The 57,671-nt window shown below is 36.8% G+C and carries 40 protein-coding genes (1 of these 40 running past the window's edge); 14 read left to right on the forward strand and 26 right to left on the reverse strand.

Features of this window, described 5'->3' with window-relative positions; genetic code table 11:
* Positions 1 to 125 precede the first annotated feature (125 nt).
* Positions 126 to 1,019: an SMP-30/gluconolactonase/LRE family protein gene (locus DRF65_RS25170; protein ID WP_115973464.1), complete on the reverse strand. Its 894-nt coding sequence runs from the start codon at positions 1,017 to 1,019 to the stop codon at positions 126 to 128.
* Positions 1,020 to 1,277: 258 nt separating this feature from the next.
* Between DRF65_RS25170 and ccoG the strand changes: the two genes are divergently transcribed.
* Positions 1,278 to 2,720, forward strand: coding sequence for a cytochrome c oxidase accessory protein CcoG (gene ccoG / locus DRF65_RS25175; protein ID WP_115973465.1), 1,443 nt, complete (start codon positions 1,278 to 1,280; stop codon positions 2,718 to 2,720).
* A gap of 94 nt (positions 2,721 to 2,814) precedes the next feature.
* On the opposite strand, the gene DRF65_RS25180 is transcribed toward ccoG, so the two are convergent.
* On the reverse strand, positions 2,815 to 3,693 hold the full coding sequence (locus tag DRF65_RS25180) for an AraC family transcriptional regulator (protein WP_115973466.1): 879 nt from the start codon (positions 3,691 to 3,693) through the stop codon (positions 2,815 to 2,817).
* Positions 3,694 to 3,811: 118 nt separating this feature from the next.
* On the reverse strand, positions 3,812 to 6,484 hold the full coding sequence (locus tag DRF65_RS25185) for a zinc-dependent metalloprotease (protein ID WP_115973467.1): 2,673 nt from the start codon (positions 6,482 to 6,484) through the stop codon (positions 3,812 to 3,814).
* A 180-nt stretch (positions 6,485 to 6,664) separates the two neighbouring features.
* Between DRF65_RS25185 and DRF65_RS25190 the strand changes: the two genes are divergently transcribed.
* On the forward strand, positions 6,665 to 7,009 hold the full coding sequence (locus tag DRF65_RS25190; protein WP_115973468.1) for a MerR family transcriptional regulator: 345 nt from the start codon (positions 6,665 to 6,667) through the stop codon (positions 7,007 to 7,009).
* A gap of 164 nt (positions 7,010 to 7,173) precedes the next feature.
* On the forward strand, positions 7,174 to 8,457 hold the full coding sequence (locus tag DRF65_RS25195; RefSeq protein ID WP_115973469.1) for a helix-hairpin-helix domain-containing protein: 1,284 nt from the start codon (positions 7,174 to 7,176) through the stop codon (positions 8,455 to 8,457).
* 87 nt (positions 8,458 to 8,544) lie between these two features.
* On the opposite strand, the gene DRF65_RS25200 is transcribed toward DRF65_RS25195, so the two are convergent.
* The 6 genes from DRF65_RS25200 to DRF65_RS25225 form a co-directional block, all read right to left on the reverse strand.
* Positions 8,545 to 9,768 carry a YncE family protein gene (locus DRF65_RS25200; protein ID WP_123947433.1) on the reverse strand — a complete coding sequence of 408 codons (1,224 nt, stop codon included), beginning with the start codon at positions 9,766 to 9,768 and terminating at the stop codon, positions 8,545 to 8,547.
* A gap of 279 nt (positions 9,769 to 10,047) precedes the next feature.
* The gene (gene rluF, locus DRF65_RS25205) at positions 10,048 to 10,770 is read right to left on the reverse strand and encodes a 23S rRNA pseudouridine(2604) synthase RluF (protein ID WP_115973471.1); all 723 of its coding nucleotides are present in this window, start codon (positions 10,768 to 10,770) and stop codon (positions 10,048 to 10,050) included.
* Positions 10,771 to 10,798: 28 nt separating this feature from the next.
* Positions 10,799 to 11,497 carry a tRNA pseudouridine(55) synthase TruB gene (gene truB / locus DRF65_RS25210; protein ID WP_115973472.1) on the reverse strand — a complete coding sequence of 233 codons (699 nt, stop codon included), beginning with the start codon at positions 11,495 to 11,497 and terminating at the stop codon, positions 10,799 to 10,801.
* Positions 11,498 to 11,518: 21 nt separating this feature from the next.
* Positions 11,519 to 12,337 (reverse strand): undecaprenyl-diphosphate phosphatase, encoded by an 819-nt coding sequence (locus DRF65_RS25215; RefSeq protein ID WP_115973473.1) that lies wholly within the window; start codon positions 12,335 to 12,337, stop codon positions 11,519 to 11,521.
* 95 nt (positions 12,338 to 12,432) lie between these two features.
* Complete coding sequence (locus DRF65_RS25220) at positions 12,433 to 12,729, reverse strand: DUF3098 domain-containing protein (protein ID WP_115973474.1); 297 nt, start codon at positions 12,727 to 12,729, stop codon at positions 12,433 to 12,435.
* Between the two features lie 2 nt (positions 12,730 to 12,731).
* Positions 12,732 to 13,631 carry a cell division protein FtsX gene (locus tag DRF65_RS25225; RefSeq protein ID WP_115973475.1) on the reverse strand — a complete coding sequence of 300 codons (900 nt, stop codon included), beginning with the start codon at positions 13,629 to 13,631 and terminating at the stop codon, positions 12,732 to 12,734.
* A 91-nt stretch (positions 13,632 to 13,722) separates the two neighbouring features.
* On the opposite strand from DRF65_RS25225, the gene rsmA reads away from it, so the two are divergent.
* Positions 13,723 to 14,493: a 16S rRNA (adenine(1518)-N(6)/adenine(1519)-N(6))-dimethyltransferase RsmA gene (gene rsmA, locus DRF65_RS25230; protein WP_115973476.1), complete on the forward strand. Its 771-nt coding sequence runs from the start codon at positions 13,723 to 13,725 to the stop codon at positions 14,491 to 14,493.
* Positions 14,494 to 14,581: 88 nt separating this feature from the next.
* Here the strand turns inward: rsmA and DRF65_RS25235 are convergent, their stop codons facing one another.
* The 8 genes from DRF65_RS25235 to DRF65_RS25270 all read right to left on the reverse strand — a co-directional run bounded on the left by DRF65_RS25235 (position 14,582) and on the right by DRF65_RS25270 (position 27,361).
* The gene (locus DRF65_RS25235; protein ID WP_317126218.1) at positions 14,582 to 16,861 is read right to left on the reverse strand and encodes a choice-of-anchor L domain-containing protein; all 2,280 of its coding nucleotides are present in this window, start codon (positions 16,859 to 16,861) and stop codon (positions 14,582 to 14,584) included.
* A gap of 343 nt (positions 16,862 to 17,204) precedes the next feature.
* Entirely contained in the window at positions 17,205 to 20,789 is a 3,585-nt protein-coding gene (locus DRF65_RS25240) for a choice-of-anchor L domain-containing protein (protein ID WP_115973478.1), read from the reverse strand.
* A gap of 170 nt (positions 20,790 to 20,959) precedes the next feature.
* Complete coding sequence (locus DRF65_RS25245) at positions 20,960 to 23,326, reverse strand: choice-of-anchor L domain-containing protein (RefSeq protein WP_115973479.1); 2,367 nt, start codon at positions 23,324 to 23,326, stop codon at positions 20,960 to 20,962.
* Positions 23,327 to 23,525: 199 nt separating this feature from the next.
* Entirely contained in the window at positions 23,526 to 24,080 is a 555-nt protein-coding gene (locus DRF65_RS25250) for a DUF1003 domain-containing protein (RefSeq protein WP_115973480.1), read from the reverse strand.
* A 10-nt stretch (positions 24,081 to 24,090) separates the two neighbouring features.
* On the reverse strand, positions 24,091 to 24,861 hold the full coding sequence (locus DRF65_RS25255; RefSeq protein WP_394337828.1) for a TIGR02757 family protein: 771 nt from the start codon (positions 24,859 to 24,861) through the stop codon (positions 24,091 to 24,093).
* Between the two features lie 6 nt (positions 24,862 to 24,867).
* A complete protein-coding gene (locus DRF65_RS25260) occupies positions 24,868 to 25,782 on the reverse strand; it encodes a ribonuclease Z (RefSeq protein WP_115973481.1) in 915 nt (304 codons plus the stop codon).
* A 134-nt stretch (positions 25,783 to 25,916) separates the two neighbouring features.
* The gene (gene rdgB, locus DRF65_RS25265) at positions 25,917 to 26,501 is read right to left on the reverse strand and encodes an RdgB/HAM1 family non-canonical purine NTP pyrophosphatase (protein WP_394337829.1); all 585 of its coding nucleotides are present in this window, start codon (positions 26,499 to 26,501) and stop codon (positions 25,917 to 25,919) included.
* Between the two features lie 29 nt (positions 26,502 to 26,530).
* The gene (locus DRF65_RS25270) at positions 26,531 to 27,361 is read right to left on the reverse strand and encodes a CPBP family intramembrane glutamic endopeptidase (protein WP_115973482.1); all 831 of its coding nucleotides are present in this window, start codon (positions 27,359 to 27,361) and stop codon (positions 26,531 to 26,533) included.
* A 93-nt stretch (positions 27,362 to 27,454) separates the two neighbouring features.
* Between DRF65_RS25270 and DRF65_RS25275 the strand changes: the two genes are divergently transcribed.
* From DRF65_RS25275 to DRF65_RS25290, 4 genes are all read left to right on the forward strand, one after another.
* Positions 27,455 to 28,174: a hypothetical protein gene (locus tag DRF65_RS25275; protein WP_115973483.1), complete on the forward strand. Its 720-nt coding sequence runs from the start codon at positions 27,455 to 27,457 to the stop codon at positions 28,172 to 28,174.
* Between the two features lies 1 nt (position 28,175).
* The gene (locus tag DRF65_RS25280) at positions 28,176 to 28,886 is read left to right on the forward strand and encodes a hypothetical protein (protein ID WP_115973484.1); all 711 of its coding nucleotides are present in this window, start codon (positions 28,176 to 28,178) and stop codon (positions 28,884 to 28,886) included.
* Positions 28,887 to 29,125: 239 nt separating this feature from the next.
* Positions 29,126 to 30,721 carry a peptide chain release factor 3 gene (locus tag DRF65_RS25285; RefSeq protein WP_115973485.1) on the forward strand — a complete coding sequence of 532 codons (1,596 nt, stop codon included), beginning with the start codon at positions 29,126 to 29,128 and terminating at the stop codon, positions 30,719 to 30,721.
* Positions 30,722 to 31,021: 300 nt separating this feature from the next.
* Positions 31,022 to 31,969, forward strand: coding sequence for a DUF4349 domain-containing protein (locus tag DRF65_RS25290; RefSeq protein WP_115973486.1), 948 nt, complete (start codon positions 31,022 to 31,024; stop codon positions 31,967 to 31,969).
* Between the two features lie 186 nt (positions 31,970 to 32,155).
* Here DRF65_RS25290 and DRF65_RS25295 read toward each other — a convergent pair whose 3' ends face one another.
* From DRF65_RS25295 to DRF65_RS25305, 3 genes are all read right to left on the reverse strand, one after another.
* Entirely contained in the window at positions 32,156 to 33,100 is a 945-nt protein-coding gene (locus tag DRF65_RS25295; RefSeq protein WP_123947434.1) for a hypothetical protein, read from the reverse strand.
* 214 nt (positions 33,101 to 33,314) lie between these two features.
* On the reverse strand, positions 33,315 to 33,680 hold the full coding sequence (locus DRF65_RS25300; protein ID WP_047485689.1) for a hypothetical protein: 366 nt from the start codon (positions 33,678 to 33,680) through the stop codon (positions 33,315 to 33,317).
* 24 nt (positions 33,681 to 33,704) lie between these two features.
* Positions 33,705 to 34,844, reverse strand: coding sequence for an acyl-CoA dehydrogenase (locus DRF65_RS25305; RefSeq protein WP_115973488.1), 1,140 nt, complete (start codon positions 34,842 to 34,844; stop codon positions 33,705 to 33,707).
* A 190-nt stretch (positions 34,845 to 35,034) separates the two neighbouring features.
* On the opposite strand from DRF65_RS25305, the gene DRF65_RS25310 reads away from it, so the two are divergent.
* The 3 genes from DRF65_RS25310 to DRF65_RS25320 all read left to right on the forward strand — a co-directional run bounded on the left by DRF65_RS25310 (position 35,035) and on the right by DRF65_RS25320 (position 38,329).
* Positions 35,035 to 35,610: a Crp/Fnr family transcriptional regulator gene (locus DRF65_RS25310; protein ID WP_228438947.1), complete on the forward strand. Its 576-nt coding sequence runs from the start codon at positions 35,035 to 35,037 to the stop codon at positions 35,608 to 35,610.
* A gap of 79 nt (positions 35,611 to 35,689) precedes the next feature.
* Complete coding sequence (locus tag DRF65_RS25315; RefSeq protein WP_115973490.1) at positions 35,690 to 36,361, forward strand: hypothetical protein; 672 nt, start codon at positions 35,690 to 35,692, stop codon at positions 36,359 to 36,361.
* A gap of 189 nt (positions 36,362 to 36,550) precedes the next feature.
* Positions 36,551 to 38,329: an AMP-dependent synthetase/ligase gene (locus DRF65_RS25320; RefSeq protein WP_115973491.1), complete on the forward strand. Its 1,779-nt coding sequence runs from the start codon at positions 36,551 to 36,553 to the stop codon at positions 38,327 to 38,329.
* A 362-nt stretch (positions 38,330 to 38,691) separates the two neighbouring features.
* Here the strand turns inward: DRF65_RS25320 and DRF65_RS25325 are convergent, their stop codons facing one another.
* Both DRF65_RS25325 and DRF65_RS25330 read right to left on the reverse strand, forming a co-directional pair.
* On the reverse strand, positions 38,692 to 39,468 hold the full coding sequence (locus DRF65_RS25325; protein ID WP_115973492.1) for a zinc ribbon domain-containing protein: 777 nt from the start codon (positions 39,466 to 39,468) through the stop codon (positions 38,692 to 38,694).
* A 2-nt stretch (positions 39,469 to 39,470) separates the two neighbouring features.
* Positions 39,471 to 40,568 carry a Nif3-like dinuclear metal center hexameric protein gene (locus DRF65_RS25330; protein WP_115973493.1) on the reverse strand — a complete coding sequence of 366 codons (1,098 nt, stop codon included), beginning with the start codon at positions 40,566 to 40,568 and terminating at the stop codon, positions 39,471 to 39,473.
* A 61-nt stretch (positions 40,569 to 40,629) separates the two neighbouring features.
* On the opposite strand from DRF65_RS25330, the gene DRF65_RS25335 reads away from it, so the two are divergent.
* Positions 40,630 to 41,457 (forward strand): ion transporter, encoded by an 828-nt coding sequence (locus DRF65_RS25335; RefSeq protein ID WP_115973494.1) that lies wholly within the window; start codon positions 40,630 to 40,632, stop codon positions 41,455 to 41,457.
* A 44-nt stretch (positions 41,458 to 41,501) separates the two neighbouring features.
* Positions 41,502 to 41,660 carry a hypothetical protein gene (locus tag DRF65_RS28675; RefSeq protein WP_165852313.1) on the forward strand — a complete coding sequence of 53 codons (159 nt, stop codon included), beginning with the start codon at positions 41,502 to 41,504 and terminating at the stop codon, positions 41,658 to 41,660.
* A gap of 119 nt (positions 41,661 to 41,779) precedes the next feature.
* Here the strand turns inward: DRF65_RS28675 and DRF65_RS25340 are convergent, their stop codons facing one another.
* The 4 genes from DRF65_RS25340 to dnaE form a co-directional block, all read right to left on the reverse strand.
* Complete coding sequence (locus tag DRF65_RS25340) at positions 41,780 to 44,578, reverse strand: T9SS type A sorting domain-containing protein (protein ID WP_115973495.1); 2,799 nt, start codon at positions 44,576 to 44,578, stop codon at positions 41,780 to 41,782.
* Positions 44,579 to 44,806: 228 nt separating this feature from the next.
* Positions 44,807 to 47,200, reverse strand: a complete 2,394-nt coding sequence (locus DRF65_RS25345; protein WP_115973496.1) for a T9SS type A sorting domain-containing protein — start codon at positions 47,198 to 47,200, stop codon at positions 44,807 to 44,809.
* Between the two features lie 126 nt (positions 47,201 to 47,326).
* On the reverse strand, positions 47,327 to 50,776 hold the full coding sequence (locus tag DRF65_RS25350) for a T9SS type A sorting domain-containing protein (protein ID WP_115973497.1): 3,450 nt from the start codon (positions 50,774 to 50,776) through the stop codon (positions 47,327 to 47,329).
* 323 nt (positions 50,777 to 51,099) lie between these two features.
* Complete coding sequence (gene dnaE / locus DRF65_RS25355; RefSeq protein WP_115973498.1) at positions 51,100 to 55,767, reverse strand: DNA polymerase III subunit alpha; 4,668 nt, start codon at positions 55,765 to 55,767, stop codon at positions 51,100 to 51,102.
* Between the two features lie 406 nt (positions 55,768 to 56,173).
* On the opposite strand from dnaE, the gene DRF65_RS25360 reads away from it, so the two are divergent.
* Positions 56,174 to 57,671 carry the 5' portion of a S8 family peptidase gene (locus DRF65_RS25360; protein WP_115973499.1) on the forward strand. 677 nt of this gene lie beyond the right edge of the window, so the window shows 1,498 of its 2,175 coding nt (coding positions 1-1,498); it begins with the start codon at positions 56,174 to 56,176; the stop codon falls past the right edge of the window.

Here is a 57,671-nt window from a genome sequence, read left to right on the forward strand (position 1 = left end):
TTGCAAACTGATCTATAGAATATTTGCTGTGGTAAAAAGAGAGGAACCTTTTGTAAATTTAACAAGATATAATTTGCATATGTCTTAGAATACACTAATAATATTTATGCGTTCGTGGCAAAATTTTATTTGATCCCCCTCACTCTCATCGGAAAAGTATACACCGATTTTGAAGCGGTAATGAATAAAATATCATTATTTTCTCCTCCGAATGTCACATTGGAAGTCCATTTTTCAGGAATCGAAATGTGATAAATTTTCTTTCCTTCACGGTTAAAAACATGTACTCCGTCTCCGGTTAAATAAAGGTTTCCGTGTTTGTCCAACGTCATTCCATCCGAACCCATTTCACAGAAAAGCTTTTTCTCTGATAACTTTCCTTCTCCCAGAATATCATACACATAGGTTTTTCCGGCATCAATGTCTGAAAGGTACAGTTTTCTTAGTTTTTCACTTCCTACAATTCCGTTGGGTTGTGTGAAAGTGTCTAATTTATTAATCTTTCCATTCTTATTTCTGTAATAAAGGCTTTTATTAGATAATTCCTGTTTGAAATCTATCCAGTAATCTCTTTCATATAAAGGGTCGGTAAAATACATTCCCCCAAAAACATCATTCCAAACATCATTAGGACCGTTTAATCTTTTCCCTTCAAAATCTTTAAACAGGACTTCTACTTTTTTATTTTTTGAGATCTTCCACATCTCTCCACTATCATCGGAACAGGTAATCAGGAAACCATCTTTATCAAAATGAGTTCCGTTTGCCCTTCCTGTTTTATCTAAAAATTCAATGATCTGATTACTTTTCCAGTCCCAGTAATAGATCTTATCATTAGGCTGATCGGTAAAATATACATTTCCTTCTTCATCGGTTGACGGGCCTTCTGTAAAGCTAAACTTATCAGAAACCATTTGTGGTTGTACACCTTCATAAAACATTTTACTACTATTTACTGATTGACAGTTTACTAATGCGAAAACCACACCAATCAAACCTATTTTACATATATTCTTCATACTTCATTTTTAGATATGCAATTTACGATATGCTTTATCGATTTCAAAAATATTTTCATCCTTTGATTTATGATTAACCAAAATATAAAATGTCCCAATTGTACTATTTTTGAAGTAGATCATATTAGTAGTTGAAGGATATAATCCAGAGCTTTGCAGTAGAGGAATCAATACCGTTTATCTATAGAGATTCAGCTTGGAAAACAGATATTGGTTCGGATGAAAAATATTACCAAAATACTTTTATAGCATACGATAATGAGCGCAGAGTCCAACAACATCAAATCCCTGGAAATTGAAAATGAAGATTTTAGAAATTCGGTAGGAACAATGGATGAGACCGGAAAAAGAAAATGGATCTTCCCCAGAAAGCCCAAAGGTAAATATACCAATTACAGGAACTATACCAGTTACGCTTTACTTGCCCTTTTCTTTGGATTGCCTTTTCTAAAGATTAATAACAATCCTTTCTTCCTATTTAATGTTATCGACGGGAAATTCTTTATTATTGGACAGCCGTTTTATCTTCAGGACTTTTTTATCCTTGCCCTTGGAGCTGTTACCTCTGTTATCTTTGTCATGCTGTTTACCGTAGTTTTTGGAAGAATATTCTGTGGCTGGCTATGTCCTCAAACTTTATTTATGGAAATGGTTTTCCGTAAAATAGAATACTGGATTGAAGGTGACCGAAACAAACAAATGAAGCTCGACAGACAGGAGTGGGATGCCGAAAAGATCAGAAAAAGAATTACGAAATGGTCTGTATTTATTTTGATTTCTATGGTCATCTCTACTTTTATGTTCATGTATATAGTAGGTTATGAACAGGTTTTTCAAATTATGATTGAAGGACCGGCAGAACATCCTTTAAAGTTTGTCACCATGATTTTTTTCACGATGACTTTCTACTTTGTTTTTGCATGGCTTCGTGAGCAGGTATGTACTCTGGTTTGTCCTTATGGAAGACTTCAGGGAGTTTTAATTGATAAGCAGACGATCAACGTATATTATGATTTTAAAAGAGGAGAAGGCCGTTCAAAGTGGAGAAATAATGAAGATAGAAAAGCGGCTGGTAAAGGAGATTGTATAGATTGTAATCAATGCGTTGTAGTCTGCCCTACGGGAATTGATATCAGACATGGACAACAATTGGAGTGCGTAAACTGCACAGCATGTATTGATGCCTGCGATGAAGTAATGGATAAAGTAGGCCTGCCAAAAGGATTAATCCGTTATGCCACTGAATCTGAAATTGAAAATCGTGAGAAATTCAAATTCACTTCGAGAATGAAGGCTACTACTGCCATTCTGGCTCTATTAGTCGGGTTCCTTGGCTTTTTAATGTATGACCGTGGATCTATGGAAGCTAAGTTCATTAAGCCAGCAGGCTCTACTTTCTTCATTAAAGACGGTAAAATCACCAATACTTTTATTTATACCCTTCTGAATAAATCGAATGAGAAAAAAACACTCACCATTAAAGTGATAGCCCCTGATAATGCTGAAATTACTTACTTCGGCCCTGAGAAAATTATTCTGAAAGGCGACCAGATCTTAAAAGGAAATATCAATATCTCTTTCCCTGAAGATAAAATCAAATTTTCCAAGCAGAATATGGTTATTGGTGTTTTTGACGAGAAAGGAGAATTGGTAGATTCGTTTGATACTACGTTTGAAGGACCATTTCAACTGGCGTTGTAATAGATTAGGAAAACAAGAGATTCAAATATTTGTGACAGACGTGATAAAAACTAATAACCAGCTTTTAAATATTGAACTTTGAATCTCAAACAAATCAGGCCTTATATTTCCTCATAAACTGAGTAGGGGTCATTCCGGAACTTTTCCGGAAGACTCTTACGAAGTAGGAATATTCTTCATACCCCAGTCTGAAAGCAATATCAACAAGGTTCTCATCAAGGTACATCAACATTCTTTTGGCCTCCAAAACTACCCGTTCGGTGATCACTTCTGTAGCTGTTTTCTGTACTACAGCCTGCACGGTTCTGTTCAGGTGCTTTGAAGAAATCCCTAATAACGATGCATAATAGGCAATTGATTTATGTTCCGTAAAATGTTGTTCAATAAGACTTTCAAAATCCTGATAATGCTTAAAATAAGAAAGCCCGGCAGAAGAAGTCAGTGTATCAAAATCCCTTGAAAATAACCGGGTGGAGTTGATAAAAATCTGAGACATTAATGAGAGAATAAGCCCATTTTTCATCAAACTGTCAGACTGATGCTCATTTCCCAATTCCTGAAATAACTGAATATTCTTCGCCAATTCTACTTCATCCAATTGCTGTTTTCTGGGAAATGATACGGATCCGAAAAAAGGAAAATTTCTCAGTTTTTGATTCACATAATGCATTTCATAAAATTCCTGAGAACAAAAGAAGATATAACCATCTATATCTGCTGACAGTTCCCAACTGTGAATCTGTCCTGGTGAGAGAAAAAACAGACTTCCTTCCGACACATCGTACCTTTGGAAATCAATCTCATGAATACCGGTTCCTTTGGTAAAAAGTACAGCAGCATAAAAATCATGCCTATGAGGCTTTTCTATGTGCTGATGTCCCACAACCAAATGGTTTTTCATGGTATTAAAATAAAAATCTGAAAGATTCTTACCCTGAAAAAGATCAATATGAAGAACGGAAATAGAATTCATCCTATAAAACGGATTAGTAAATGGATGATAAAAATACTATAAATAAAGCCAAGCTACAAATTCGATACAAAAAAAGGACCGGCTATTGCCGATCCTCCTTATAATATTTTATAAATAATTATTTTATAACCAGTTTACTGTTGTATACTCCTTTTGAAGAGCTGATGCTGATGACATATACTCCTTTCGGTACATTAACATTCAGTTCTTTGGTATTATTTCCTTCACTTTGATAAGCTGATGAATAGATCAGTCTTCCGCTTGAATCAAATAAAGTAACTTTCACCTCACCTCTTATATTCTGAGATTTAATAAAGAAATTACCATCACTCGGATTAGGGTATACTTTAATACTCTCTGCTAATGGAGAAGAGACTTCTCTGGTGGCAAGAGTCTGAGTTTCCCTTGTACATACTTCGAGTGACCATCCATTGATGGTTCCGGCATTACCTGCATTATTATCTGTTGCAAAAAGCTTCCATTCTCCTTGTGCCGAATGACCTTTAAATATACCCAGAGATTCATTTGATTTAGCACCTCCCTGAACTGGAGAAATACAGTTCACCGCTGCTCCGGAATCACTGAATGAAGCTGTAATTCCCGATTGCCCTGAGCACTGTCTGTTCCAGAAAAGAGCTGATGATCCTACCGGACTTTCAATACCAATAGCCAACTGGCTTACACTTGGATGAACAACAGTTGGAGTCACTTTTATTTTCGTAATAGTACCATTATTATTAACCATTAAAGGAATTGTTATTCTTGGTGCTGATATACCGCCGCCGCCAGGGCCGTCTGTAACCGCTACAGGTCCTCCACTGTATGTATAGGTATTACAGTTTTCACCAGTTACATTATAATCAATTACAAAACTAGGACTCACTGTATAATAAATATTATCAACCGCCTCAATCAGAATATAGGCATTGGCAGACTTAGAGCCGGATGGTATCACGATTTCTTCACTCCCGTCATTGGGAGTATTGGCCAAAATAACACTAAATGTCTTGCCACCGTCTGTAGATAGTTTAATATTTACATTAGCAGTATTTACCGGTGCAACATTTGTACCGGCAACATTCCAGGTAACATTTACAGATGCTCCTGAGCTTAATGACTGGCCAAAAACAGGTGCTGTTATCTGAAAAGGCCCTGACACAGCATCTACTGTTATTGTCATTGCATCTTTTGAGACTTGGGGCTGCAAAGGATTATTATTTCTTACGGTAGCTGCAAAATTAAGGTTTCTGGCTACACTTGATACACTTTCCCAACGGGTTGATAAAACACCTGCCAATACTTTATTAAAATCCGGAAAATATCTTACCAATGAGTTTACAGGAGCAAATGATCTGAAAGTAGGTCCTGTTGGTTTTGCAGGGTAAGCTGAAGAAATATCACCTGCACCAATCTGAGCTGCTGCAGCCTGATCAGTTTGTTCCCAAATATATGTATAAGAAGCATTGTTCGCATCGGTAGTAGATGCTTTTAAAACAAATGGTGTTGATTTAGGAATTGTATAATCCAGTCCGGCATTAATATTGGGAGCAGGATCTACAAAAGGAGTATTTGTACCACAAGTAAGGCTGTTTAATTTAGTTCTTATCTGGCTGATACTATTGGTATGATAGTAATCATTGGAATTAAACTGAACATCAGAAGCCGTAGTAATCCCGGTATATGCCATTATGGTACTTCCGCTTCCAGGTTCTACCTTTTGGTCTGCCTGCGAAGATCTATAGGTATAAGAATGTCCAGCTCCCAATTGATGCCCCATTTCATGAGCGACATAGTCTATATCAAATTTATCTCCTTCCGGAAAATTGTGAGCAGTCCACCCTGCTCCTTTTGAATTATTATTACAAATAACCCCTACTCCGGCAGATCCGTTACCTCCTTCTTTATCAATCAGATGTCCCATATCATAATCTGAAGCAGGAATTCTTGCTGAGATCTGTGCGTGGGCTTCATTAGGACCACCATTTGTATAAGGATCAGACGCTGGATCTAAGAAAATAACACTATCATTATTGGCAATCAGGTTAAAATGAAAAGAAAGATCCTTCTCAAAAACACTGTTAAGCCGGGTAAGGCTAGCATTCATAGCAGCCACAATTACAGCTTTTTTCTCAATATCAGTTGCTGTAGCAGGAGTTCCGGCAGCAGTTAAATGATACTGGGCATATTCTCCTGTACAGGATAATGCCAATCTGAAAATATTAAATCCTGCCGCTTTTTTATTTACAGCATTGTTTTTTTTTTCGGCTGCATTCTTTTCTACATCTTCTATTGTAGAGCATTCAAACGGATCTTTTTCCTGACCTCTTCTTGCATTGGAATCAAAAACAGCATAAACAGTTCTGTCTTCAGTATAGGGTTCTATAAATTCAGAAATTCCAGAGCGGGTGATCATTGAGGAAAATCCCACCGGAGACAAACTGAATCTTAAATATACGGAAGGGTCCTCCAATGCAGTTCCTACATACGATTTAATATCAGGATATTTTGCCTGCAATTCCGGAGCCATATTGGAATATTCCCAAACCTGGAATTTCTCCAATCCTCCTTTAGCCGTTGGAAGAGAGATAATTGTTCCTTTGGGGCTTGAAAAGCGCGCTGGTGTATTTTTAAGACTCTGTCTGAACTGGTCAGCATTGAGTGAATAAAGTCCTGCAAATTCGAGTTTTTCCTGTGATTTCTTAACTTTTTGATTCCTAATTTCGGTTCTTGTCCACTGAGAAAATCCAAAGAAAGGAATCATCAATGCAAAAATAAATAAATGTTGCTTCATATCATTATATTTTTTTGTGTTTCACTAAGTTATAAAAAAAACCATTCATTTTTTTATTTTTTTCACAACATCATGATATTTTATTCTGGTTAAAAAAAACGGGGTTATGACAGGACTTTTCAAGATATATTTGGATGAAACTTTAAAAAATTTTTATCTTTGAAGTTTAGGAGTTGTAAAATGAAAATAAATTTACCTGATAAACTGTATTATTCTATAGGAGAAGTTGCTAAAGCATTCGATGTAAATACTTCATTAATACGCTATTGGGAACAGGAATTCCCTATCATCAAACCTAAAAAGAATAAAAAAGGGAACCGTTACTTCACTCCTGAAGATATCAAGAACCTACAGATGATCTATCATTTGGTTAAAGAAAAAGGATACACACTTGATGGTGCACGAGTGGCTCTGACTACCAACAGTAAAATTTCAGAAACCATTACCATTATTGACCGTCTTGAATTTGTAAAAGCTGAACTTTTAAAACTGAAAGAATCGCTGGGTGAAAATGATTCTGAATAAGAGCTTTTCTGTTGCCGTTTTCTTCAAAATATCTCTTTAAATATTTCTACACCAAAGGATATAAACGTTTAATTTTAAATAAATTACAATTTTTTATATTCTAAAATCAACCATTTTAGTTCTGGCTATTGCAATGCATGGTTTTTATCAATATGTTTATACACATGATGAGAAAAAACTATTACCAAAAACTGGCTTTTATGGTCATTTTACTGACTATTTTATTAGCCTTCCAGAAATACACCAGCAAGGACAAGGACACTTTTCCTGAAGTAAAATTTATTGCCAATTCTTCTGTTTCAGCCAATCTATCTGATTTTGATCCTAATAGTCTGAATCAGGAACAATGGCAAAAACTCGGATTTTCTGAAAAACAGATCACAACGATTCTTAAATATAAAGATATTGTGGGCGGAACATTTACATCAAAGGAACAGCTGAAAAAATGCTATGCAATTTCCAACGAAAAATTTGAAGAATTAAAAAAGTTTATTCTCCTTCCTGAAACGGCTGAAAAAAATAATCCCAAAAAGTTTAGCAGTTTTGTAAAGAAGGAAGTCATTGTTAACGGGAAATTCAATCCTGATATTGTTTCTGCTCAGGACTGGATCAAAATGGGTTTCAGTGAAAGGCAGGCAGAAGCCATTATAAAGTATAAAAATTATCTGGGCGGAAGTTTCATCAGCAAAGAGAAATTCAGAGAATGTTTTATTATTTCCCCTGAAAATTACAGCAAACTGGAACCCTATTTACTATTACCTGTGAAAACTCCGGAAAGTTTTAAAGCTGTCGGTACTCGTTATCCGGAAAAGATAAAGGTGCAATATCATACTTTTGACCCTAACAGCCTGGATGTTAACGGATGGAAAAACCTTGGGTTTTCGGAAAAGCAGGCTCAGATTATCATCAATTATCGTGACAGAAACCTTCGGGGCAACTTTAAAAGTCCTGAAGATCTTCAAAAATGTTTTGTCATTTCTCCGGAAAAATTTCAGGAGATTAAACCTTTCATCAGGCTCAGTCCTGAGGCAATAAAGAAAGAAGAAATTAAGCAGGAAAAAACAGATTTTGCGAAAACAGACCTCAATACTATTACCTTCAGACAGCTTATTGAGTTTGGACTTGATGAAAAGAGCTCAGGTTCAATTATTGGCTTCAGAAAAAAGCTGAGAGGTTTTGTCAATAAACAGCAGATTTTAGATACTTATAATATTGATAAAGATTTAGTTCAAAAGTTAATCAATATTGCTCCGTTGGACATCTCCGGCGTTCCTAAATATACTTTAGCTGATGCCCCTGAAGAATGGCTGAAAGATCATCCTTATTTCAAATATTCTGCGGACAGGATCATCTTCTACCGGATTACCTATCCTGATGATAAGAAGATTTTAAAATTTTTGAAATTAAAACCAGAATATGAAGAAAGGATGAAATTATATTTAAAATAACAAAAATACCATACCGGTTAATGCAAAACTATCCAAAACAGATCTTCTATTTCGGATAGTTTCTAATCTGAAATATCAGTTTATACTTTAGTGATGCATATAATTACTCGGCCCATTGGTACCTTCAATGGATTCGGGCAGTATTCCATATTTGGAGCGTAAATTAACTGTACCCAAGGTTTTTCCAGTCTGAATTTCAATGACACTAATGGTGCCGGAATTTAAGTTTGGAATATCCAGCAGATTATTTTGTACGGCTACCACTTCTTTTCCTTTTTTGGTTTTAAAGAAAACCATATGATGCGCTCCTTTATCTGCAGTAAGGGTTTTTAAAAGTTTTAGTTGAGGAAGATTACTGATGTCAAAAACCAGAACTTTTCCGGGATCGGCAAAACTTACATACAGCCTGTTGTTATCATCAATATACATTTCGAGAGTCCAGCCTAAGCCTTGTGTACTTCCGTCAAATATTTTGGTAAAAGCATCATATTTCTTAGTTGCAGCGTTATATGGAGCAATCCAGATATCTCCTCCAAGCATGGTTGTAGCAAGAGCATATTGCGGAAATTGTCCACGAAGCAATAAAACCTCAACAGGGCTTGACAAATCAGTTGGTGAGTCTGCAACCTGATAGGTCTCTTTTAACTCATACGTTTTTAAATCTATCAAAGTACAGGTATTTCCAAAACCACTGGTAAGATCCGGATGAATAGTTGAAGTTACCATCATCAGCCCTTTTTCTTCATTAACAGAAATACCATGCGGGTACATAATAAATTTATTGGGATTGTCCTGAATTGGAGCTTTAATGGTTTTGATAAGCTGATTGTTATTAGCATTAAAAACACCTACACTTCCATCTTTCAGCCCTCCTGCTCCTCCCATAAAGGTCATAAAAAACCTTCCGTCATTGGTGAAAAATAAGTTTTCGCCTACCGTATTTTCGCCTGTGTCAATTGGGGTTGCACTCACTAATTTTGGTTGTCCGTTTTTATCTTTTTCAGTTTTCACCTGATAGAGATAGCTTCCTCCTAAAGCTGTTGTATATAATTTGTTTGCATTCTGGTTATAATAAAGATGGTGAGGCAGAACACCGGCACCTAATTCAAGTTTACTGCTGATATTTCCGAAATCGGGAGCTTCCGGATCCAGCTCTATGACCGCTATTCCATCAGATTGTCCTGTCAGACTTCTATAATCGATATAAAAAGCTGTATCATGGGGAAGTTCTGGGTTATGATTATCATTTTGACAATTAGAAAATGGAAGTAAAATGACAAGTAAAAAAACGGGATTAAATTTTAATTTCATGGTTTTCAGGTTTTTAGTATTTTCCATTATAAATATAATACAATTTGACTAAAAAACTAAAAATATTACACAAATATGTGAATATTTATAAAAAGTAATCCTTTTAAGATCTTTTAAACCAACTTTCTATACAGCAATGGGCATGATAATCCGTATAAAAATCTATGCAAAATAGGATAAAACAGATACTCTGCTTTACTTTTGGTTCAGAAAAACAAATAAAAAAGATGGCAAGAAGAAATTTTCTACCTGCCATCTTTTTTATTTTATACTATACTCTTAATCGATTGTTTTAGTTGAATCTGTTAAAAGAGAATTTAAATTGCTAAGCTCATCATCTGTTAAATCTCTCCATTTTCCTACGGGAAGATCAAGCTTGATATTCATGATGCGGATTCTTTTCAGCTTTTTTACATCATAGCCAAGGTATTCACACATTCTACGGATCTGCCTGTTGAGTCCCTGAGTAAGAATAATTCTGAAATTCATATCATCAATCTTTTCCACCTCACATTTCTTTGTGACTGTGTCCAAAATAGGAACTCCATTTCTCATTTTTTGAAGAAACGTTGGTGTTATCGGTTTATCTACCCGCACCAGATATTCTTTTTCGTGATTATTTCTCGCCCTTAGAATTTTATTTACGATGTCTCCATCACTGGTTAAGAGGATAAGTCCTTCACTGGGTTTATCAAGTCTTCCGATCGGAAAAATCCTTTTAGGATGGTTGATATACTCTATAATATTGTTCTGTTCGCGTTTTGTATCGGTAGTACATACGATTCCTACCGGTTTATTAAAAGCAATATAAACAGGCTTATCCTGTGGCTCTCTGATAGGCTTTCCGTCTACTTCCACCAGATCTTCATCAGAAACTTTGGTTCCCATTTCAGGTACTTTACCATTAATCTTTATTCTGCCTTCCTCCAGCAGCTTATCTGCTGCTCTTCTTGAACAGTATCCTACTTCTGATAAATATTTATTAATACGTGTCTTTTCCATTAGTCTCTACCGTAATTGGTATCATTTTTCATTCACCTTGAAATCTGAAATCATTGTTTAAAAACTGATCTGTAGCATCTTCAATTTTATAATCTCCGATTTTTGTTCTTCTCAATTGAGTAAGGTAAGCACCTACTCCTAATTCCTGCCCTATATCATGGGCCAAACTTCTTATATAAGTTCCTTTTGAACATCCAACTGTAAAGCTTATCAAAGGAAAATCTATTTTAATATCGTTGAGATAGTGAATCGTTGTCTTTCTGAATTTCATTTCCACTTCTTCTCCTGCTCTTGCCAGATTATAGGCTCTTTCCCCATCAATCTTTATGGCAGAGTATACAGGTGGTTTTTGTTCAATTTCTCCAACAAATTTTTCTAAAACCTCTTTCACCTGATCTTCTGTGATATGCGAAAAATCCTGATGAAGAATTTCCGGCTTTTCAGTATCATAGGATTCAGTTTGTACTCCTATTTTAATTTCTGTCCAGTATTCTTTAGGTGCATCCTGAATTTCAGGGATCTTCTTTGTGAATTTCCCGCAACATACGATCAGAAGCCCCGTAGCTCTTGGATCCAGAGTTCCTGCATGTCCGATTTTAAATTTTTTAGGAAGATCAAACTCCCTTTTAAGTTTATATTTCATTTTATTGACAGCCTGAAAGGAAGTCCAGTCCAAAGGTTTGTCTAATAAAAATATGTATCCTGATTTCAGTTCTTCCGCCGTCATGAATGGATATATGAATATTTTTTATTTAAAGAAATAAAAGTAGATTAATAAAGCAATTCCAACAAAAATACGGTACCATCCCCAAGGTTTGAAACCATATTTATTAAGCACCCCAATAAATGCTTTGATCGCAATTAATGCTACAATAAATGCCACCACATTTCCGATTACGAAGATCATGATGTGATCCTGTGACGCCATAATCATTTCATATCCTTTCTGTGGATTAGCAGTTTCTTTTCCCCAGGTCTTTACAAAAACCGAATATACAGTTACCGCCAGCATGGTAGGTACTGCAAGGAAAAAAGAGAATTCTGCCGCAGCTTTTCTGGTAAGCCCCTGTGCCATTCCTCCAATAATGGAAGCTGCACTACGGCTGGTTCCCGGCATCATCGCAAGACACTGCCAGAATCCTATGGTTATTGCTTTTTTTATCGTAATTCCTTTTTCATCATCAATGGTAGGGTTTTTAAACCATTGATCTGCAAACAGTAAAATAACCCCTCCTAATACCAATACTGAAGAAATTGCAATCTGATTTCCCAGAATAGCTTCAATTTTATCATCAAATAAATATCCCAGAACCAATGCAGGAACTACGGCAAAGGCCAGTTTAAAGTAAAACTGAATGTTATTCAGATCAAAAAACTTTTTCCAATAGGCTACTACAACTGATAGAATGGCTCCAAACTGAATGGATACCTGAAACATTTTCAAAAATTCATCATCAGGCATTCCCAATAAATTGGCTGTGAATCCCATATGTGCTGTAGATGAAATAGGAAGATATTCCGTAAGTCCTTCTACAATGGCAATAATAATTGCTTTAATTAAATCCATATTCTTTTACAAAAATTAAAAGATTAAGAGATTGAGAGATTTAAAGCAGGGCTCTAAATTTCTTAATCTCTTAATCTCTAAATATAAATTTCTATTTATTTCCTTTTTAAGATCGCGTAGACTTCTATTACAAAACCTATCACAACAAATAGCGGAGCGATTCTGATTCTTCTGATGGAGAAGATATCGTCATTCCATGAGTTAGGATCAAATTTACCGTCTACGGTATTAGCATCAGGTCCCATCATCAAAAGAAATCCTACCACAATAAAAGCTAACCCGATCAACATCCATTTAAAGTTCTGCTGTCCGAAATAGAAAGCATTTTCCTGTGGTACTTCCGCTTCACTTCCGAAGTCTGAAGCAGAAAGTTTATTTGTTTTTTTGCTCATTTTTAAGAGTAATATAAATCGTCAACGTTTGATTTTAAGAATCTCCATGTAGCAAAGATAGTACTTAAGACAGAAATAAAAATTCCTACTCCTAATACTAAAATTACTAACCAGACATACTGATTATTGTCCTGTACAAAAGCCGATCCGATCTGGCTTGTGAAATAATACCAAATACCACCTAAAGCAATAAGACCAATTAGAGAACCAATGGCCCCTAAAATAATCGCTTCAATGATAAAAGGTTTAAGGATAAATCTTCTTTTCGCTCCTACCAGCTGCATGGTTTTAATAATAAACCTCTTGGAGAAAATTTTCAGACGGATAGAGTTATTGATCAACACTACTGCCAATACTAAAAACAGCAACGAAAATCCAAAAATCCATTTTAAGATTCTGCTCAGGTTGTTGTAAACATCCACCATCAAAGTACTGTCGTTCTTCACATCAATGATACCCGGAACCGACTTGATCACCTTGATAGCTTCATCAATTTTCGCAGGATCTACATATTCAGGTTTTAAAGCAATTTCGATAGACGACGGGAAGATATTTTCTTCAAACAATGCGTCACTATCAATTCCCATACTCTTTTTGGCTTCTGTGGCAGCCATGCTTCTGGAAATATAGGTTGCTTTTTTTACAGGAGCTAACGTCTGTACCTTTTTAAAAGTTTCTTCCTCTAGTTTTGCAATTTTCACAGAGTCTTTAGCATCATAGTTTTCATCAAAGTAAGCATTCACTACCAACTGCTCTTTGATATAGTCAGAATACTTCTGGGCATTAATTAAAATAAGCCCCATTAATCCTAACAAAAATAACACTAAGGCAATACTTATCACTACTGTAATATTGCTGGACCGAAGCCTTTTCTTATTAAACTCATCTACAGATTTAGCCATTAATATTAAAATTTTTGGCTAAAATAGAAAAAATCTTCCGAAATTTGGGACGAAATAAAGAAAATCATTGTTAATAAAATCATAAAAAACTTTGAGTGTAAAAGCAAAAAAACATCTTGGGCAGCACTTTCTGACAGATGAAAATATCGCAAGAAAAATCGTAGAAGGTCTTAGTTTTGAGAACTATAATAATATTATGGAAGTAGGTCCCGGAATGGGAGTTCTTACCAAATATCTTCTTGAAAAGGAACAGAACATTTATCTTGCAGAGATCGACACAGAGTCCATCGAATACCTGAAAAACAACTATTCCAAAGTTACGGAAAATACTTTTGTAGGGGATTTCCTGAAACAGGACTTTAATTTTATCAAGGATGAGCAGATTGCTATTATCGGGAACTTTCCGTATAATATTTCATCGCAGATATTATTTAAGATCGTTGACCATTACGAAATGATTCCCGAAATGGTAGGAATGTTCCAGAAAGAAGTAGCTGAAAGAACTGCTGCGGTTCCAAGAACCAAAGATTATGGTATTCTTTCTGTTCTTATTCAGGCCTACTATGACGTATCCTATATGTTTACGGTTCATGAGAATGTCTTTAATCCGCCACCAAAGGTAAAATCCGGAGTAATCCGCCTTACCAGAAATCCTAAAGAAGGTCTGGCCGGTAATGAGGTTCTTTTTAAACAGATAGTAAAGACAGGCTTCAACCAGAGAAGAAAAAAACTTTCCAATGCATTGAAGTCATTGGTTATACCTGAAGCCTTGAAAGGTCATGAATTTTTAGATAAAAGAGCAGAGGAACTCAGCGTGTATGATTTCATCCACTTTGCGAATCTCTGGAAAGAAAACCAATAAGACATATAACAAAAAGTTCCTCATTAAGGAGCTTTTTTATGAAATTTATTTAAATAAAGCCTTTCTGACTGAAAGGCTTTACTCTTTATTATTCTCTGTTTTTTAGCATGATCCAGCCAGACCAGTTCATCTGGGTTTTGGATTTTGGATATTCATAGGTAAACTTATACCAGTAAGTCGCTGAAGGCAATCTCTTACCAGATACAGTACCGTCCCAGGTTGGAGTGTCTTTTGAGAATCTGAACATCTCCACTCCATACCGGTCATAGATAGAACCTGTGAAATTTTTAAACTGACCTAAAGCTTTCAGATCAAGTACATCATTAATTCCATCATTATTAGGAGTAATCATATTGTTGATCTGCAAAGTAAAGAAATCAAATGTTCCTATACAGTGCGTTCCTACTCTTCTCACCTGGATTGTATAATTGGTATTATCTAAAAGCCCTGTGAATATATTAGACTGCTGCCATGTAATTCCGTTATCAATAGAATATTCAATACTGCTTGGGGTATTATTCATCGGAGGGTTTTCTGCAGCAATCGTCAGAGTTTTTTTAGATGTTTGGTAATCTATTCCGATGACATAAGGGATTGCAGCTCCCATCACTTTGGCAGAAAAGGTCTTTTTACAGTATCCGTTATCAATTTCAACGGTATAAATCCCCCATTTTTCTACGTCTATTTTCTGTGTAGTAGCTCCTGTACTCCACTTGTATTTATACTTAGGTCCAGCTCCTGCATCAAGGGTAACACGGTCTCCGTCACACATTTCAACATCTGCTAACGGGCTTATGATTTCAGGAGTAACTTCAATTCTGATAGTTGCAGGGTTAAGAGACTTACACCCTTTTTCTCCTATTGCATACACTGTGAATACTGTACTCTGGTATAAAGTAACATCTTGCATATTGCCTGTTCCCGGAAAGTTACTCCAAAGATAGGTATTTCCACCTTCTGCTGTAAGGGTTACGGTTTCTCCCGGGCATACCTGAATGCTTGATGCTTTCAGTTGGGCAGTAGGTGTTTCTTCTTTCAGCAATTTCAACTCTACCAATTTTCTACAGAAACCTCCATTAGAAACTACTACATGCAATATCTGTCCATCTGTACCATTATAGTTCAGGATATTCTGGATATAATTATTATTCTCAGCAACGGCATCAGCCTGATTTTCATAAAATTTAAATATAGCTCCCGGTGTTGTACTAATTGATGACTTAATGGTACTTAAATCAAAAGTGGTAATATCTGGTGTAGTACAGAGCAATAATGTAGCATCAAATGCTTCAGGCGTTGTTCCGCCGTGGATTTCTATCGATGCTTTACCTGGACATGGGTTTCCGGGTACACTTACTTCAATTGTATAGGTTCCCGGCTGTGCAGCAGTAACTACATTGGTTGTAGCGTTAGGAATCAGGGTTCCGTTATAATACCACTGATACAATAAGTTCGGATCACTTACAGAAGCAGTAAGTACCTGAGGTACATTATCACATACGTTAATATCACTAGGTAATTTTGCTCCGCCAGGTCCTAAAAGGTCTACCCCGATATTAAAAGAACCTCCTTCCAGAAATACGGCAGAGTCGAAGCTATGGTCATTGAAGTCAGCGATTACCATTTTAAAATGATATTCCTGTCCTGCCACTACATCTGCTACAGCAGTAAGCGGAACCGTTCTTCCGTTAAAGTTCGTCTCAACATTAGTAGTATTATACCCTCCAAAATACTGTTGATTAACAGCTCCACAAGTGGATCCAATTGCAGGGTGAATATTGGTAATACTTACTGGTCCAGCTCCTCCAGGCAGTATCGCCATATTGGTATAGGCGGCCCCTCCTGATGTAGGTCTCAGTAATATAGCAAAGGCATCCGCATAATTACAGGGAAATGTCCCGGTATATTCGTCGGATGCAATTAAATAATTAAACTTGATCTGAGTAGTTGTAGGAACAAAATCAAACTCCAGAAGTACTGCATCATATAATTTGCTTTCAGTAACCCCAAGCACCTGTGCCAGATCAGCATCTGACCCACCACCATTGGTATCACTATTACTGGATTCAAAACTATTACCTGCCTTTCTTGCATACCCTGTAGAAAGTACAATACCATCTTTAAAAGGAAAATTGGTTGTTGCCTTATGAAAATATCCCCATGCCCTATTTGCATCACCTACAGCATGATTAGGGGTAATCTTTACGTTGGATACATTGGGAGTAATACAGGTATTGGTTCCTGATGAAATCAATACATCTTTTACTAGTTTCTCTATACTATAAGCGGATTCCAGATATCCCGGGGCATTCACATCAATAAAAGCGCCTGCTTTTTTAGACTGAATAGACGCTTGTTTCTTTAACACTGATCTGGGCTGCTGACTTTGTGAAAATGAAAAATTTGAGATAAATAAAAATAATAAACAAATCGGTAGGTATCTTATCATAATATTTCTGTTTCAACAAATTTAATTTTTTTTTAAATATCTAATACACATATTTATATTTTTTATAAAAAAATAACAACATTTATAGATACAAAACAATATTTATAGCAATAAAAGGTATTTTAAGAAAATGATAATATAAAATAAAAACACAATTTATAAACTTTACTACAATTCAAAAAATACATTAACAAAATCAACCAAAATAAACAACAAAACCCTTCGTAATTGAAGGGTTTTGTTGTTTATTTTATATTATAACTTAATTTCTGTTTTTCAAAAGTATCCATCCTGAGCGTTGCTCCAGTTTTTTGCTCGCTGGGTTTTCCCACTGAACTCTATACCAGTAAGTGCCCGTAGGAAGATTGATTCCTTTTAGAGATCCTCTCCATATTACATCTCCTTTTGTTGCCTTAAAGACTTCGGCTCCGTATCTATCAAAAATAGACGCAGAAAAGTCCTTATATCCACTGATTCCGGAGAAATCTATCGTATCATTTATTCCATCCATATTAGGAGTAATAGCGTTGCTGAGTACGAAGGTATAATAATCCACTGAAGTTCCACATTTTGCATTCTTCACCCTAACCATCAAATGATACATTGTATTGTTTAAGATACCGTTAAATACATTTGATCCCTGCCAGGTCAACCCACCATCTATGGAGAATTCTAACACCCCACCTGTAGGATTAGTTGCAGTAAGGGTCATGATATTCTTATCATAAGCAACATTGATGATCTCAGGAAGATCAGGATTGACAAGCTGTGCTGTAAATACTTTGGAACACACCCCATTACTTATTGTTACAGAATATGTTCCGGCAATTTTTGTAGTAATTGTCTGCGTGGTAGCTCCGGTATTCCACAGGTAGGTATAATTAGGTCCCGCTCCGGCATCAAGAGTACCGTTATCTCCGGCACAGACATATACATTTTCTAACGTAGAAACAATAGCAGGAACTACATCTATTTTTATCTCGGCAGCTTTCTCAGAAATACACCCGTTCCCTCCTAATGCAAACACAGAATAAATGGTAGTGGTGGTAGGACTTACTACCTGTGTATCTCCGGTTCCGGTAAGACCCACCCAATTATAAGTAACCCCACCAGTAGCGGTAAGGGTAACAGATTCTCCGGCACATATTTTCACTTTATCTGCAGAAACTCCTGCTATCGGAGGTCCTACTTTAACAGTAACGGTTGCAGGTGTAGCAGAAACACATCCATTAGCCCCTACTGCATGTACTGTATACACTGTCGTAACTGTAGGTGAAACAACCTGAGTATTTCCGGTACCTGTAAGACCATTCCCCCAAGTATAGGTAGCTCCACCAGATGCAGTTAATGTTACTGATTCACCAACGCATATACGAGCTTCTGACGATACAAGAGCTGCAATAGGTGCCACTTTATCCTGAGTTACTGTTACCGTTGAACTATATGGACAATTTAGATTTCCCGGCTGGGATATATTGGTAACAGTTAATGTATATGTACCTCCCGCACTTACTACAGGCGTAAGCGTATTCCCTCCTGACTGAATAACACCCCCAACTGTCGTCCAGATAATAGTAGATCCTGGCGGTATTACAGAAGCTGATGCATTAAGAGTAATCTGGGGAGTTGTACAGGTAATAGTCTGGGGGGCAACTATGGTTAAGGTAGTTTCTGCAGCTCTCAATAATTGCAGAGAAACCACATAGCTACAACCTCCGTTGCTAACTCTTACATAGACTGTCTGGTTTGCCGAAGTAGGTAAATACGCTGTAGGAGTTGCTATAACGTTACCATTACCGGCATCAGCATCGGTTTGATTTACATAATATGCAAAAGTAACCCCGGTTGCTGTTGTGATCTGGCCCTGTGATTCCTGAAGATTAAAAGTTAATCCCGGCTGATAGCATTTGTGAAGTATTGCATTCTGTGCTGTGAATGGCTCAGATACTTCGATGGTAAGTGTCGCAGGATTGGCAGAGGCACATCCATTAGCTCCCACACCGATTACAGTATATGTTGTAGTAACTGTAGGAGTTACAGTTTGTGTATTTCCATTTCCGGGAAGGCCACCACCCCAATTATAAGTTGCCGCCCCTGAAGCTGTAAGTGTTATAGATTCTCCCTTACAGATTTTTAGTTTAGGAGCTGTTAAAGTTGTATTAGGCGGAGCACTATTTCCTGTCACCGTTACGTTTGCAGCCGCTGTACAGTTGATATTTCCAGGCTGATAAGCTTTTGATATTGTCAATGTATAAGTTCCCGGCGCATTGATTACAGGATTCAGCGTAGTGTTTCCTGAAACAATATTTCCACCTGTAGTAGTCCAGTTGAATGTAGCTCCGGCAGGATAAACTGAAGCTGATGCATCCAGTGTAATCTGCGAATTAGCACAGGTCAATATTGCAGGAGGTACTATGGAACCTGTCATCTGTGGTGCTTTAGCCAGATTCAGCTCAGCTACTTTAGCACAGAAGCCATTTTGTACCCTTACATATACTGTTCCTCCGGCACTCTGATAGGCTGTAGGATTAGGAATTATATTAGCAGGACCACCTGCATTGGCATCTGCTAATGTTGTATAATAAGTAAAGACTGCTCCCGCTGTTGTACTTATTGCAGGTTGTGCTGCAGGCAGATTAAATGTCGCATTTCCTGCACTGTAGCAGGCTGTCAATGTAGCGTTTTGCACTGTAGGAGAAGTTCCTCCCACAACGGTAATTTTTGCCTCTCCCGGACAGGTACTACCAGGTATCAATACTTTCACCGTATAGACCCCGGGTTGTGTTGCTGTATAGCTGGCATTGATTTCTCCTGGGATCAGTACATTATTTAAAAACCACTGATATGTCACATTAGGATACTGAACTGAAGCGGTGAAAGTCTGTGGTGTATTATCACACATATTCACTGAGCTTGGCAGCTGTACACCTCCCGGGCCGAGGATTTTCACTCCTATATCAAAGGATCCTGCGTCTAAAAACACAGCTGAATCATAGTTCCCATCCTGAAAATCAGCCAGAACCATCTTAAAATGATAGGTCTGCCCAGGGATAACGGTTGCTTTTGCCTCCAAAGGAACGGTACGGCCTTCAAAATTGGTTTCAATCTGAGCAGTATTGGTTCCTCCGTAATATATTTCGTTTTTTGGACCACAATTAATATTAGCCGGGTGGATATTCGTTACACTTACCGGTCCTGCTCCTCCCGGAAGTACCGCTAAATTCGTATAATTAGGATCACCAACTTTCTTCAGCAATAAAGCAAAACCGTCAGTAATATTACACGGGAATGTTTTCTGATATTCTTCTGAAGCAAATAGATATTTAAAGGTAATCTCAGAGGCAACAGCTACGAAATCAAATTCAATATAGGTAGCATTGGTCAGCTTCGCATTACTAATTCCCAAAGCATTTGCCAGATCTACATCTCCTCCTGTACCCAAGTCATCATTAAGGTCGGGTATATAAGAATTTCCTGCATTTTTAGCAAATCCGGTAGAAAGAATAATCCCTTTAGAAAAAGGAAAATTCGTTGCCACTTTATTAAAGTAACCCCAGCTTCGGTTCTGATTAGTGGGTGGTAAATTGGGAAAAACAAGTACATTACTGATATTATTACTAGCACATCCCCCACCTGAGATAAGAACATCTTTCACCAACTGAGTAATACTATAGGAAGACTCAGGATAATTGGAAGTATTAACATCAATAAAAGCACCTGCTTTCATAGTGGCAGTGCTAGGTTTTTTGGCCGCACCTATTTTGCTTCTCTCCTGAGCAAAAATAAAGCTTCCCATAAAAACAAAAAACAACACTAAAAATAAACTTCCTTTCCTCCTATTTAACATTTTATAGTATTTTAAACAAAAATACTACTTTTTTTGATTTAAATTCAGTTTAACATAATTTACATTGTTACTAATTCAAATTTATTAATCGTAGAATATCAACTTAATTTATTTCAATATCACAAAAAAAAGACTGACAAGGCAGTCAGTCTTTCAATAATATTTTTGAATTATTCTATATTCTTAAGCAGGATCCAACCCGTTTTCACGGTGAGCAATTTGCTTGCCGGATCTTCAAAGGTAACCTGATACCAGTAAGATGAAGACGGCAATCGTTTTCCCTGGAAGTATCCATCCCAATAAGGTCTGAACTTTTCAGCCCGGAATACTTCTTTTCCATAACGGTCGAAGACCTTACCGCTGAAATCTTTATATTTTACGATTCCTCTGAAATCGATAATATCGTTAATATTATCTCCGTTTGGAGTAATTACATTTCTCATAACAAAGGTAAAGTACTCCAGGAATCCTACACAGCTTGTAGTCTTCACTCTTACACGAATGGCAATAACTTCATTTTTAGGCACATTTGTAAATACATTGGAATTCTGCCATGTAAGGCCGTTATCTACGGAATATTCCAATATACCATTACTAGGATTGGTGGCTGTAAGAACCATGGTTCCCTTGTCATTATAGTTCACATTAATAATTTCAGGAATAACGGCTTGTATCACTTTGGTTTTAAATTCTTTAGAACACACCCCATTACTGATCGTTACACTATATTCTCCAGGTTTATTTGCTGTAATGGTCTGTGTTTTATCTCCGGTACTCCATTCATAGGTATATCCGGGGCCTGAGCCGGCATCTAAAAGAATTCTGTCACCTTCACAGATCTGTCCGCCTTTCAGTGTAGAAACAATAGCCGGTACTACCTCAACGGTAACTTCAGCCGGTTTTGAAGACTTACATCCCAGAGCTCCTACAGCATATACGGAATACGTTGTTGTTTTGGTAGGGCTCACCGTTCTTGTTCCATCTGTAACAGAAGTTGTATCACTCCATTCATAAGTTACCCCGCCGGTTGCTGTCATCAACACAGATTCTCCCAAACATATCTTCAGCTTTGCAACATTAAGACCGGCAATAGGGGTTTCTTCTTTTCTCAGTGTTAATGTTGGAATTTTACTACAAAATGCTCCATTAGATACAAGAACATATAATATCTGACCATCCGTTCCATCGTAATTGGAAAGATTCTTAATATAATTATTATTTTGAGCCTGAGCATCTGAAAGCTTCGCATAAAAACGGACTACAATTCCTGGTGTTGTACTGATCATAGGGATTGCACTCTCTAAGTTAAAAGTTTTAACAGTAGGCGTTATACAAAGCTTGAGTACTGCATCCTGGACCGTTGGGCTGGTTCCTCCGACAATGGTAATCGTAGCCTCACCCGGACACTGATTTCCGGGAATCATTACTTTTACGTAATATACACCTGGTTCCACAGCAGTATAAACAGAATTGGTAGCTCCCGGAATCACAACGCCATCTTTATACCACTGATAAGTCATCCCTGGGATGTCGGCTAGCAGTGCCTTTAATGCCTTAGGAGTATTATCACACATATTAATTGTAGATGGCAGAACAGCTCCTGTTTCATCAACGATTTTCACACCGATATCAAATGATCCACCTTCTAAAAAAACAGAAGAGTCTAATTGTGTATCCGATGCATCTGCAAGAACCAATTTGAAATGGTAAGTCTCTCCAGGAATTACGTTAGCAACAGCCGTTAAAGGAATAGTTTTTCCGTTATAATTAATTCCTATATGTGGCATATTCAACCCTCCAAAATAAGTTTCATTGATGGGTCCACAACTGAAACCCACTCCTCCCGGAACAATATTCGTTACACTTACAGGTCCTGCACTTCCAGGTAATACAGCCAGATTCGTATACGCAGGATCTCCTACTTTTTTAAGCAAAAGCGCAAAAGCATCAGCGTAATTACCGCACGGATAATCCCCACCAGGATCATATTCCTGAGAGGCAAATATATAATTGAATTTTACCAGGGTAGAGCTTGGAACAAAGTCAAACTCAAGGGCTACTGCATCTTTCAGGGCTACAGGAGGATTAGTTGCTGCCACCAGATCCGGATCACTTTCTGTTCCTACCGATTTGCTCACATCATCAGTAAAGCTATTTCCTGCATCTTTTGCATGACCAGTAGTCAGTACAATTCCATCTTTAAAAGGAAAATTTGCAGTTCCTCTATTGAAGTAGCCCCAAAATCTTTCGGGCTTATTTACGGCATGATTAGGAGATATGGTAACATTGGTAACATTTGCTGATGTACAGGAACTTCCACCATTGATCAAAATTTGTTTAACCAGCTGTTCAGGAGTAAAACCTGAAGGTGGATAAGGAGGAACATTTACATCTATAAAGTTGCCAGCCTTAAGATTTGCTCCCGTAGGTTTCACCTTTGTTGTCTTTCTTTCAGGAACAACCTGGGAAAATACAGAAATAGAACTCAGTAAAAACGTTAAAAGAAAAAAGTAGTGTTTCAATCTATAATTCAACATTTTGATTTCATTTTGCCCAAATGTAGCAAAAATAATTATATCTTATCAGTATTTAAGACACTTACATCTCAGTTTTTAATGAAAATTCACAATAAATACTTTTTATTTTTAAATTTACTGTAAAAAACAATACTCAATCATAAAAAAACAGACCAGCAAAGCTGACCTGTTCTTATATTCTCAGAGATCTTCCAATCTCCTATTCATCTTTTTTCAACTGATCTATTTCATCCCGAAGTTGAGCAATAATGTCCTTCAAAGCTTTTATTTCATTTTTATTTGAACTTACATTGCTTTTTAGGATAGCATTTTTAGCCTTTTCATTATGATCCTCTTCTTCTTCATCTTCATTAATCTCTTCAATATCCTCACTGATTTCTTCGATGTCTTCCTGAATATCCTCGATATCTTCATTAATTTCCTCAATATCCTCACTGATCTCTTCAATATCTTCACTGATTTCTTCGATATCTTCCTGAATATCTTCGATGTCTTCCTGGATATCTTCAATTTTTTCGTGGCTTTTGTTCACAGACATCTGAATGAAAATTGCCAGATAAATAGCTTCCAGAGAAAGTACTGTAGTAAGAATCAGAAGCATCTTATCAAAATCAACAATTTTCAGCATCGGAAGCAAAAACGAAGTAACAAACAGCAAAGTATGTACAATCAGAGACTGAATAGATCCTATCCATGAGGTAATACGATCTGCTATTTTTTCGAGAACTTCTGCTTTTTCATTATATTTTTTCATCCTTTATTTTTTACAACAGTTCTTTCGTCACACCTAATCCAAACAGAGCAAAATCATATTTTGCAGGGTCTTTTTCATCAAATTTTCTAATGGCTACATCCAGTTCTTCCACTGTTTTCCAGTCATTCTGAGTTCTTTCCACCAATCCCAACTTTCTTGAGATATTCCCGGTATGCACATCCAATGGAATAGACAGGTATTTCTGATCTATATTTTCCCAGATACCGAAGTCTACACCACGTTTATCCTTACGTACCATCCACCTCAGAAACATAATGATTCTTTTGGCTGAGGAATTCTTATACGGTGAGCTTATATGCTTATGACTTCTATGTTTCTCCACCTGCAGGAAACTGCTTCTGAATCTCTCTATGGCGTGTTGGAAATTAGTTTCCGAATCTTTTACTCTAAACAGTTCTTCCAGGCTTTCATGGTCTTTATAAATTCTGTTGAACTGTTTGATAAAATAAGAAAAATCTTCTCCGTTAAAAGTTCTGTGAATGCTTTTATCCTGAATGTCTTTCAAATCTCTTTCAGAATAATTCAACACAAAATCATAGGGAGAATTCCCCATAAGATCCAGCATTTTATTGGCAGAGTTGATGATCGATTTTCTGTTTCCCCAGGAAATAGTTGCAGCCAGAAAGCCTGCAATCTCAATATCCTGTTTCACTGAGAAACGATGCGGAATCTGTATCGGATCATTTTCTATAAAATCAGGAGCGTTGTATTGGTTGGCCTTTTCATCCAGAAAGCTTTTAAGCTCTTCAAACTTCAACATATTTATTTAAATTTTTACACTCTCCAGAGCTTTTGGCAGGAATGAATTAGGGAAAATGGTTCTGGCTTCATCGGTAAATACTGTCAGATCTGCATATCTGTTGGAAAAATGCCCCAAAATAAGCTTTCCTACCTGAGCTTTTTGTGCAATGGTTGCTGCCTCCAATGCAGTGGTATGTCCTGTATAATCTGCCATTTCTTTTAAATCATGCAAAAAGGTAGACTCATGATACAGAGCCGTCACGTTTTTAATGATCGGAATTACACTTTCAAGATAACGGGTATCACTACAGAATGCATAAGATACCGATGGAGCCGGATCAAGAGTCAGTACTTCATTTTTAAGAACATAACCATCACTTAAAACGAAATCTTTTCCTGCTTTGATATTATGATAATCACAGCTTTCAATTTCACTGTATTTGGCAATTTCCTTCATATCCAGATGTCTGTCCTTCGGCTTTTCTTTAAAAAGATAACCATTACAGTAGATTCTGTGATCTAAAGGAATGGTATATACCTCCACTCTATTGTCCTCATAGATTTTTTCGGAATAATCTTTATCCAGTTCATGATATACCACTTCAAAACCACGATGCGTTTCCGTAATCTGGAAAATAGTTTCCATCATCTTCTTAATCCCTTTCGGACCATAAACATGTAATGGGTTTTCTCTTCCCAAAAGACGAAAAGAGGCAATAAGCCCCGGAAGACCAAAGCAATGATCACCGTGAAGATGAGAAATAAAAATATGGTTGATTTTTGAAAATCTGGCTTTTGCTTTTCTCAACTGTACCTGTGTTCCCTCTCCACAATCGATCAAGAAGAGCCTTTCTTCCATTTCCAACAGCTGGGCTGTGGGTGAGGTATTGATCGTCGGAATTGCTGAATTAAAACCTAATATTGTTAAATAAGTACTCAAATCAATTGTTTATTGTAACAAATGTACGACAGAAATTTTAAAACATATATTTTACCTTTACTTTTAAGCAGGAAAAGCATAAAAAAACCACTTCTCCGGGAAAGAGATGTGGTTCTTTTTATCTGTAGTATTGATTACTTTACTTTTAAAAAATCCATAAACAGATCCAATGCCTGCTTACGGTGGCTGATCTTGTTTTTATCTGCGGGATCCATTTCTGCAAAAGTTCTGTCATATCCTTCCGGAACAAAAATCGGATCATACCCGAATCCTTTGAATCCTTTATTTTCAGTCAGTAAATTTCCGTGAACTCTTCCTTCGAAATATTGGGGCCCATTTTCATCATAATAACATAAAACAGTCACAAAATAAGCTTTCCTGTTCTCTACTCCCTTCATTTCTTCCAATACCTTTTCAATATTTTTAGCAAAATCATGATCTCCGGCATAACGGGCAGAGAATATCCCAGGTCTTCCGTCTAAAGATTCTACTACAAGCCCGCTGTCATCTCCCAAACTCGGAACTCCAGTCTTTTCAAAACAATATTTCGCCTTAATTAAAGCATTAGCATGAAAAGAATCTCCATCTTCTATAATTTCTTCGTGAATGTTATAATCTGTAAGACTTTTAACGGTACAGTCATTTCCTAAAATCTGCTGAATCTCTTCTTTCTTATGCTCGTTGTGGGTAGCTACCAATAATTCCATTTCTATATTCATTTTCAATTTTACTTTTTAACTGCTGTTGATTATATTTCAGAATAATGTACTTTATATTTCTTCATAAAAAGATAGTAAAACAAAGAAAAAAGTAGAATTCCTATAGCTAAAATCAGCCATTCTGAAACATTAAAAACTTTTGCAAAACTTTCATCTTTACCATAAAGTACCAGTAATGACAGGGTCAAGTTATTAAATGCATGTAACAATATCGGCATCAGTAAAGATTTTGTCTTGTGATATACCAATCCTAACACGCACCCCAACATCACAGCACTGATGAACTGCCATGGGTTTCCATGAACTACTCCAAAAATAATGGATGCATATAAAATAGCTCTCCATGGTTTTACTCCTTTATTGATCAGTCCTTTCTGGATAATCCCTCTGAATATGATTTCTTCAAAAATGGGAGCCATAATTACTGTCATGATAATCATAACCACAGGATTATCGGTCAGCTGACTCATAAGCTGAATGAAATATTCGTAGAAATCTCCGAAAAAAGGACCTGATGTAGGAATCAGTGTTGTTGTAAACTCTGAAATAAACATCATCCCTGCCATCATCGGAAAAATAAGGAGATAGGTATAAAAATTAACGGATGAAAGATTAAAATTAAGCCTCTGCTGTGTGGTTCTTCTCACAATGAAAAAATCGAAGAATGCAATGGATGTGACGAATCCTACAGAATTGGCCACCATCAGAAACCAGTCTTTCAATTCAAGATTTTCTTTGAAAGCCACCTTCCAAAAGGTACTGAATAAAGAAACAGCCATCGTCCCTACAAACAATCCAACCACTAAAGTAACAGCGCCCAGCCATGTGAAAGTAAACTTCGGATACCTGCTATTTTCCATTCTTTTTTCTGTAAAAATTTATTGAAACAAAGATAATTTTTTTGAATGCTACAGGCAACTAAAAAAGAAAATACTTAAATTAGCCCCACTACCATGAATATCATCAAAACAAATACAGCAATTCCTTTCGCCGGTGTTGAATCTAAAATTAACAGGCTGGCCACTTTCATCCTTCAGTCCACTTTTTTCGGGATGCTGTTTTTATTATTCAGTCTTTTTGTCCTCGGCCCCGTTTATGGGATTTATAAAAGAGGATTTGAAGCAATGTTAACACCCGCATTGATATGCTGGGGAATTTCGCTTCTTATCTTAATTCCTTCTACACGTTACTATATCATAAAGAGAAAAAATATTTCAAGGAAGATCATTGTTGATAATACCGGACTTTTATTTTACAATTCAAAAAATGAAATCGTAGAACAGATATTGTACACAGAGCTTCGTTCTTCAAAGCAAGATTTTGATATTTATACGGTAACAACAGTTGGTGGCAGCATTATTCCTTTTCTTGAAGTAACTTTAAAACCTGAAAAAAAAGAAGAAACGAAAAGACGTATTGATATGAACCTACCTCTTCATGTTGTAAAGAATAAATTTACTTTATATGCTCATTTTATGCATGGAATCACGGTTTTTCGTCCGGATTTAAAAATAGATCCGATGGCTGTCAGTAGCTTTTCTATTGATACGACTACTTGGAAAGTCAATAGAAAAGGAACTTCATTAGGAGGCTGGCTTTTAATTCTTGCAGTATTTGTGATCAGTGCAGCCATTTTTGGCCTTGTATTTTTATTAGTTGAATTAAAAAACTGATATGAAGGAAAAGTTTCAAACTATAGTCTCTAAAGTCAATAAAACGGCCACTTATTCTCTGATGGGAATTATGTGGATAGCTATTATCATGATTATTATGGTCATCGGAACTGTTTTCGAAAATATGTATAACAATATCAGCCAGTATTTCGAAAACGACCTTGGCACTTTTTCCCTTCTTGTTATTGCTCTGATTCTTCTTATACTTTGTTGTTTAGCTCTGATTCTAGCCTTGACCAATCGAAAAAAAGGAAAAATCCGGAAAGCCATTATTAATGAGAAAGGAGTTACTTTTTATGACAGCCGGGATAATATTATCAATACCATTTTATATAGTGAACTGCAGCAGTCTATAAACTTATCACATGACGCCTATATGTACAGTACTACATCAAGATATCCCAAAAGCTATCTGAATGTTTTTCTTCGAAATAAAGCAGGCGAAAGTGTATTGACCAGTATAGATTTCAACTTTGAATATGTTCTTCTTAGCAATCAAATTGAGATGTATCGTCAGTTTCTAATTGGAATCCAATATTTTCGTCCCGACTTAAAAATAAGCCAGCAGACCATTAAAGAGTATGATCTTTATCCAGATTCCCCACCGATGAAAAAATATGAAAAGTTTGATTTATTTATATCTGCATTTATTTTTCTTGTGGGTTTAGGATTGATTTATGTCCTGATATTATTAGTAAGAATTCTTTTCTGATAACCGGAAACCGCAATGGTGAATAATTAATCGCCAATTCGCTGCGCTTGTGAATTTTATAGTACATTTCAGTGTTATTACCAGCTTTATAATTATAAATTACAAGGATGCTTTTATTCCTTTTATTGGGTATTCTCAATCCTTCTTATCTACCTGCTTTCTCTTCTAATCAGTATTGTATTAATTTAAATTTGAAAACCTCGTAAAAAATCACGATTTTTGCAACTTCAAAATACGATATGTCAGACTTAATCAAAGAAATACAAAAAAGAAAGACCTTCGGGATCATTTCCCACCCGGATGCCGGAAAAACAACGCTTACTGAAAAGCTGCTTCTCTTCGGAGGGGCAATCCAGGAAGCGGGTGCGGTAAAATCCAACAAAATAAAAAAAGGAGCTACTTCCGACTTTATGGAAATTGAAAGACAGAGAGGGATCTCTGTAGCGACTTCCGTATTGGCTTTTGAATATAGAGATCATAAAATCAATATTCTCGATACTCCGGGTCACAAGGATTTTGCTGAGGATACTTACAGAACGCTAACCGCTGTAGATTCAGTAATTGTTGTGATTGACGTAGCAAAAGGAGTTGAGGAACAGACTGAAAAACTGGTTAAGGTTTGTAGAATGAGAAACATTCCGATGTTGGTATTCATCAACAAACTTGACCGTGAGGGTAAAGATGCCTTCGATCTTTTGGATGAAGTGGAACAGAAATTAGGGTTAACAGTTTGTCCGCTTTCTCTACCGATTGGTATGGGTAGCGATTTCCAGGGAATTTATAATATCTGGGAAAACAATATTCAGTTATTCTTAGAAGAGAAAAAGCAGAAAGTTGGAGATTCTATTAAGTTTGATAATATTAATGATACTTCAATAGATGATGTTATTGGTGAAAAAGCTGCCGCTACTTTAAGAGAAGAGCTTGATCTGATCCAGTCTGTTTATCCTGAATTTAATCGTGAAGATTATATGAAAGGTGATTTACAACCTGTGTTCTTTGGTTCTGCATTGAACAATTTTGGAGTTCGTGAATTATTGAATGCGTTCATTGACATCGCTCCGATGCCACAGCCTAAAGAAAGTGATACCCGTTTGGTAAAACCGGAAGAAAGTACTTTCACAGGATTTGTTTTCAAAATCCACGCTAACATGGATCCTAAACACAGAGACAGACTGGCTTTCGTAAAAATCGTTTCCGGAACTTTTAAGAGAAATGAAAACTATCTGTTGGTAAGAGAAGGTAAAAAGATGAAATTCTCTTCCCCTAATGCTTTCTTTGCTGATAAAAAAGAGGTTGTAGAAGAAAGTTTCCCTGGCGATATCGTTGGTCTTCATGACACTGGAAGTTTCAGAATCGGTGATACTCTGACTGGCGGTGAAAAGCTAAGTTTCAAAGGTATTCCAAGCTTCTCTCCGGAACATTTCCGTTATATCAATAACAATGATCCGCTTAAAGCCAAACAATTGGCTAAAGGTATTGATCAGCTGATGGATGAAGGGGTTGCCCAGCTATTTACGCTGGAAATGAACGGAAGAAAGATCATTGGAACTGTAGGAGCCCTTCAGTACGAGGTTATTCAATACCGTCTGGAACATGAATATGGTGCAAAATGTACTTACGAACCACTTTCAATGCATAAAGCATGTTGGGTGGAAGCTGATGAAAAATCAGAAGAGTTTAAAGAGTTTGCAAGATTAAAACAGAGATTCCTTGCCAAAGATAAATACAATCAACTGGTATTTTTGGCAGATTCCTCTTTCACCATTCATATGACACAGGAGAAATTCCCGAATGTGAAACTTCACTTTATCAGTGAATTCAGAGAAAACTAATATGAACAGACAAAATCGCTAAACAGTGAAGTTGTTAAAGATATAGATCCGCAGAGAATTTCTGCGGATTTTTTTGCTCCCTCCATAGGATAGAAATTACACATTTCCCATTGTAATCTTTTTCTTGATACAGCTTAAATTTAGCTGTGTTGAACAAAAAAGGCGTTTTGTAAATCTCTTGTAAAACAAATACAACCAACTGAAAATATTACAGTTATAACTTTACGACCAGAATACATTCCATTTACAAGTACTTCAGCTGCTTCGTCACTAATTTTACTTCATCAAAAAATTAATGTTATGAAAAAGTACATATTACTGGTTGCTATATCAGGCGCTTTTATTGCATGTAGTCAAAAAGGAGGAGCTTCTCAATCTAATATAGAGGATGCTGCCCAAAGTATAGACAGTGTTGCTACTGTTACTTCAGAAGCTATTGACAATGCCGGCAAAACGGCAAACCGGGCTCTTGATTCAGCCAGTATAAGAATAAAAGATATTGAAGGTGCCAAAAATGATATTCAGGAGAAAATAGAACGTACTTCCAAAATGGTAGATTCTCTATCTGATAAAATTGCATCTACAAAACTGGAATCAAAAGTTGAGAAAAATGATTCTACAGCAAAGAAAACTGAAAAAATTGCCACAAATACTCCAGCTCCCAAAGTTATTAAAGAGACCAAAATCATTTACAAGGAAAAGCAAAAAAATGACAGCTATGAGCTGAATATGCCAAAAGATAAAATGGTAAAAACAGGGTATCTTGCGATAAGAGCAGATAATATTGAAACGGTAAAAGAAATCATTAAAGAAGAAGCTATTAAAAATAATGGTTACATTAAAAGTGAGAACCAGTCCTATATTGAATCAGCAAATCAGCGGGATGAAAATCAAAAAGTATACACTCTGGACATCAAAGTACCTATCCAGCATTTCGATGGATTAATGGAAGCCCTGAACAGTACTATCGGGGATATTGAAACCAGAGATATTCAGGTTACAGGACGTAATTATACAGACAACACCATCTGCAGTATCGATATCAATATCACGGATAAAACTGAAGTGGAAAAAGAGCCTAAAACTTTTGGCGGAAAATCATTGGCAGCTATTGAATCAGGCTGGGATGTGATTACTTCCATCTTTCTTTTCCTTCTTCCATTATGGCCTGTATTTCTGATTGGTGGTATTGGATACTATTTCTATAAAAAGAGAAATTCCAATACTCCTGATAGGGATTCTCAATAGAATAGATTTTTGAATCCGTCACCTGTGTGATGGATTTTTTAGTTTATTTAATTGTATTTAGAATATCAGTTTTCAAAAGTTGAATTAAAAATAAGAACCAACAGTCTAAAAACTCACCTTCCTCTCAGTAAGATCATATTTTTACAAGTTATTTCCCAAGAGGAAGATGATAAGAAAAAAGCCAAATTAAAATTCACTGATCGTAATAAACAGTGTCCCGGAAATGGTTTGCCCATTATTTCTATCGGTATTAATAAAGCGAACTCTTACATTGGTGGGTGAAGTAAGCCTTGCAGAAGCTATTGAAACAGCTCCGGGTAGGTCGAAATTTGGAGATACTGCTACTACTGCCTGTGAAGACCCAGGCCTGCTTGCTGCAGGAATGGTCACATTGACATCCAAAACTCCGGAAGAATTAAAATTGCCTAAGAATGTTGAATCTCCAGAAGAAATGGAACTATTGACTGTTGTTGAGAAACTAATCATATTTTTATGAACTGTTCCTGTGCTTCCCAGCTTATAAGCACCATTAACATCTAATCTCGAAGAGGCAGTAGGGGCAGTAGTGTTTATACCTACTGTTGAAAATATTTTCACCCCTGCAAACGACTGATTGGCAGTAGTAACCACTCCCCTTGCCGTGGGACTTGCATCCGGAATATTAAGTGTCATACTTCCTCCTAAAGAAGCTGGTGAACCGGAAACATTGATATTGCTGCCGGAAGTTCCCACATTCAATGATATGGTTCCTAAAGCAGAAGCAGAGACAGGGATCCATGTGGTTCCGTTCCATTGAAGAAGTTGCTCGTTGGATGCCCCATTTTGTCCCAGAACAACAGGATTGGCAGCCGTTCCATTTCCTGTGAGCGGACTTGCCGTTACGACAGAAACTAATCCATTTCCCTCAGCAACAATCTGTGCAGCTGTTACTCTTTTAAGTACACCACCGTTATCAAATGCAACGATAGAATCTTTTGCTGAAGTACGGGGACCAGTTTGTTTGATGTTTCGTATGCGTACCGTACCGTTTACATCTAGTGTTTCGGTAGGTTTCTCTGTGTTAATTCCAATCTGGGAACTAACGAGTGTTACTGCTCCGAAAAGGAACAATAGAGATAAAATTCTCATCATAGTGTGATTTATTTGTGATATTAAATATAATTAAATTATTGATTACCAATAAATAAATCTAATTTTTTTTACTATTCAATACACAACAATCTTTGATCTTAGATAGCACCAAAAAGACACAGAACCCTATTGAAATGATATGATGACAACTGTTTTGAAAACAATAAAGCATCCTGCCTTGCAAAAAAGGCTTCCATAACGGAAGCCTTTCAGATTATTTCATATTCACAACTTTGTCTACGACAAACTTTGTATTTCCCCGCCACGGAAGAGCACCATTGTATTCTTTGTAATGGAGGTCAAAGGTTTTACCACTGTTGGTCTCCAATTGTTTGAAAACTTCAGGGTCATCTACAGAAAATTCAAACTCATAGCTTGTAATACCTCCCGCTTTACCTTTTCCGAAACCTTCCTGAATCAATTTACCTTCATAGGTTTTGAAGACATAGCCTTTTTTCATGGCATAGTTCAGGTATCCGGATTTCACGCCTTCTCCGAAAACGAAGAAGTACTTATACCATACAAATACTCCTAACAGCAGCAGTACGACACCAAGGGTGATCCACAAAGATTTTTTCATAGCGTGTGTGTGTTTTATAAATTCTTATTTTGCAATACTTCTGGAGATCACGATTTTCTGGATTTCAGAAGTTCCTTCGTAGATCTGAGTGATTTTTGCATCTCTCATTAATCTTTCTACATGGTATTCTTTCACATATCCATATCCACCGTGAATCTGTACAGCTTCAATAGTAGTATCCATTGCTACCTGAGAAGCATATAATTTTGCCATAGCTCCGCTTTCAGAGATATCTTTTCCTGCATCTTTCTCACAAGCTGCTTTGAAGCAAAGCATTCTTGCTGCTGTGATCTGAGTTGCCATATCAGCTAATTTGAATGCGATCGCCTGGTGATTGATGATCTCAGTTTTGAAAGCTTTTCTTGTTTTAGCATATTTCAACGCCAATTCGTAAGCTCCTGCAGCAATACCTAATGCCTGAGAAGCAATACCGATTCTACCACCGTTCAATACAGCCATTGCAAAATTGAAACCAAACCCGTCTTCACCGATTCTGTTTTCTTTTGGAATTTTAACGTTATTGAAGATCAAAGAGTGTGTATCACTTCCTCTGATTCCCAGTTTATCTTCTTTTGTTCCAATTTCAAAGCCTTCCCATCCTCTTTCTACGATGAAAGCATTGATTCCTTTATGTTTTTTCTCAGGATCAGTCTGTGCAATTACAATATAGTAAGTTGCCGTTCCACCGTTGGTGATCCAGTTTTTGATCCCATTTAAAAGATAGTAATCTCCTTTATCTTCAGCAGTAGTTTTCTGAGAAGTTGCATCAGAACCAGCCTCCGGCTCAGATAATGCAAATGCTCCGATCACTTTTCCGCTTGCCAATGGTGTAAGATATTTTACTTTCTGCTCTTCAGAAGCAAATTTTTCAAGACCGGCACAAACCAATGAGTTGTTTACAGACATTACAACAGCTGCAGAAGCGTCTATTTTTGCAATCTCCTCCATTGCCAGCACGTAAGAAACACTGTCCATACCTGCACCACCGTATTTTGGATCCACCATCATTCCTAAAAGTCCCATTTCTCCCATTTTCTTCACCTGTTCTACAGGAAATTTCTGGTCACGGTCTCTTTCAATAACTTCAGGTAATAGTTCGTTCTGTGCAAAGTCTCTTGCCGCCTGCTGAATCATCAGCTGTTCTTCCGATAAATTAAAGTCCATAAAAAAAATAATTAGATAGCCGTAAATTTACACTTTTTAACGAAATCTGAAAATAGAATTGGTAATTGCCCATTATTAATTATCCGGCTGCACAAATATTACCAAAAAACAACTATTGGGTTAAAGCACGAAGCATATAAAGTATTGATTTAATGTGTAGATTTGGCCATAAGAATATTTTAATTTCTGCATGATGAAAGAACTTGAACAATATATCCAATCTCATTTTAAAATTATTCAGCCGGAGCAATTGAATCAGGTAAGTTCACTTTTCAAATCAGAGATTTTGAAAAAGGGAGATAACTTTCTAAAAGCAGGAAGGATATGTGATAAATTATGTTTTATTCAATCCGGATTATTGAGAGTCTTTACAACAAAATATGATAAGGAAATTACCCAATGGATTGCAACCAAAGGATATTTTGGAACAGACCTGTCAAGTTTTTATTTTAAAATTCCATCCCGTTGGACCATTCAGGCTCTATCTGATACAGAAATCTATTTTATTACCCACAATGACTATAGCAAAATCATCAATATAGTTCCGACATGGAATGAACTGGAAAAGAATTTCATCATCCAATGTGTAACTTATATGGAGGATAGAATTTTCAGCCATTTGTCTATGTCTGCGGAAGAGAGATACAATTCTTTTTTTGAGAGCAACAAAGAGTTATTTAATCAGGTTCCATTACAATATATTGCTTCAATATTGGGAATGACACCTGAGACTTTCAGCAGAATCAGAAAAAAACAGCTTATGTAATTCTTGATTTTTATCAAGTGTACGCCTTCTTCTATATTTTAACTTTGTGTTCGTTATTAAACGTAAAAACAATACAATCATGTTTATAGGACACTTCGGTTTATCATTTGCTGCTAAAAAAGCAGCTCCAAAGGTTTCATTAATTACCTTATTCGCGGCTACTCAGTTTGTAGATATCCTCTGGCCTTTTATGCTCATTTTTAATATAGAAAAAGTAGCAGTTGTTCCCGGGTATACTAAAGTCAATGCGTACGATTTTCTTTACTTCCCGTTTACCCACAGTCTTTTGATGGGAATTGTATGGGGAATCCTTGCCACGTTCATCTATTTTTTAATAAAAAAAGATATCAGAAGCGCTGTGGTCATTGGTTTATGTGTTCTCAGCCACTGGTTCTTTGATTTGATAGTTCACACTACAGATCTGCCCATTACACCATTTGGCAATTATAAAATGGGGTTCGGATTATGGAATCATATTGCGGCTACTCTCATTATTGAATTTCTTATCTTTTTTGGAGGCTTGTCTGTCTATATATCTACAACCACTGCAAAAAATAAGAAGGGTAAATGGGGACTTTTGGGATTGGCAGTATTACTTGTTATCGTAACGATTTCCAATACATTTGGGCCACCTCCTCCTGATTCTGTGAAAGTTTTATTTATATCTTTTGTAATTCTTATGGCTCTTATCCTCTTCCTTGCTGGCTGGGTTGATAGAAACAGGGAAATAAAATTTTCAGGTAATCAATAAATTATATTTTCATAAAAAACAGATGGGCTTAATGAATAGTTGAAAAGAAATAAGAAGTAATATATTTTCCGGCCTGGATTTTAAATTAATATGTTAAGCATTTTAATAATCTTGAATTCATACCATTCAATTTTTTCAATTAAAAAAAATGCTTATATTTAGATTTCTTTATAAATTATTTAAAAAATCATGACGATCAAGAGATTATTCGATATTCCGCACTACGCTTTAGAGAAATATCCTAAAACGGATATGTTTGCAACGAAGTATCATGGTGAGTGGAAAAAAACTTCTACACAGGAGTTTATTAATGAAGGCAATAAGATATCCAGAGGATTACTGAAGCTAGGTATAAAGCCGGGTGATAAGATCGCTTTGATAACCACCAATTCCCGTACAGAATGGGCTATCATGGATTTTGGAATTTCCCAGATTGGTGTTGTTTCGGTACCGGTTTATCCAAGTATTTCTCCGGAGGATTATGAATTTATATTCAATAACGCACAAATACAATACTGCTTTGTCTCTGATAAGGAGCTTCTCAACAAAGTAATGAAGGTAAAGCACAATATTCCCAGCTTACAGGGAATTTTTACTTTTGATAAAATAAGCGGTGCTGCCAACTGGAGCGAAATTCTGGATCTTGGTGAGGATGAATCCACTCAAATTGAGGTGGAAGATCTTTCCAATGCCATCAATACTGAGGATCTGGCTACTATTATATATACTTCAGGAACTACAGGAAGACCTAAAGGGGTTATGCTGACCCATAATAATATTGTTTCCAATGTATTAGGTTCTATTCCTAGAATTCCTAAGAAAAAAAGTCTGGATTATAAGGAAACAAGAGCATTAAGCTTCCTTCCTATCTGTCATATTTTTGAAAGAATGCTTTTCTATCTTTACCAATACAACGGTTTTTCTCTTTATTTTGCTGAAAGCATCGATAAAATGGGTGAAAATGTAAAGGAAGTGAAACCCCATTACATGACCGTGGTCCCAAGATTGGTAGAAAAAGTATATGATAAGATCTACAATACCGGTTCTTCTGCCGGAGGTTTAAAATCAAAAATCTTCTTCTGGGCTCTGAATCTGATCACCAAAAAGAAATCTGTTTCCAAACCATCCGGAATTCAGGAACTTATTGCAGACAAGCTGGTGTTTTCTAAATGGAGAGAAGGTTTAGGTGGTGAAATTGTTACATTAATTTCAGGATCTGCTGCTTTATCTACAAGACTGAATTTAATGTTCCAGAATGCTGGAATTCCTATTTTGGAAGGATATGGCTTAACGGAAACTTCACCTGTAATTTCTGTAAACAGTTTTGAAAAAATGAGAGTGGGAACCGTGGGTGTACCTTTGGATAACCTACAGGTAAAAATCCAGGAAGATGGTGAAATTACAGTAAAAGGACCATCTGTTTTCAAAGGTTACTTCCAAAATGAAGAAATGACAAGAGAGGCATTTACAGAAGACGGATTCTTTAAAACAGGAGACATCGGCCACATTGATACTGATGGATTCCTACAGATTACAGACCGTAAAAAAGAAATGTTCAAAACATCCGGTGGTAAATATATTGCTCCTCAAACGATTGAAAACCTAGCAAAAGCCTCTAAATTCATCGAGCAGATCATGGTGGTAGGTGATGGTGAGAAAATGCCATGCGCTCTGGTACAGCCTGATTTTGAGTTTGCAAAAAACTGGGCGATGAGAAATAACCTGAATATCGGTTCCAATCCAGCTGAAATTGCAAACAGCGCTGAACTGAAACAAAGGATTGAAAAAGAAATTGAAGGTATCAATGAGCATCTCGGAAACTGGGAGAAAATTAAGAAGATCGAACTTACTCCTGAAATATGGAGCATTGAATCCGGACTTCTGACTCCTACGCTTAAACTAAAGAGAAAGGCGGTAAAAGAGAAGTTTATTACCCTGTACAATAAGATGTATGATCATCATGAATAAATAAAAATATAACCGCTTCGTTTGAAGCGGTTTTTTTGTGGATTTTAATCTGATAAACTAATTAGGTTTTGGCTAAAGCCAATGGAATTTGTTTATTTTTATTAAATAGGCTTAAGCCCATTTCTATTGAATTTTTCACTCTCAGATTTAGCAGATTTTCAAGCGTAATCTTTGTCATTTCTTTAGAAATAGAGGGCTGTTTTTATTTATCTTACGATATTTGAGATTCCTCCTTCGTCGGAATGACAAGAAAACAGCCAAGTAATTTGTGGCATTTGTGAACCATTTGTGTCATTCATGGTTCAACAAAATAAAAAAGCTGTCTCATTTCTGAAACAGCTTTATATTTTTAAAATTAGTAATTAGAATTTAATTACAGATTTCATTCTTTCGTTTTCTTCCATTACCAACTCATCGTCAACAAGGATTTTTCCAGAGTGCTCATCAATGATGATTTTCTTTCTCTGAGCAATTTCCATTTGTTTTTGAGGTGGAATAGTGAAGAAAGATCCTTTTGGAGCTCCTCTTTCTAATCCTACAACTGCAAGTCCGTTGATAGAGCTTTTTCTGATTCTGTTATAAGAAGCCAGTAATCTCTCATCTATTTTACCTGCATATTCTTTAGACTGCTCAATAAGGTACTCTTCTTCTTTTTGAGTTTCAGAAATCAAACCATCCAGCTCTTCTTTCTTGAATTTCAAATGGCTTTTTAAATCGTCGATCTTTGAAGTAAGTTCGCTTAAAGTTTCGTTTTTGTGAGCGATTTTAGCTCCGAACTCTTTAATTCTTTTTTCAGCAAGCTGAATTTCCAGATCCTGGAATTCCATTTCTTTTCCTAATGCTTCAAACTCTTTATTGTTTCTTACATTATCCTGCTGAGACTTGTATTTCTCAATTAAAGTTTTTGCATGGTTAATCACTTCATGCTTTGTTTTGATCTGATCATCCTGATCTTTGATGTCTGCATGAAATTTTTCAGCTCTCTTCTCAAGACCTTCAATCTCGATCTCTAGATCTTCAACTTCAATTGGCAATTCTCCTCTAGTATTTCGGATTTCATCCAATCTTGAATCAATGATCTGTAAATCGTATAAAGCTCTTAATTTTTCTTCAACTGAAATATCGTTGGTTTTTGCCATATTTAAATGAAATAATTTACTGGGTTTGTTTTTTCAATAGATTTTGAAATTGCAAATGTACTAAATTTTTGTGATAAAATTTCAAATAATTGTTGACTTACAAATTGTTCTGATTCATAGTGTCCTATATCACACAACAACATTTTAGACTCTGCTAAAAAATAGTCGTGATATTTAAGATCTCCGGTAAGGTAAGCATCACATTTCCTGGAAACTGCAGATCGTATTCCACTGGCTCCGGAACCCCCAAGAACCCCTACTCTCTTAATTTTTTTACTAGTAAAATCTGAATGTTTAATAACTTCAATGCCGAATTTTTCTTTCACAAACCTCAGGAAATCCTTTTCATCCATTTCTTCTTCCAGCTCACCGTACATCCCGAGTCCTACATGATGGTTTTTATTATCAAGACTGTATATCTGATGAGCTACTTCTTCATAAGGATGTGCATCTTTCATTGCCCCCACAATCTGTCCCTGCCTAAATCCTTCAAAAATTACAGAAATCATGTCTTCATCGGCATTCTCCCGAATATTCTGTTGCCCTGAAAACGGATTTGAACCTTCAACAGGTCTGAATGTACCATTTCCATTAACAGTAAAGCTACATTCGTCATAAAATCCTATGCTTCCTGCTCCTGCAGAGAACATCGCTTCTTTTACTTTTTCTGAATAGTCTTTAGGTACGAAAACCGTCAGCTGTTTTAAATTATTTTCTTTCGGCTGAAGAATTTTCATATTCTTTAATCCCAGCTGGCTGCATATTCCATGATTCACTCCAAAGAAATCATTATCAAAAGCTGTATGAATGGCATAAATCGCAATTTTATTTTCAATTGCTTTTAAGACTGCTCTTTCTACATAGTTTTTCCCGGTTAAAGATTTCAGTCCGGAAAAAATAATAGGATGAAAACATACAATGAGATTACAGTTTTTCTCAATGGCCTCATCTACTACATTTTCCAATGCATCATGACAAATCAGAATCCCGGATACGTTACGGTCAGGAACTCCACATAACAGTCCTACATTATCAAAATCTTCTGCCTGCTGCAACGGAATGAGCCTGTCTATTTCTGAGATTACTTTTCTTATTGTCATTTTATTCTGTATGTTTGCTACGAAAATAACGATAATTTGTTAATTTTAAAAAACATTCAGAATGGAAAGAGAACACAATCTTGTTCCTGAAGACAAACTTTGGAAAAGATACCTTTATCGAATCATTTATCGTTCCGATACCAGGCTCGGAAAACTGTTCGATATCATCTTATTGTCCTTAATTCTTGTGAGCACTGCTATTATTATGATGGAAAGCGTGCCTCAGCTTGATAAAAGATTTCATTATACTTTTCTCATTCTTGAATGGATTATTTCTATTTTTTTCACCGCAGAATATTCCATGCGGATTGCAGTACTAAAAAATAAAAAGCACTATATATTCAGCTTCTTCGGGATCATAGATTTCCTTGCATTAGTTCCTTTTTATCTAAGTTTCTTCTTTCCTGTTACCAAATATTTTCTGATCTTCAGAATGCTGAGAATGCTGAGAGTTTTCAGAATTTTCAATTTGCTGGATTTCATGAATGACGGCTATCTTATTGTAAAGGCTTTAAAAAACAGCTCTAGAAAAATTTATATATTTCTGCTGTTTCTGATTATATTTTCAGTGATCGTAGGCTCTCTTATGTTCATGGTGGAAGGAGGCCGGCAGGGATTTGAAACCATTCCTCAGGCAATCTATTGGGCTGTAGTAACCGTGACTACCGTAGGATATGGTGATGTCTCCCCTATTACTCCCCTTGGCAAGTTTTTCGCCGTTGTTCTGATGCTGGCCGGTTATTCTATTATTGCAGTTCCAACAGGTATTGTAACAGCAGAAATGCGAAACAAAAGACAGAATCTGGAAAAGATATGTGACCGTTGTGGTAATGAAGATATTGATGATGATGCAAGATACTGCAAGCAATGTGGCAAGAAATTAGCTTGATATTTGGATATTAGTTTAATCTATTCACCAAATACCACAAAATCATGGAACCAAAAAAGAAAAACAAACCGAATAGTTTAGTCATTATTCTTTTCTCATTAATAGTACTGATGATTATTATTTACTTTATCCTCGTCATGTTCTTCCCAACTGTTTTCGATCTTATGAATACGGGGGAGATACAGCCAGTACCGGATAAATAATGCATGACAAGTAATGAGCAATAGACCATCTAAAATAGAAAAGATGAGCGAAAATTTCGCTCATCTTTTTTTATCAAATAAGATATTCAGTATGTGACTGAATATTCTGTAACTATTATTTATTTCTTAATAGCTTTCACTGTTTGTTTAGAACCATCTTTCATATTTAATACTACCAGATACATTCCCTGTTTCAGATCCCCTAAATGAAGAACGGAAGAAGGGTTTTCAATTGTTTTTACCAGTCTTCCGGAAACATCCAGAACAGAAACTGTTTTTACCTGGTCTACTTTTGAAATATTCAGTATTTCAGTGAATGGATTCGGATATACTTTAATTTCATTTTTAGCTTTAGCTACTTCTGAGGTTCCAAGGGTCTCTTTATTGATGGTAATGGTAAATGTTCCTTCCATAATATCTTCATTATCATCATAATGCCCTACATTCACATAATATACGGTTCCTGCAGTCGTTGAAACAGACATTGTTTCTGTTCCGCCACTGCTTCCGCTATCTACAGTATTTTCACAGGTTAAATTATTACACGTACCACTGTATAATCCTACCTGAGGGTCAAAGCTACTGTCTGCCGGCATGGTAACTTTTATATCATAAACAGTACCATCTCCTGTAAAAGTGAACCACGTACCATCATTCATACCATCCGAACAGATTTCAATAAATCCGTTATTATTTGTAGCTCCTGCAGCATCAGACTGTGTATATATATAAGGGAATACAGAAGCTACCAAAGCTCCTGAACAGCTGTCATTTGCAGGCGCCGGCGGAAGTGTTCCTACACAAATATCAAACATCTGTGCTTCTCCTGCTCCTCCATCTGTATATACTCTTATATAATATGTTTCTCCTACAGTAAGGCCGGAAATAAGTTTCGTCTCATCATACTCTGAACATGCTACATTGGCCAGACTGCTACAACTTCCATTCAAAACCTGAAATAAAAGTGAATAGCTATAATCTGCTCCGATAGAACTCATGTTACTCAATGATATGGCGTGAGTATCTGCAGTGGCTGTAAACTTAAACCATACATCATCATCTGCTTCTCCGTCACAAGGATCTACCGGTTGGTTTGAATCTGTAGCTCCAAGGGTATGTCCTGATACTTTGCTACCGCAGTTCATGTCCGGATTTACCGTTAGTGTAACAGCAGCAGTACATTCATCATTCAAAGGAGGTGGAGGGAATGTTCCTACACAGATATTGAAACTTTGAGCCTGCCCTGTTCCTCCGTAGCTGTACACTCTTACATAATAAGTATCCCCTACAGTAAGACCTGATACAGTTCCGGTGTTAGGATCTGAACAAAGAACACTTGTTAATCCTCCACAAATTCCGCTTAAAACCTGAAAATAAGCATCGGTGCTGGTTCCTGTTCCTGCCGCTTGTACATTTTTAAGTGAAATAACGTGGGAGGAAGCTGTCGCAACAAATTTATACCATACATCATCATCAGGAGTACCATAACATGGATCCGGATCCACTCCGGAATCTGTTGCAGAAAGGGTTGTTCCTGGAGTAGCTATTCCACAATTCAGATCTGGGTTTATGGCCAGAGTAACTGCGTTATCACACTCATCGTTGGCTGGCGGCGGTGGAAATGTCCCAATACAGATTTTAAAGCTTTGTGCATACTGTGTTCCATCTTCATAACTGTAAACTCTTATATAATATACTTCTCCCGGATTAAGACCATTCACTATTCCTGTATCGGGATCTGAGCATAAAATACTGGTCATGTTTCCACAAGCTCCACTGAACACCTGAAAATAAGTATCAGTATCTGAATCTGAACCAGCCGAAGTGATATTTTTAAGTGAAACCACATGAGTAGAAGCTGTAGCGGTAAATTTATACCACACATCATCATCAGGAGTACCATAACATGGATCCGGATCCAATCCGGAATCTGTTGCAGAAAGGGTTGTTCCTGCTGTAGCACTTCCACAGTTCATATCTGGGTTTACAGTTAGGGTAACAGCACTTGTACATTCATCATTGGATGGTGGTGGTGGTGCTGTTTTGAATTTTATTTCAGTACATCCTGAAGATTCCCCTCCGGTTCCTACTGAAGTTACCTTAAGATAATAAGTTACACCGGTAGAAAGAGGAGATAAGGGAGTAAAGCTCGTTGTGGTTACGGTTTGCTGATTAGCAACATCTGTTCCTCCCGGAGTAGTTCCTATTGAAACTTTATAGCTTGAAGCTCCAGATGATGCACTCCAGGTAATCACAGGAGACAGAGGTACAAGAACCGCATTATTGAGCGGATAAGTTACAACAGGACAAGAAGGTATCGGGCTTGGGATAAGCCCTATCAGACTGATAACAGACCTGGTCCCCTGCAGATTTCCCCACTCAGGATCTGTAGGATCCGGATCATTACTATCCGATTTATACAAAATAGATTTGTTCTGTGCATTAGGGTCATCAAATACAGAAAATGAATCATCATCAGAATCATAATCCGGAGTACTTTCATGCACTGCAACTACCAAGTTCTGTGTATTGTTATAAGTAAATGGGGTAGTAAATGCTACCTCCAAAACACCATTCGTATTGGTAACTGTTCCTGAAAAAACTTCTGTAAGTTCTGCAACAGGAACCCAATCACTGCCTGATGTAAAATTGGTTTTGGAACTATGGCCGAGATAAATCGTCCAGTTGGCTGAATTGGTAAAATCCGCAGATGGGTTTACATACAATTTAAGCCCCGAAACAGTTCCCGCTGCTGCAGCATTAATTTCCTGTTTGGTAAAAATCTGCTGAGAATAGGAATATCCGTAATTTGTATTGATTGGAATATTTCCAACTGTCGTGCTCCCCTCTCCTAGGGTAATTTGAGCATTCAAGATTAAACTTACCATGAGTAAGTATAAGAGTAAGATTTTCTTCATATATTTTTTTTAGATGTTAATTCAATCACTAAATTAGTAATAATTCAAACAAAACACTCAAAACAAGATAAAAACAAATTAAAAATCTATAATAAATCAACATTCTGCTTCGATTTTGTTTATTTGAAAACTATTTTACATATTTAAATTTAGATTAGAATAAAATTTAAGTTGTTCTTATAAAAAACAATAAAGGCGAATCACAGATCCGCCTTTATTTAGAACTAATTATTTCTTGATAGCTTTTATTACTTGTTGAGAACCATCTTTCATATTCAGTACTACCATATACATTCCCTGTTTCAGATCACCTAAATGAAGTGCAGAAGAAGGGTTTTCAATTGTTTTCACCAATCTGCCTGAAACATCCAGAAGAGAGACCGATTTTACCTGGTCTGTTTTTGAAATATTCAGTACCTCTGCGAATGGGTTAGGATATACTTTAATTTCATTCTTATTAGCTTTAGATACTTCTGCAGTTCCAAGAGTTTCTTTATTAATAGTAATCGTAAACGTACCCTCCATTTGATCTTCACCACCATCATAATGTCCTACATTTACATAGTATACCGTACCTGCAACAGTTGGCACTGACATTGTTTCTTCTGCTCCACCAGTAAGGCCGTCATCTACTGTATTTACACAGACCAAATTATCACATGTGCCATTATACACCCCTAGCTGAGCATCAAAATTACTTCCTTCCGGCATGGTAACTTTTATATTATGAACAGTACCATCTCCTGTAAAGGTGAACCATGTACCATCATTCATAGCATTCGAACAGATGTCAATAATTCCGTCATTATTAGTAGCTCCGGCTGCGTCAGACTGTGTATAAGCGTAAGGAAATACTGATGCAACCAAAGCACCCAAGCAATTATCATTTACCGGAGGTGGAGGAATAGTTCCTATACAAATATCAAAACTCTGTGCCTCACCTGCTCCTCCATCTGTATATACTCTTATATAATAGGTCTCACCTGCAGTAAGGTTTGAAATCACTTTCATATCATCATAATCTGAACATTCAATGCTAGTCGGGTTACTGCAATCTCCACTGAATACCTGGAATAACAGTGAATAACTGTCCTCAGTACCAATAGAAATCATGTTACTTAATGAAATCACATGTGCAGTAGAGGTTGCCGTAAACTTATACCATACATCATCATCTACTTCCCCGTAACAAGGACTTACAGACTGACTAGACTCAGTAGCTCCACGGGTGTGTCCGAATGTTTTACTGCTACAGTTCATGTTCGGATTTACTGTTAATGTAATTGCTGTAGTACAATCGTCATTTGTTGGTGGTGGTGGCAATGTGCCAACACATATATTAAAACTTTGCGCAAATTGTCCTCCTTCATCCATGCTATATACTCTTACATAATAAGTTTCACCTACTGTAAGTCCTTCAGCAATACTAACCCCTGAATATGATGAACATACAATACTTGTCAAACCATTACAGTCTCCACTGAATATTTGAAATCCAATATAATCACTATCTTCTGATCCCACAGAAGCTACATTTGAAAGTGAAATGATATGACCTGAATCTGTAGCGGTAAATTTGTACCATACATCATCATCGGGAGTACCATAACACGGGTCAATGTCTACACTGGAATCTGTTGCAGCTAAAGTAGTTCCTGCAGTAACAGCCCCACAATTCATATCTGGGTTTACCGTTAAAGTGACAGCAGCAGCACACTCATCATTAGAAGGTGGCGGCGGTGTAGTAGTAAATTTTGTTTCGAAACAACCTGAAGATGAACCTCCTGTTCCCACAGCTATAATCCTTACATAATAGTTTGTATTAAGAGAAAGAGGAGCTGACGGAGTAAAACTTGTGGTACTTACTGTTTGCTGATTTACAATATTTGAACCTCCCGGAGTTGTTCCGATGGAGATTTTATAACTTGTGGCACCCGCTGATGCATACCATTTAATTTCAGGAGTTACAGGAACCAGTACAGCATTGTTTATCGGAGACATCACATTAGTACAAGATGGCAATGCCTTAGGCGTAAGCCCTGTAAAACTAACAACAGGTCTATAGTCTAATAAATTACCATTCCCAGGATCCGATGAATCAACATCTATATAAGAGGTACGGATAATTGCACTTTTGGGTGCATAATTAAGATGATGTACATAAAATACCCGGTCGTCACCATAATCTGAACCTGAGCCATTTTCATCCACAGCAATCACCAGATTCTGTGTATTATTATAAGTAAAAGGGGTAGCAAAAGTAAGCTCTACCATTCCGTTTATATTACTGATGGTACCGGTATAGACCTCTGTAAGGGCTGAAACCGGAACCCAATCACCTGCAGACGTAAATCCAGTTTTTGAAGTATGCCCCATATAAACAACCCAATCTGAAGAGTTCGTTATAGTTGAAGCCGGGTCCAGATAGAATTTAAGGCCTGTAATATTTCCGGCGGCATTGGTGTTAATTTCTTCTTTTTTAAATATTTGTTGGGAGTAAGAATAACTCGAAAAATTATCAATCGGAACCCGTCCGACTTTAGTGCTTCCTTCCCCTAAGGTAATTTGGGCACTCAAAAACAGGCTTACGGTTAGCAAGCACAAGAGTAAGATTTTCTTCATATACAATTTTTTTAAGGTGTTAATACATTTGCCAAATTAATAATAATTTCAATACAACATTAAAAAAATATTAAAAAAAAGCAGTAACTACTAAGTTACTGCTTTAAATTATTATATTAATCAGTTTTATTTCTTAATTGACTTAACCACTTGTTTCGATCCGTCTTTCATATGAAGCACGACTAAATACATTCCTTGTTTAAGGTCTGCCAAATGAAGTTCAGAAGAAGGTTTTTCAATTGTTTTCACTACTCTTCCTGCAAGATCTACAACAGATACAGACTGTACTTTGGAAATATCAGAAATATTTAAGGTGTCTGAGAACGGATTAGGATATACTTTAATTTCGTTCTTAGCTGTTGTTACCTCAGAAGTAGAAAGGCTTCCAAACTGATACACAAAATTATCAATCAATACACTGTTTGCGGGAGAACCTGTATGCCTGAATACAAGCTTATTAATTCCGGCAGGAACTCCCATAATATTTAAAGAATAATTATCGATGGTAGAAATATTTGATGCAGTATAGCTATCCAATACTACAAATGTAGAAGTATCTGCAGGATTTGTTAAATAACCAATCTCAACAATTCCACCAGCAGTAAAGTTAGCTCTCCCTTTAAAACTAATTGTTGCAGTGTTAGAATCTAAACCTATAAATTCAGGCGTTGAAACCATACCTACTCCTGAACTGCTACTATAGATATACAGAGCATTAGGAGCACTTGCAACAGTTGTTGAATAAGCAGATACTTTCGCATTACCAACAACAGTTCCTATGCTAGTCCAGCACATAGGAAGTGTATCAACAGGCGTAGTATCAAAATTCTGAGAATATACCTGTAACGGAGTACATGTAGTAGTAAATATTGCTGCCTGTGACCAAATACTCTTATTTGTGGCACTACACGCCGAGCGAACCCATACATAATAAGTGGTAGCAGAGCTAAGTCCATTCAAAACAGTACTTGTAGCAGTGCTTGTTCCTGATATAGTTACATTAGCAGCAGGTACTGTACTATTGGTAGAATAATAGTACTCATAACCATTTGCAGGTACTGAAGCAGGAGCGTTCCAAGATAAGTCTGATGAAGCAGAAGTAATATTTGCCACTACCGGAGAATCTGGTTCTATACATGTTGGGATAGGTTCTACAATGAAATCATCAAGATGGAAATAAATATCAGGCGAAGTAGAACTTGTAGTCGCTACAAAAGCCACTTTAACAGTACCAGAATACGCTGCAAGATCAACAGTTTCCGTTTGCCCTGTATTAGAATAGGTTCCTGCTCCTGTATATGTTTTTAGAACATTAGTATTGCTCCAGGTAGTTCCTCCATCTGTAGAAATGATAACTCTAACCTGATGTGTCCCTAATGTCGACTGAGCTGTGGTACCTGTATAACTGGTAACAGCCATTCTATATCTAATCCTATTTGCCCCTGGAGTTGCACCCAGATTGATTGGCTGAGAAATTAACCAGTCACCGGTGTTTGTTCCATATAAATTTAATTTTACAGCCGTATTATTGCCCGTATTAGCAAAACCTGATGCGGCTGCCCATTTACTGCTTCCATACGTCAAAGTAGAATTGGCGGTAACGTCACCTTTAGCGACAGACCAGCATACGGGAGTCAATGTACTAAATCCTTGTGAGATGGTTGGTATATTTTCAGATCCACAAACTGTCGTAAAGCTACGTTCAGTACATGAAGCTGAAGTACTTGTAGGAGTATAGGCGTTTACTGTATAATAATATTTTGTACTATAATTAAGTGCAGAGGAAAGTGTATATGATGTAATATTTCCAACATCAACACTGTTCATAACATCAGTTCCACCTGCTGTTGTTCCGACAGATATTTTATACCCAGTTGCATCAGTTACGGCACCCCATGTTATTGTTGGCATAACAGAAACTCCCGATGCCCCTGATACAGGCAATGTCACTGTTGGACAACCGATATTTTTTGTAATAAATGATATTTCTGTACATCCGCTTGCTGTTCCGGTACTGTTCGTAGGCAATATGGTTGCGTAATAAGTAGTACCATATAATAATTGGCTTGCTGCAGGTATAGTATAAGTAAGTACATTTCCAACATCTACACCGGCCATCACATTGGATCCACCTGATGTAGTTCCCAAATTTAATTTATATGAAGTTGCATTAGGTGAAGCATCCCATTTAAAATTTGGGGTAATTGACAATCCTGTAGCAGCATTGGTAGGTGCCGTAATAGTGGAGCAATTAGGCGCAACATTAACAGAGGAAATATTAATATTATCCACATAGATATCATCACTTCCGTTATCTCCTTTGGCTAAAAATCTTATGATGGCATTAGGACTGGAAGATGCTAAATTCACATAATTTGTGACCCATGGTGAGGTTGATGATGTGGAACCAAATGTCATTCCTACATCTGTAAAGGTGACTCCATTGTCTGTTGAGATTTGTATTTTCAAAACATCTGTTCCTGATGGATTTGCGTAATCAAAACTTAGAATCCTATCACCAGAACCTGACGATAAATTAATATACAAGTCCATATACCCTGAAGCATATTGACAGTTATAGGAATGGAATCTTGCTGCAGGTGCTACTGCAGATCCACCAATTGTTACGGATCCACTCGTACTTGTCCACCCTGAAGCAGATGCAAACCCACTCCCTGAAGTATCACTCTGTCTCCAGGAATTATCGCCCCTTGCCGGCCAGGTTCGCCAATAATCTGCATTAGGCAGATCCAATGTAGAATTACCATTTGCCCAGGTACTGAAGCTTTCAGTAAAAGGCAAAGTGGCGAAAGTATTTGGGGCAGCCAACCACGTTCCTGGAGTATAAGTAAATGTCAGTCCAGAAGCAGGCACAGTAGTCCCGTTTGTTGTCCCTAAAGTTGAACTGGAAGTAGCTGTTGTCCCTGCTGTCAGTGAAGTCCAGTTTGTTCCTGTTAAATTATTAATGTCCGAAGCTTCCGATCCTCTTATCCCTACCTGTCCAGTAAATGTACTTGCTCCGGAAACACAATTTCCATAAACAATAGCTACTGTATGGGAAGTAAGATCTAACTGGATCTGGAAGTTGAGAAGTTGAGAAGCAGAACCGGAATTGCTTTGCACATCAGTAAACTGTACAATAAATTTAGTTCCTACAGTCTCATATGAAATTTCAGAGCTTGTTGTGTTTGCGTTCCTTAGATTTGCTCCAAAACCAGCAAAAGCAGCCTCATGGGTAGTGGGAGTAATCTCACTGGATAGCCCGGTATAAGTAGTGGCACTGGTAGCTCCTCCTAATGTTACAAAACCATTATTACTGATATAAACAGAGTTATATTTCTGATTATTGTATGTAAAATTGGAGGGTAAAGGAATAGCTGCAGATACTAAATCCGTAGCCAGGGTAGCTCCCGACTGCCATACTGTTCTTCCTGCGGATAATGGTGCATATGTTCCCACAGATTGTGTAAATCCATATCCGTTATTTGTATTCGGGCTCGTTATTTGCGGTGGCCCAACCTGTGCAGACACGCTGTAATAAAAAGCGGTCAGGCACGTAAGTAAAATTCTTTTCATAAATAGTAAAAATAATAGTCAGGCGATAAAAGTATAAAATATTTAAATATATTTCATAAAATATGTTAAAATAATAAAAAATAAACCTTAAATACTGCTTATTTTTAAATAAAATTAAACAATTATTTAATTTTAACACTTATTTACCAAAAAAAACACAAAGAAACACAAACGTCTAATTATCAGTAATTTAATCCCATTTACATTCCCTCTAATCTAAAATAAAATTCTTCTTCCAATTCAAATAATATCGGCTATTTAATTCGTACAAATAAAAAAAGTGGCCAAAAGCCACTTTTAAAAAACATATCTATTTCTTTTTTTTAATTCAGGTAGAACTCATACTTATTAAGCAATTGTATTTCCTTGATAAGGTCTCCGTTCAGGTCTACTGAATGCTTCATAGACTGTACTTCAATATGGGAATCATCATCAATATTTTTGATAAAGAACTTCAGTTTCTGATTCCCTTTATTCCGATCCAAAACCGTTCTGAAGAAATCCAGATCCTCATGTCTTACATCCATCACATCCATTACCAGAGAGATACTCTTGGCGAATCTTTCAAATGCTTCCTGAAGCTCAATCACATCATTTACATTCACAAAGACTCTTCCATCTTTTACCTGCGCGAATTTTATTTTAAAAATAACAAACCTCTGAACTTCAAGTTTCTCCTTCAACCTCATATAATCTCTGTCTCCCAATCTGAAAGAGTAAGAACCAGAATAGTCTTCCAGTGTCACAAAAGCTACTTTTTCACCACTTCTGAAACCATCCTGAACTCTGTATTCTGTGATAAGACCTGCAACGGTATACTCTTTTCCACCGCCTCCATTTTCTCTTTCTTTCTGAAGGGTTTTCCAGTCTTTCTTTTTTTCTTCAAACAATTCGTCCTGCTTATTAGCAAAAGCCTGTTCTTTGTAAGCGTCTACCTCATCAAGATTTAAGAATAGGAAATTTCCTTTAGGTTCTGCTTTTTTAGTAGTTTCTTCTATTACTTCTTCATCCCCAACAGATAATTCGTCAGAAACAATCTCGGCAAGATCAGTGGTTTCATCCGGCGTATCCTGCTCCAGAACAGGCGCCTCATCTGTGGTCACTTTTTCTTCCTCTTCTTTTTCCAACACCGACTTTTTAGAAAGTCTTCCCTGCATAAACTGGAACTGATATTTAAATTCATCCAGCGGATGGGCAGAAAGGTAGAATCCAATAGTTTCCTTTTCTTTATTCAGCTTATGCATATTCGGCCACTCAGGACAAGGAGGTAGTTTTGGCTGTTCAATCTGAACCTCATCTGCAAAATCTGCAAACAGAGAAAACTCCATCTCGTTTTTACTTTCCTGAAAGCTTTGCCCATATCTGATGAGCCTTTCAAGATTAGTTCTTCCCGCCATATCAATATCAAAGTACTGACCTCTGTGGAAAGAATCAAGTTCATCAAAAGCTCCCGCAACCACTAAACTTTCCGCTACCCTTTTATTCATATGAGAAGGCAGTATTCTCTCAAAAAAGTCATAGATATTTTTGAACCTGCCATTTTCTCTTTCCTTTGTAATTGCTTCACTTGGCCCTTCTCCAATTCCCTTAATCGCTCCAAGACCAAAACGGATCTGTCCTTTTTCGTTTACAGAGAATTTGTATTGGGATTCATTCACATCAGGTCCCAAAACATCAACACCCATACTCTTACAATCCTCCATAAACATGGTAATAGAATCCGTATTGTTAATGTTATTACTCATCACACTTGCCATATATTCTGCAGGATAGTTTGCTTTTAAATAGGCTGTTTGATAAGCAATGAAAGCATAGCACGTTGAGTGAGACTTGTTGAAGGCATATTCTGCGAAGGCTTTCCAGTCATTCCAGATTTTTTCCAGCCTTTCTTCATTAAGATTGTTCTTTCTTCCTCCTTCAATGAACTTAGGGTACATTTTATTAAGAACGTCAATCTGCTTCTTACCCATCGCCTTTCTCAGTGTATCGGCCTCACCCTTTGTAAAGTTGGCCAACTTCTGTGAAAGAAGCATTACCTGTTCCTGATAAACCGTAATTCCGTAAGTTTCTTTTAAATATTCTTCTGTTTCCGGTAAGTCATATACGATCTCTTCAACACCGTGCTTTCTATTAATAAAGTTCGGGATATATTTAATCGGCCCCGGACGGTAAAGAGCGTTCATGGCAATAAGATCGGCAAAAACCGTTGGTTTAAGCTCTCTCATGTATTTTTGCATCCCGGGACTTTCATATTGGAAGATCCCAACAGTTCTTCCTTCTTTAAATAACTGATATGTTTTAGTATCATCCAACGGAATAAGATCCGGGTCAATATCCAATCCATATCTGGCTTTCACCAGTTTTAAGGCATCTTTAATGATCGTCAATGTTCTAAGTCCCAGGAAGTCCATTTTCAGAAGTCCGGCACTTTCAGCCACCGAGTTATCAAACTGTGACACTAAAATATCCGCATCTTTAGCTGCAATAGTCACCGGAACCAGATTACTTACATCTTCCGGAGTAATAATTACACCACAGGCATGAATACCGGTATTCCTGATACATCCTTCCATCTTTTTAGCACTTGCCAGTACTCCATGACGTGAATCATCGGGGCTTTCCAGAACATATCTCATTTCGTCAACGAGCATCTGTTCTTCCGGTTTCAGCTTATCATATTTTGCCAATGCTTTCGCAATGTTCATCCCTGGTGTAGAAGGGATAAGCTTAGCAATATTATTCGTATCAGGAATAGGAACATCCAATACCCTTCCGGCATCTTTAATCGCAGATTTACCCCCCAAAACAGAGTACGTAATAATCTGTGCTACCTGATTTTTACCATATTTTTCAACTACCCATTTAATGATTTTATCACGTCCCTCATCATCAAAGTCAATATCAATATCCGGCATGGAAACCCTTTCCGGATTCAAAAATCTCTCAAAAAGGAGATCATATTTAATAGGATCCACATTGGTAATTCCCGTACAATAGGCTACGGCAGAACCTGCAGCAGAACCACGACCGGGACCAACCCAAACTCCCATTTTTCTTGCTTCATTACAAAAATCCTGCACAATCAGGAAGTAACCGGGGTATCCCGTATTAGCAACAACCTCCAGCTCAAAATCTAATCGTTCTTTGATTTCGTCTGTGATTCCTGTCTCAGAATATCTTTTTTTAGCCCCTTCATATGTCAGGTGTGTCAAATAGGCCATTTCACCACGCTTTCCTCCATCAATATCATCTTCAGCATGAATAAATTCTTCAGGAATATCAAATTTTGGAAGGAGAACATCTCTTTTTAAGGTATAAGGCTTAAATTTTGCAAAAAATTCTTCATACGCTTCAAAGGCATCAGGATAAGCAAGGAAAGATGCTTTAATTTCATCAGAGCTTTTCATAAAATACTCTCCGGTAGCAAGTCCTCTTCTCTTCCCAAAACCTTTTCCGATAGGAGTTGTCAGTTTCTCTCCATCTTTGATACAGCTTACAATATCCTGAATATTGGCATCATCTTTATTGGTATAGAATGTTTCGTTCTGTGCTAAAATTTTAACACTATATTTATCTGCCAAGTACAATAAAACTTCGTTTAAGTGCTCTTCTTCCGGCAGATTATGGTTTTGAAGCTGAACATAAAAATCATCTCCAAAAGTTTCACTCCACCATTTGAAAAGCTCCTCCCCTTTCTGTTCACCGGTATTTAAGATCGCATCAGGAATATCTCCCATAATTCCGGAAGTAAGTGCAATGATTCCTTCTTTATACTCAGCAATCAATTCACGGCTGATCCTCGGAACCCCGAAATAAAATCCTTTAAGGAAACCGATACTGGAAAGTTTTGCCAGGTTTTTATACCCGTTAAAATCTTTTGCCAAAAGCACTACCTGTGTTCTCCTGTCCGGATCATCTTTGGTAAACTGCTTCTGTTCATAGCGTTCTGAAATATAAAATTCACATCCGACAACAGGAATCAATGGTTCAGAAACTGGTTCTGATTCATTAAATTCAGTTCCGTTTTCTTCTGCTTCCTGTTTTTTAGCCAGATATTCTTTATGTTTTTTGGCCCTGTCTCCATTAGCTCCTTCTACAGCAGAAACAAACTTGAAAGCCCCCATCATATTTCCAAGATCTACCATCCCGACAGCCGGGAAGTTTTCATCGGAAGCTTTTTTAATTAAGTCATTAATGCTGGTAGTAGCCGTAAGGGTAGAAAAAACACTGTGATTATCAAAATTGAAATATTTTCCTAAATCAATTTCATCAATACTTCCGAAATCCTGTTGTTTCTTCTTATTGTGAAAATCTGCAACCTGTCTTCTGATAACAATATTAAAAGGCTTGATCGGATCAGGATAAAGACTCTTAAAATACGCTAACTGATCTTCTGAAATCTTTAATGTTTCAGCAGGAACCACCCCAATTCTTATCATTTCAAAGAAGGCTCTGGCTGTAGCATTTACATCGGCAGCAGCATTATGGGCCTCATCGAATTTATTCCCGTAAAGCTTCTCATAAAGCTCTTCAAGTTTCGGGGATTTGTATCTTCCTCCACGACCTCCGCCCAACTGACAGAAATCGGTTCCCAGAATCATTGTATCCGCTCTGGGCTTCTCCTGAAGATTGTCTTTTATATTTTTTCTATAAAATTCTGCTCCTACAATATTATAATCAAATTCAACATTGTGCCCGGAAACCACTCTTACTCTTTCAAGTACCTTGGAAAATTCTTCTAAGATCTCCTGCAGATCACGCCCTTCTTCATTGGCAATCTTCGTTGTAATTCCATGAATTCTTGCTGCATTAAAGGGAATATCATACCCTTCAGGCTTGATTATATAATCCTGATTTTCAATTAAATTACCATCATCATCATGCACCTGCCATGCGATCTGTACCATTCTTGGCCAGTTATCTGAATCTGAAAGCGGAGCATTGAAATTTTTTGGTAAACCTGTTGTTTCTGTGTCAAAAATTAAATACATATAATTTTCTAACTTTTTTATAAAAAAGAGAATGTAAAGTTACTTCATTTTTTCGAATTATCCATTTGAAAAAGCTGTGGTGGATTCATCCTTTTCATATAAAAAAATCAAAAACAATACCGATATTCAGTAATACTTTATACTGATTCTATTAAAATTCTTATTTACAGCTCTAATTTGTACGAAAAAAACAATCTGATCAGTTTTTTCAACGTATCTCATCTCCCAACTTGAGTGAAAATCAACCTATTCAAATTAAATATAATTTAAAATTATTAACAAAATAAAAGGTGAAATCTAAAAAACAACGTATAAAACGAAATTACAAACATTAAAATCGGAAATAAAATATAGTATTTATACTTTTGAATCAATCACACAACAATTTAAACATCTATCAAATTTTATGAAGAAAATCTTTATTTCGATCAGCACTATGATCATTTCATTAGCAGGTGCACAACAAAGCAATGAGAAACTAATGAAGGAGTTTGAAAAACAAAGGGTAGAAAACAATAAAAAGTTTGATGCTCGTACTGGAAGGCAAACTCGCAACGAAAAAAGCAACAATCCATTAGAAAAGGTTTTACTGGATCTTAAAGAACAAAAAAGCAGCTTAGCAGGTTTTACTCCAAGCGGAATACCGCTCTACTACTCCTCTCAGGATTCCAGACAGCCTAAGAATTCCAATGCAGATCATCTTCAAAACGGAACCATTACCGGTCTACAAGGATCATTCAATGGGGAGAACATCAAATATACCATTTTTGATGGCGGAAGGGTATTGGAAACCCATCAGTTATTCAACAATCTTACTAACCGGATTTCAAATAAAGAAAATGCAGATTCCGTAAAGTATCACTTCCATTCTACAGCCGTTGCTGGTTTTATAGGAGCCAAGAATTACAATTTTACAGGATCGTGGACTAACAATGCCGGTGTGGTTGTAGCCCAATTCACAAACCTTAACCTTCAGGGGGTAGCCCAAAACTCTACAATGGATTCTTATTCATATGATGAGACTACCCTCCCAGGAAACACTACCAGAAGTACTGTTTATCAGAAGATATTATTATCAGAACCCCGAATATCCAATCATTCCTATGGAGTTCCTCAAGGCTGGTGGCAAAACCCTAGTAATGGAGCCTGGTACTGGCGGGGAACTTTCACAAGTCCTGCTACAGCCACCTCTTTAGAAGGAACTTACCAAGAAAATGATCGTGAATATGACAAAATTGTCTATAGCAATCCCACTTACATCATCGTAAAATCTGCCGGAAATTCTTTTGGAGACCAACCGGAAGCTGATGATTTTAAGCTTTATCCTAATCCCAATTTTAACCCGGACCTACCATCGAGTTCAAGTAATCCTTACTGGGCGTTTTTTGAAGACACCGATACTCTTCCTCTACAAAACTGTTCTAATGGGTATGACTGTATTGGTTCTGGTTCTTTAGCCAAGAATATTATTGTAGTGGGAGCCAATGATATTATTACAGCGAATGAAGGAAGATACGCAACCTCTACCGATGTCGTTCACTCATCTTACAGCAGTGCCGGACCTAGAGACGATGGAGGAATCAAGCCAGATATTACTGCCACAGGAACCAATGTTGTCTCTGCAAGTGTAAAGACCAACAACCAACCTACCTATGAATACGGAAGCGGAACTTCTTACTCCGGTCCTATTGTTACAGGAATTATTGGTTTATGGAACCAAATCAACAAGCAGCTTTTCGAGAATACACAACTCAATGCTGCTTCTGCAAAAACCCTAATGATTCATTCTGCCCTTGAAGCAGGAAATGTAGGACCAGATCCATGGTATGGATGGGGATTGATAGATGCCAAAAAAGGAGCAGAACTTCTGGTAGGAAAATCAAACAACAGTGTCATTTTCAATA

It is taken from the genome of Chryseobacterium pennae (assembly GCF_003385515.1).
Taxonomy (GTDB): Bacteria; Bacteroidota; Bacteroidia; order Flavobacteriales; family Weeksellaceae; genus Chryseobacterium; species Chryseobacterium pennae.

Coding starts and splice junctions, on each gene's coding strand:
- DRF65_RS25170 (WP_115973464.1), bottom strand. CDS start 1,019: ATGAAGAATATATGTAAAATAGGTTTGATTGGTGTGGTTTTCGCATTA.
- ccoG (WP_115973465.1), top strand. CDS start 1,278: ATGAGCGCAGAGTCCAACAACATCAAATCCCTGGAAATTGAAAATGAA.
- DRF65_RS25180 (WP_115973466.1), bottom strand. CDS start 3,693: ATGAATTCTATTTCCGTTCTTCATATTGATCTTTTTCAGGGTAAGAAT.
- DRF65_RS25185 (WP_115973467.1), bottom strand. CDS start 6,484: ATGAAGCAACATTTATTTATTTTTGCATTGATGATTCCTTTCTTTGGA.
- DRF65_RS25190 (WP_115973468.1), top strand. CDS start 6,665: ATGAAAATAAATTTACCTGATAAACTGTATTATTCTATAGGAGAAGTT.
- DRF65_RS25195 (WP_115973469.1), top strand. CDS start 7,174: ATGATGAGAAAAAACTATTACCAAAAACTGGCTTTTATGGTCATTTTA.
- DRF65_RS25200 (WP_123947433.1), bottom strand. CDS start 9,768: ATGAAATTAAAATTTAATCCCGTTTTTTTACTTGTCATTTTACTTCCA.
- rluF (WP_115973471.1), bottom strand. CDS start 10,770: ATGGAAAAGACACGTATTAATAAATATTTATCAGAAGTAGGATACTGT.
- truB (WP_115973472.1), bottom strand. CDS start 11,497: ATGACGGCGGAAGAACTGAAATCAGGATACATATTTTTATTAGACAAA.
- DRF65_RS25215 (WP_115973473.1), bottom strand. CDS start 12,337: ATGGATTTAATTAAAGCAATTATTATTGCCATTGTAGAAGGACTTACG.
- DRF65_RS25220 (WP_115973474.1), bottom strand. CDS start 12,729: ATGAGCAAAAAAACAAATAAACTTTCTGCTTCAGACTTCGGAAGTGAA.
- DRF65_RS25225 (WP_115973475.1), bottom strand. CDS start 13,631: ATGGCTAAATCTGTAGATGAGTTTAATAAGAAAAGGCTTCGGTCCAGC.
- DRF65_RS25240 (WP_115973478.1), bottom strand. CDS start 20,789: ATGTTAAATAGGAGGAAAGGAAGTTTATTTTTAGTGTTGTTTTTTGTT.
- DRF65_RS25245 (WP_115973479.1), bottom strand. CDS start 23,326: ATGTTGAATTATAGATTGAAACACTACTTTTTTCTTTTAACGTTTTTA.
- DRF65_RS25250 (WP_115973480.1), bottom strand. CDS start 24,080: ATGAAAAAATATAATGAAAAAGCAGAAGTTCTCGAAAAAATAGCAGAT.
- DRF65_RS25255 (WP_394337828.1), bottom strand. CDS start 24,861: ATGTTGAAGTTTGAAGAGCTTAAAAGCTTTCTGGATGAAAAGGCCAAC.
- rdgB (WP_394337829.1), bottom strand. CDS start 26,501: ATGAATATAGAAATGGAATTATTGGTAGCTACCCACAACGAGCATAAG.
- DRF65_RS25270 (WP_115973482.1), bottom strand. CDS start 27,361: ATGGAAAATAGCAGGTATCCGAAGTTTACTTTCACATGGCTGGGCGCT.
- DRF65_RS25275 (WP_115973483.1), top strand. CDS start 27,455: ATGAATATCATCAAAACAAATACAGCAATTCCTTTCGCCGGTGTTGAA.
- DRF65_RS25280 (WP_115973484.1), top strand. CDS start 28,176: ATGAAGGAAAAGTTTCAAACTATAGTCTCTAAAGTCAATAAAACGGCC.
- DRF65_RS25285 (WP_115973485.1), top strand. CDS start 29,126: ATGTCAGACTTAATCAAAGAAATACAAAAAAGAAAGACCTTCGGGATC.
- DRF65_RS25290 (WP_115973486.1), top strand. CDS start 31,022: ATGAAAAAGTACATATTACTGGTTGCTATATCAGGCGCTTTTATTGCA.
- DRF65_RS25295 (WP_123947434.1), bottom strand. CDS start 33,100: ATGATGAGAATTTTATCTCTATTGTTCCTTTTCGGAGCAGTAACACTC.
- DRF65_RS25300 (WP_047485689.1), bottom strand. CDS start 33,680: ATGAAAAAATCTTTGTGGATCACCCTTGGTGTCGTACTGCTGCTGTTA.
- DRF65_RS25305 (WP_115973488.1), bottom strand. CDS start 34,844: ATGGACTTTAATTTATCGGAAGAACAGCTGATGATTCAGCAGGCGGCA.
- DRF65_RS25310 (WP_228438947.1), top strand. CDS start 35,035: ATGATGAAAGAACTTGAACAATATATCCAATCTCATTTTAAAATTATT.
- DRF65_RS25315 (WP_115973490.1), top strand. CDS start 35,690: ATGTTTATAGGACACTTCGGTTTATCATTTGCTGCTAAAAAAGCAGCT.
- DRF65_RS25320 (WP_115973491.1), top strand. CDS start 36,551: ATGACGATCAAGAGATTATTCGATATTCCGCACTACGCTTTAGAGAAA.
- DRF65_RS25325 (WP_115973492.1), bottom strand. CDS start 39,468: ATGGCAAAAACCAACGATATTTCAGTTGAAGAAAAATTAAGAGCTTTA.
- DRF65_RS25330 (WP_115973493.1), bottom strand. CDS start 40,568: ATGACAATAAGAAAAGTAATCTCAGAAATAGACAGGCTCATTCCGTTG.
- DRF65_RS25335 (WP_115973494.1), top strand. CDS start 40,630: ATGGAAAGAGAACACAATCTTGTTCCTGAAGACAAACTTTGGAAAAGA.
- DRF65_RS28675 (WP_165852313.1), top strand. CDS start 41,502: ATGGAACCAAAAAAGAAAAACAAACCGAATAGTTTAGTCATTATTCTT.
- DRF65_RS25340 (WP_115973495.1), bottom strand. CDS start 44,578: ATGAAGAAAATCTTACTCTTATACTTACTCATGGTAAGTTTAATCTTG.
- DRF65_RS25345 (WP_115973496.1), bottom strand. CDS start 47,200: ATGAAGAAAATCTTACTCTTGTGCTTGCTAACCGTAAGCCTGTTTTTG.
- DRF65_RS25350 (WP_115973497.1), bottom strand. CDS start 50,776: ATGAAAAGAATTTTACTTACGTGCCTGACCGCTTTTTATTACAGCGTG.
- dnaE (WP_115973498.1), bottom strand. CDS start 55,767: ATGTATTTAATTTTTGACACAGAAACAACAGGTTTACCAAAAAATTTC.